This is a genomic window from Microlunatus spumicola, from assembly GCF_039536445.1.
Classification (GTDB): Bacteria; Actinomycetota; Actinomycetes; order Propionibacteriales; family Propionibacteriaceae; genus Microlunatus; species Microlunatus spumicola.
The window spans coordinates 699,957-754,871 of sequence record NZ_BAAAYR010000002.1; the positions used below are offsets into that span (position 1 = coordinate 699,957).

Below are 54,915 nucleotides of genomic sequence, written 5' to 3' on the forward strand. Positions count from 1 at the left end.
CACGATCGGCCTCCGCGTCACCACACTCCCGGCGTGCACGCACGGCAACCGCTACCTCCGGCGCTCCTCCGACTGGCCACGTTCCAGGACGGCGTCGTCTCGACCGCTCAGGCCGAGTCGGCCGGCATGACCCGGCACGTCATCGCCCGCTGTCTCGGTGACGGGCAGCTCAGCACCGTCGTGCGGGGCATCTACGGCATCGGCACGGCCGCCCCGACGTTCGACGGGCTCGCGTGGGCGGGCTGTCTCGTCGGCGGGGAGGGTTCGCGCGTCGGCGGCCTCGCCGCGGCTCGTCTGCTGGGCCTCGGCGACGAGGTGCCCGAGACCGTGACGGTGCTGCTGCCCGCGGGACGCCGGGCGCGACGGGACGACGGGCGGTGGGAGTTCGTGCGCGAGCGCCCCGGCGTGCGGTCCGGACCTGGCCGAGGATCTCCCCCGAGGTCGAGCGTGGAGGACACGGTGCTCGACCTGTGCGACCGGTCGGACCGGGAGGACGTCGTGGGCTGGGTCGCCGCCGCCGTGCAGCGGAGGCTCACGACGCCCGTGCGGCTCCGGCGTCGCCTGGACGCCCGGGACCGGGTGCGGCACCGTCGCCTCATCGCCAGCCTGGTCGAGGACGTCGCCGTCGGCGCCGAGTCGCCGATCGAGATCGCCTACCTCAACGACGTCGAACGCGCCCACGGGCTCCCGTCCGGCGAGCGGAACCGACGGCCCGTCGGCTCGACCTACCTCACCGACGTGAAGTACGACCCGTACGCGCTCCTCGTCGAGCTGGACGGGAAGCTCGGTCACCAGGGCAAGGGGCGGTTCCGGGACATGCGGCGCGACAACACGCATGTCCTGCTCGGCCGGATGACACTCCGTTACGGTCACGCGGACGTGCTCGCGCACCCCTGTGCGATGGCGAGCGAGGTCGCGGACCTGCTGATCCGGTGCGGCTGGAGCGGGTTCCCGAGTCGCTGCCGACGCTGCGCTCGCTCGGCCGGATAACGAGTCGACTTGTGCACCGAACTCGGTGCACAAGGTGCCACGTTGCAGGGTCAGCCGTGCAGGAGGCGCCAGAGGCGGTCGCGGGACATGGGGAGCTCGTGCGGGCGGACGCCGATGGCGTCGGTGACGGCGTTCGCGAGGGCGGGGGCGACGGGGTTGTACGGCGACTCGCTCATCGACTTCGCGCCGTGGGGGCCGAGCGCGTCCGCGGTGTCGGCGAAGAGGACCTCGGTGTCGGGGACGTCGGCCATCTGGGGGACGTGGTAGTTCCGCAGGACCGAGGTGGTGACCAGGCCGTCCTCGAGGACCAGCTCCTCGAACAGGGCGGTCCCGAGCGCTTGCACGACCCCGCCCTCGACCTGGCCGCGGCACTGCTGGGGGTTCATGACGAAGCCGGCGTCGGCGGCCTGCACCGACTGCAGGATCTCGACCGCACCCGTCGCGGTGTCGACGGCGACCCGGAACCCCTGGACGTTGAAGGCGAGCGAGCGGACCGCGCCGTCGCACCGGCCCTCGGCGGACAGCTCCCCGTCCGGGCCGACCAGCTCCGCGAACCGCAGCAGCGTGCGCCCGCGACGCAGGCCCGACGACTCGGGAAGCCAGTCCTCCGCGCGCCCGCCGCCACGCGTCACCGCGGCCCGGCGCAGCAGCCCGAGCAGCGCGGTCGCCGCCTCGTGCACCGCACGCCCCGCGACCACGGTCCCCGTCGAGCCGAACGCGCCGGTGTCGTGCTCGGTCACGTCCGTGTCGCTCTGCCGCACCGTGACCTGCCCCGCGGACGTCCCGAGCGCGCTGGCGACGAGCTGGGTGTGCACCGTCGTGGTCCCGTTGCCGAACTCCGCCGTCCCGACCCGCAGCGTGTACGCCCCGTCGCCGTCGACAGCCAGGTGCGCCACCGCCTCGTGCCCGCGCGGCGGGATGGTCGCGATCATGGCCATGCCGACGCCCTGGCCGACCTTCCAGGTGGGTCCGGCGGGCGGCTCGACGCCGTTCCCCCGGGCCAGCGCCGCCTCGACGAGGTCGAGGCACTGGTCGAGCCCGTACGACCCGAACCGCAGGTCGTCGCCCTCCACGTGCGTGACGACGAGGGGTTCGTCCGGGGAGATCATGTTCAGCCGCCGGAAGGTGAACGGGTCGATCCCGAGCTCGCCGGCCAGCTCGTCCATCGCGGACTCGAGCGCGAAGATCACCTGCCCGAGCCCGTAGCCCCGGAACGCGCCCGACGGCAGGTTGTTGGTGTAGACGGCCGCGGCGTCGACGCGCTTGTTCGGGACCGAGTAGACGGCGACGGACTCCGAGCACCCGTGGAACATGACCCCGCCCGCGTGGTTCCCGTACGCGCCCGTGTCGGACAGGACGTCGATCGCGAGCGCGGTGAGCCGGCCCTCACGGGTGGCGCCGAGCGTCACGTCGACGCGGAACGGGTGCCGGCAGGGCACGACCGTGAGCTCGTCGGTCCGCGTCATCTCGTACGCGACGGGCCGCCCGGTGGCCAGCACGGCCAGGGCCACGAGGTCCTCGGTGAGGATCTCCTGCTTGCCGCCGAAGCCGCCGCCGACCCGGGCGGTGAAGACCCGCACCCGGTCGCGCTCGAGGGAGAAGAGCCGCGCGATCTCGTCACGGACGAGGAACGGCACCTGCGTGCTCGTCCGCAGCACCAGCCGGGCGTCGGCGTCGAGCCAACCGACGGTCGCGTGCGTCTCGAGGGACACGTGCGCCACGCGCTGGGTCCGCCAGCGTCCGCGGACGACCGCGTCGGCCTCGCGGAGCCCGGCCTCGACGTCACCGTGCTCGCCGTGCAGCTCGGCGGCGACGTTCCGCGCCGGGTTCGCCACGCGGCTCTCGACCGGGTCGAGGTCGCCGTGCAGCAACGGGGCGCCGGGGTCGCGGGCGTGCTCGGGGTCGTGGTTCGCGGGCAGGGGGGTGTAGGTGACCTCGAGCGCCCGGCAGCCGGCCTCGGCCGCGCCGACGCTCTCGGCCACGACCACCGCCACACGCTGCCCCCGGAACCGCACCACCCGGTCGAGCACCCGGGTGTCGTCCGGGTCGTCCAGCCGGTTCGCGTGCCGCGCGGTGGAGAACGCGACGTCCGGCACGTCGTCGGCGGTCAGCACGGCGACCACGCCCGGGACCGCGCGGGCGGCGGTGGCGTCGACCCGCTCCACGACCGCGTGGGCGTGCGGGCTGCCGAGCACCTTGAGGTGCAGCAGGCCGGGCACCGCGACGTCGAGCGTGTACGGCTCCCGCCCGGTCACGATCCGCCGTCCGGCGGGGGCGGCGACCGGCTGGCCCACGCCGTCGCCGTCGGTCTCACGCGCCAGCGGCCCGGAGGTGATGGCCTCGCGGATCGCGCGGTAGCCGGTGCAGCGGCAGAGGTTGCCCTTCATCAGCCGCGGCAGGTCGTCCTGCTGGACGGCCTCGGCCTCGTCCAGGGCCGACGCCGTGACCACCATCCCGGCGGTGCAGAAGCCGCACTGGAAGGCGGCCCGGTCCACGAACGCCTGCTGCACCGGGCTCAGCCGGTCGCAGGTCCCGAGCCCGGAGACCGTCGTGACGTCGTGCCCGACGGCCCGGACGGCGGGGTAGATGCAGGAGTGCACGGGCGTGCCGTCCACGAGCACGGAGCACGCACCGCAGTCGCCGGAGTCGCAGCCCTTCTTGACCTCGAAGTGCTCCAGGTCGCGCAGGAACGTCCGCAGGCACTGGCCGGGACGGGGCGTCGCGTCGACAGGCCGTCCGTTGACCGAGGTCATGCCAGCTCCTCCAGGATCTCGAGCCCGAGGACGACGGCCATGGCCCGGCGCCAGTCGGCGGCGCCGTGCGCGTCGCTGAACCACGCGTCCACGGCCTCGACGTCCGCCCGCAGCGTCCGTGCCGATGGCGGCTCGGGGTAGCGCAGCTGCACCGGGCGGACCGTCCCGGCCGTGATCGTCAGCACGAACCCGCCCGTCGGCGGCCGGCGACCGACGAGGACGACGCCCGACCGCCCGATGGGAGACAGGGCGATCTTGCGGTACGCGGTCCGGCTCGCCAGCGCCTCGGGGGCGAACTCCACGGACCGCAGCACCTCGCCCGGTCGCAGGGCGTTCGTGGTGTCGCCGGTGACGAAGGACGCGGCGGGCAGCCGGCGGTCCGTGCCGTCCGGCCCCCAGAGCAGCACGTCGGCGTCGAGCCCCGCGGCCAGGCTCGTCATGGGCCCGGCGGGCAGGGCGGTGCAGAGGTTGCCGCCGATGGTCGCCACGTTCCAGACCTTGAAGGACCCGAACAGCGCGGTGCACGTCTGCCGGAACAGCGGCGCCGCGGCCCAGACGTCGGCGTACGCGGCGGAGAGGGCGGCGATCTCGACCATGGGGCAGGTGGCGGCGAGGCCGAGCCCGCCCGCGTCGACGGTCACCGGGGTCCAGCCCAGCGTGGTGAGGTCCAGCAGCGTGGTCAGGTGGCGGTGCTGTTCCGCGAACAGGATCGAACCGCCCGCCAGCACCGCCACGCCCGGCCCGAGCGCGGCCAGGTCGGCGCGCGAGCGGACCGGCACCACGGCGCCCACCGTGTCCTGGTCCATCAGCCCATTAAAGGCGCGCGCCGTTTCGCCCAGGTAAAGAACGCTCCGTGGCGACGACGGGCTCCGGCGCGCCCAGCGACGTGACGGGCGCGGTCGGCGGCCTCGGGCGACCGGTCCGCGACCCGTAGAGCACCCCGCCGACCACGAGCACGCCCGCGACGAGCTCCACCAGGTCGGGGACCTCGTCGAAGAACAGCCAGGCGCTCAGCACGCCGGCGACGGGCACGAGCATGGCGAACGGGGCGACGACGCTCGACGGGTTGCGGGCGAGCAGCGTGTTCCACAGGCCGTAGCCGAGCAGGCTCGCGACCAGGACGACGTAGAGCAGCCCGAGGACGGCGGGCAGGGCCTCCAGGGTGAAGGCCGTGCGCAGCGAGTCCCAGTCCCGGCGCGGCCCCTCGAGCAGCAGGGACAGCGCCAGCAGGGGGAGCGGCGGGACGACCGACATCCACAGGGTCAGGTGCAGCGGCTTCGGCGCGCGGGCCTGCCGGCTGCAGATGTTGCCGACGGCCCACCCGAAGCCGGCGGCGACGCAGAGGAGGACGGGGACCAGGGCGGCGGCCGACCCCTCCGCCGCCCGGTGCACGGCGATCACGGACAGCCCGGCCACGGCGACGAGGACGCCGACGACCTGACGGCCGTTCAGCCGCTCGCGGAGGAAGACCGCGCCGAGGACCACGGTGAAGGGGACGCAGGCCTGCAGCACCAGCGACGCGAGGCCGCTCGGGAGCCCCGCCGCCATCGCGACGTAGAGCAGCGCGAACTGGACGGTGCCCGTCCCGATGCCCAGCCCCAGGAACCAGCGCAGCGCGACCTTCGGCCGCGGCACGAAGAGGATCGTCGGGATCGCCAGCAGCGTGAAGCGGACGGCCACCATGAACAGCGGCGGGAAGTGCTGCAGCCCGAGGGCCGTCGCCGGGAAGTTCACGCCCCAGCAGACGGCCACGAGCAGCGCGAGCAGACGATCCCGGAGCGGCACCCCACCATCGTCGCGGCCAGGGTGCAGGGCGCGGGCGGATTACCGGCCGGCGGACGAGGACCACGCGCGGAGCACCCATGATGGCTCCGTGATGCTCCACCTGCGCCTCGTCGTGCCGGCGCCGAAGGCGGACGCGGTGGTGAGCACGCTCCTGGACGACGCCCGCGTGACCGACGTCGTCCGGCTGCCTGGCGCGGCGCTGCGCCCGGCCGGGGACCTCGTCACCTGCGACGTGACCCGGGAAGCCGCGTCGGACCTCCTCGGCTGGCTCCGGCGGGAGGGGCTGTTCGAGGACGGTTCGGTGACGGTCAGCGACATCTCGGCGTCCCCGTCGGTGAACGCCCGCGAGGTCGAGCGGGCCGCCCCGGGCGCGCCCGACGACGCGATCGTGTGGGACGCGGTCGTCGACAACGCGTACGGCGAGGTGCGCGGGTCCTGGTCCTTCTACGCGTTCCTCACCCTCGCCGTCACGATCGCGGCGGTGGCGGTCGTCACCGACTCCTCGATCCTCGTGGTCGGCGCCATGGTGGTCGGCCCCGAGTTCGCCGCGGTGGCCGCGCTCGCGGTCGGGCTCGTCGCCCTCCGGCGGCGCCTGGTCGTCGCGTCGGCCCGGCTGCTGGTCCAGGGCTTCGTCGTGGCGATCGCCCTCACCCTGGTGCTGGCGCTGCTCGCCCGGGCCGCCGGCTGGGTCGAGCTGGGGGACGTGACGGGCCCGCGGCCCCTGACCGGCTTCATCTGGCGCCCGGACCTCTGGTCGGCGGTCGTCGCCGTCCTCGCCGGGTGCGCCGGCGTGCTCTCGCAGACGGGCGGGCGGACGAACGCGCTCGTCGGCGTCTTCATCTCCGTCACCACGGTGCCGGCCGCGGGCGACTTCGCCCTCTCCCTCGCCCTCGGCGCGACCGACCAGCTGTCGGGCTCGGCCGCCCAGCTCGGCATCAACCTGGCCGGGATGGTCCTGGCCGGCGTCGCGACCCTCGTCGTGCAGCGTCTGGCCTGGCACCTGGTGGTCCGGCGGCGCCGGGCTCTGTCGTCTGGGGGGTCGACCCCCCACACCCCCCGGTGACCTTCTCTCGCTGGCGCTCGCGGAGGTCGGGCTGTGCCGTCTGGGGGGACGACCCCCCAAGCCCCCCGGTGACCTTCTCTCGCTGGCGCTCGCGAAGCTCGCGTGGGGGAACGACCCCCCACGCGACCTGAACAGCTAGAGCGAGGTGATCTTGCCCGGGTTGAGGCGGTGGCTCGGGTCGACGGTGTCGATGACGCCCTGCACCATCGCCACGCCTGGCACGGAGATGTCGTCGCCCAGCCAGCGGCTGTGCTCGGTCCCGACGGCGTGGTGGTGCGACAGCGTCCCGCCGGCCTCGATGAACGTCCCCTGCAGCGCCTCCTTGACCCGGTCGTACTGCGCGATCGGGTCGACGCCGTCGTGGGCGAAGGCGAACGTGAAGTACAGGCAGGCGCCCGAGTGCTCGGAGTGCGAGAGGTGGCACATGATCCAGCCGGTCACGCCGAGGTCGGCGTAGACCTTGCGGACGTTCTCCACCACGGCGTTGTAGAGCGGGAACAGCTGCGACCACGGCGCGGCCGTCTCGGACACGTCGGCCGCGCCGCCCCGGTCAAGCAGGAAGTCGCGGATGTACGGGGTGTCGAACTTCTTCTGGTCGTAGAGCACGGCCGGGCCCTTGCCCAGCCCGACGCCGCCGTGCGCCTTGATGATGGCGTTGACGATGCCCTTCTCGTGCGCCACGTGGGCGCGCCCGCCCTCGAAGCCGATGAAGCTCAGGCAGGACTGGTCGAGGTCCCAGCCGCGGCGCTCCAGGTGCTTGAACAGCTGGGTGCCGACCGTCGAGGAGACGGAGAAGCCCTTGGACGCCTTGCGGGTCGCGAGCGACATCTGGGTCTCGAACTGGTCGCTGACGCGGGTGACCGACGGGTGTGCGTCGCTCGTCGAGATCTCCTGCATGGCCGCCAGGCCCGCCTCGAAGCTCGGGAAGAGGTAGGCGAGCATCAGCCGGTTCTCGGGGATGCGGTGCACCTGGACGGTGACCTCGGTGATCACGCCGAGGCGCCCCTCGGAGCCGAGGACCATCTCGCGGGTGCTCGGCCCGGTCGAGGTGCTGGGCACCGCGCGGACGACGAGCGTGCCCTCGGGCTGCACCACGCGCATGCCGCGGGCGATCCGGGCGATGTCGCCGTACTTGTCGGACTGCATGCCCGAGGAGCGGGTCGCGACCCAGCCGCCGAGGGTGCTGTGGGTGAAGCTGTCGGGGAAGTGGCCCATCGTCCAGCCGCGCCGGCCGAGCTGCTCCTCGAGGTCCGGACCGAGCACGCCGGCCTGGACGCGGGCGAGGCCCGAGTCCTCGTCGACGTCGAGCACCTGGTCCATGCGGCCCAGGTCGACGGACAGGACGGTGCGCTGCTCCTCGGCGAGCGGGTGCAGGCTGCCGGAGATGTTGCTGCCGCCGCCGAAGGGGATCAGCACCAGGTCGGCCTCGCCGGACAGGTCGACCAGGGCGCGGACGTCGGCCTCGCTGCCGGGGTAGACGACGGCGTCGGGGACGCGGGGGAGGTCGGCGGCGCGCAGCCGGAGGAGGTCGCGCAGGCTCTTGCCGTAGGTGTGGACGACCCGGTCGAGGTCGTCGTAGGTGACGTTCGCGGCGCCCACCGCGTCGGTCAGGCGGCCGCGCACGTCGTCGCCGATCCGGGGAGCGGGGACGTGCAGCTCCTCGATGGACATCGGGGCGACCGGAGGCTGGGTGATGTCGATCCCGACGGCCCGGCTGACGAAGGCCGGGAAGGCGGGCTTGTCCTCCCAGTGGAAGGAGACGCCCTCGACGCCCCAGCCCCACCACTTCATGTGCTTGACCGCCGGCATGCCGCCTGCCTCCTCGTTCACCATCGACCCGGGAAAGGGTCCCGGTCGAGAGTAACGGCTCGTGCCGACAGGTCCGGCCTCCGCGGGACGGTCGTCAGTCGCGGGGGAGGCGGCGCGGCTCGACGCCGATGCGCGCGGCGTGGTCCTGCGCCTCGTCGTAGAGCCCGCGGACCTCCTTGGCGATCCGCTCCGAGAACCCCGCGACGGACTCGCCGTCGTCGGGACGCATCGGCTCGCCGAAGTTCACGTAGATCGGCGGTTTGCCCTTGCCCGGCCACGTCTTCCCGTACGGCATCGCCTCGTTCGCGCCGTAGAGCGCGATCGGCAGGCACGGGACGTCGCGGCTGATGCAGAGCGCGGCGGCGCCGGGCTTGAAGTTGGCCATCTCGCCGGTCCGCGAGCGGGTGCCCTCGGGGAACAGCAGCAGGGGGACGCCGTCGTCGAGCAGGCTGGTCGCCAGGCCGCGCCGGCCCCGCAGGCCCGAGCGGTCGACGGGGAAGGCGTTGAAGAACAGCGCCGTGAGGCCCTTGCGCCACCAGACGTCGAAGAAGTAGTCGGCGGCCGCACCCGCGGCGACGTAGCGCCCGAGCTTGCCCGGCAGCGCCCCGATGATGAGCGGCGCGTCGAGATGGCTCGAGTGGTTGGACACGGCCACGTACGGCCCGTGCATGTCGTCGAGGCGGTCGGCGTTGAGCACGGTCACGTCGGCCTTGTGCCAGATGAAGGGCTTCAGGACCCCACGCTGGGCTACGAACCTGGCCCCGGCCATGACCGGCGAGGTGTAGCGGCTGCGGCTGGACACGTCGATCACCCTATCGGACTCGTGCGTTCACACCCCGTTCACGACGGGGCGACACGGAGGGTTCGTCACCACGACCCGCCCGGTTGCCGCCCGGGCGTGTGATCTGCGCCGTCAGTGCCGGCTGGAGGAGAGCTTGCGGGAGGCGGCCCGGACGGCGGAGCGCGGCGCCAGGCGGACGGCGGCCATCAGCACGCGGTAGCGCTTAGACGGGATCGAGACGACCTTGCCGCGCGCGACGTCGGCCAGGCACTCCGCCACCAGCCGGTCGGCGTCGAGCCACAGGGCCGACGGGATCGACGAGGTCCGGATCGCGGCCCGCTCGTGGAACTCGGTGCGCACCCAGCCGGGGGCGAGCGCGGTGACGGTCACGCCGGTGCCCGTCAGCTCGTTGGCCAGGGACTCGGAGTAGGTCATCGCCCACGCCTTGATCGCCGAGTAGGAGCCCATGGCCATGTAGCCGGCGGTCGACGCGACGTTCACGATCGCGCCGTGGCCCCGCTCGCGCATCGCGCGGCCGGCCGCGCCGCCCAGGATCAGCACGGCCACGACCATCACGTCGACGGCGTGCTCGTGGGGCGTCGTGTCGGGGTCGGTGAGGCGGTGGTGGACGCCGAAGCCCGCGTTGTTCACGAGCAGGTCCACCGGGCGGGAGGCGTCGGTCAGGCGGGCGGCGACGGCGAGCACCTGGTCGCGGTCACCCAGGTCGGCCGGCAGGACCTCGACCCGGACGCCGTACGTCTCGCGGAGCTCGGCCGCCGACTGCTCGAGCCGGGCCACGTCACGGGCGACGAGCACGAGGTCGTCGCCCCGGGCGGCGAGCTGGCGGGCGAAGGCGGCGCCGATCCCGGACGTCCCGCCGGTCACGAGGGCCGTAGGCATCCCGCGATCCTACGGAGCCCGGTCGCGTGGACCGGGCAGCGGGTTCAGTCGACGTCGCCCGCGCGCGTGCCGTGCGCGAACGTGATGACGAGCAGCACCAGGGTGCCCATCATGGCCACGGCCCCGTAGCTGACGAACGCGTACGGGTAGGGCGTGAGGTGGTCGTACGGGGTCATCACGAGCCCGACGATGCCGACGCCGAGCGCGATGATGCCGACCACCAGGCCGAGGGTCAAGATCACCTTGCGCACGAAACGTCTCCTAGCTGTCGGTCGGGCTGCTGCTCACGCTAGCCGATGCGGCGACGGAGCCGGAGCGCGTCAGTCGTGCCGGGTGTCGAGCAGGGTCGCCGTCTGGCGGGCGATCTCGAGCTCCTCGTTGGTCGGCACGACCAGGACGGTGACCGGCGAGCCGTCCGGCGAGACCACGCGGGCCTCGTGGGACGGGGCCTCGTTGCGCTCCGGGTCGACGGACAGCCCCAGCCGGCCGAGCGTCTCGACGACGGCCGCCCGGAGCCGCGGCGCGTTCTCGCCCACCCCGGCCGTGAACACCAGGACGTCGAGGCCGCCGAGGACCGCCGTGTAGGCGCCGACGTAGTGGCGCAGCCGGTGCACGTAGACGTCGAAGGCGAGCCGGGCGTCCCCGTCGCCGGCGTCGGCGCGCGCCAGCACCTCGCGGAAGTCGTTCACGCCGGCCAGGCCCTTGAGCCCGGACCGCTTGTTCAGCATGGTGTCGATCTCGGCGACGGACATCCCGACCTGCTCGTGCAGGAAGGTGAAGACCGCGGGGTCCACGTCGCCGGAGCGGGTGCCCATGACCAGGCCCTCCAGCGGCGTGAGGCCCATCGAGGTGTCCGCGGCGACCCCGCCGGCGATCGCCGAGGCCGAGCAGCCGTTGCCGAGGTGCAGCACGACCTGCTGGAACGACTCCAGCGGCCGGCCGAGGAGGTCGGCGGCGGCCCGGGAGACGTAGCGGTGCGAGGTGCCGTGGAAGCCGTAGCGGCGCACCCGGTGCTGCGTCCGAATGTCCTCCGGGAGCGCGTACGTCGACGCGGCCGGCGGCAGCGAGGTGAAGAAGGCGGTGTCGAAGACCGCGACCTGGGGGATGTCGAACGCGGCCCGCGCCGCCTCGATGCCGGCCAGCGCGCCCGGGTTGTGCAGGGGCGCGAGCGGCACGAGGTCGCGGATGTCGGCCACCACCGCGTCGTCGACCAGCACCGGGTCGGAGAAGTCCGGACCCCCGTGGACGACCCGGTGCCCGACCGCCCGCAGGCCCGTGCGCCCGAGGTCGAGCCCGGCGTCGGCGAGCTGGTCGGTGACCACGCTCATCGCGGCGCCGTGGTCGGGGACCCCGGCCCCGTCCGGGCCGCCGTCCTCGCCGATCCGCTCGACGAGGCCCTTGGCGAGCACCTCGGCCGTCCCGGGCACCACCACCTGGTACTTGAGCGAGGAGGACCCGGCGTTCAGCACGAGCACGGCGTCGCGCGCGTCGGTCATCAGCTGTCCTGCGCCTGAACGGCGGTGATCGCCACGGTGTTCACGATGTCCTCCACGAGCGCTCCGCGCGACAGGTCGTTGACGGGTCGGTTCAGGCCCTGCAGGACGGGGCCGATGGCGACCGCGTGCGCGCTGCGCTGCACCGCCTTGTACGTGTTGTTGCCCGTGTTGAGGTCGGGGAACACGAAGACGGTGGCGTGGCCGGCGACGGCGGAACCGGGCAGCTTGGTCCGTGCGACGTCCGGGTCGATCGCGGCGTCGTACTGGATCGGTCCCTCGAGCGCCAGGTCCGGGTCGCGCTCGGCGACCAGCGCGGTGGCCGCCCGCACCTTCTCGACGTCGGCGCCGGAGCCCGAGCTGCCGGTGGAGTAGGAGAGCATCGCCACCCGCGGGTCGATGCCGAACTGCCGCGCGGTCGCGGCCGAGGAGATGGCGATGTCGGCCAGCTGCTCGGTGGTCGGCTCCGGGATGACGGCGCAGTCGCCGTAGACGAGGACGCGGTCGGCCAGGCACATGAGGAACACGCTCGAGACGGTGCTGACGCCCGGCTTCGTCTTCACGAACTCGAGGGCCGGGCGGATCGTGTGGGCGGTCGTGTGGACCGCGCCGGAGACCATCCCGTCGGCGAGGCCGAGGTGCACCATCATCGTGCCGAAGTAGGAGACGTCGGTGACCACCTCACGGGCCCGCTCGAGCGTCACGCCCTTGTGGGCCCGGGCCTCCGCGTACGCGGCGGCGAACCGTTCGACGAGCTCCGGGTCGGTGGGGGACAGGACCTTCGCGGCGTCCAGGTCGAGGCCGAGCGCGGAGGCGCGGACGCGGACGCTGTTCTCGTCGCCGAGCAGGGTCAGGTCGGCGACGCCCCGGCGCAGCAGGACGTCGGCGGCGGTGAGGATCCGGTCGTCGTCGGCCTCGGGCAGCACGATGTGCTTGCGGTCGGTCCGGGCCCGCTCCATCAGCTGGTGCTCGAACATCAGCGGGGTCCGCACCTCGGAGGCCGAGACGTCTATCGCCGCCAGCAGCGCCGCCTGGTCGACCTGCTCCGAGAACAGCCGCCGCGCGGTCTCGATCTTGTTCGGCGAGTCCTTGCTCATCGGCCCGCGCACCTTGAGCAGGCGCTCCGCGGTGGTGAACGTGCCCAGGTCGGTGAGCGCGATGGGCAGGTCGGACCGGACACCGTCGGTGAGCCGTCGGATCGTCTCCGGGAGCTCGTAGCCGCCGGTCAGGAGGATCCCGGCCAGGGTCGGGAACGTGCCCGACTGGTGGGCGAGCATGAGGCCCGGGATGAGGTCCGTCCGGTCGCTCGGGGCGATGACGGCGACGTCGGGGCGGAGCCGGTCGAGCACGTTGGGCAGGCTCATGGCGGCGACGATGATGCCGAGCGCGTCCCGCCCGGTCCACGCCTCGCTGCCGAGGACCAGGTGCCCGTCGGCGGCCTCGACCAGCGCGCCGAAGGTCGGGGCGGACAGCAGGGCGCTCTCGGGGATCGCGGCGCAGAGCACGTCGGCCGTGCGGGAGAGGGCGTCGCGCACGGCGTCGAGGTCGTCCGGCTCGACCCGGTTGGCGACGATCGCGACGGTGGCCGCGTGGTTGGCCCGGAGCTCGGTGAGCGCGCTCTCGGCGGCCGCCTGCACCTGCGCCGGCGTCCGGTCGCGGCCGTGGACGACGAGCACGACAGGTGAGCCGAGGTTGGCGGCGACCTTCGCGTTGAAGGAGAGCTCGGTGCCGGTCGACACGTCGGTGTAGTCCGAGCCGAGGACGAGGACGACCTCGAAGCGGTCCGCCACCTGCCCGAAGCGCTCGACGATCTCGTGGAGGGCCTCGTCGGGGTTCTCGCGGGCGAGGTCGTACGTGACCCCGATGGCCTCGTCGTAGGTCTGCCCGACCCCGGGCTGGGAGACGAGCAGCTCCACGATGAGGTCGCGCTCGCCCGCCTCCGGGTGGGCGCCGACCGTCGTGAGGGGCCGGAACACCCCCACCGAGCCGACCTCGCGGACGAGGGCGTCCAGCAGGCCGAGCGCCACGGCCGACTTGCCCGTCAGCCCTTCGGACGACGCGACGTAGACGCTGCGGCTCACACCGGGAGGCTACGGGGCCCGCCCCGCCGGGGCGAGAACGGATATCCAGCCTCAGTTTCCGCTGCGTTTGTCCCCTGGCCACAGACGGTGACGGGTGTGCGCCCCTAACCTGTCCGGGTGGTGAACACACCGCGCCTCGAGGGACTCACGGACTGGCGCCCGCTGGCCCGCGGGGGCTTCGCCGTGGTCTGGGAGGCCCGGCAGGAGTCGCTGAACCGCCTCGTCGCGGTCAAGATCATCACCCGCAAGCTCGACAACCCCGAGGAGCGCGACCGCTTCCTGCGGGAGTCCGGCGCCGCCGGCCGGATGTCCAGCCACCCCGGGATCGTGACCGTCCACTACGCGGGCCTGCTCGACGACGACCGGCCCTACCTCGTGATGGAGCTGTGCACCGGGGGTTCGTTGACGCGGCGCCTCGAGGCGGGCAACCGCCCCAGCCAGGAGTGGGTCCGCGACCTCGGCGTGCGGATCGCCGACGCCCTCGACGCGGCGCACGCCCAGGGGGTGCTGCACCGTGACGTCAAGCCGGCGAACGTGCTGATCGACGCCTACGGGCACGCCGGCCTGGCCGACTTCGGGCTCGCCGTGATGACCGACGGCATGGACCTCGAGGAGCGGCTCGAGGCGCTGACCCCCGCGTACGCGCCCCCGGAGGCCTTCGCGCCGCACACGCCGACCGCCAGCGGCGACGTCTACTCGCTCGCCGCCACGCTCTACGCCCTGCTCTGCGGCCACGCCCCGCGGGCCGTGGACCCGGGCGAGGCCGACCCCGACATGACCGCCGCGCAGGTCGTCATGGCGCACCTCGACGACCCGGTCGAGCGGCTGCCCGACGTCGACCCGGGCCTGATGGACGTCCTGATCGAGGCGCTCGACGACGACCCCGCGCAGCGCCCCTCGGCCGCCGCGTTCCGTGACGCGCTGCAGGCGCTCCCGCTCGGGGCACCCGTCGCCGCGCTCCTGCCGCAGCTGGACGAGCCGCTGGCGTCCGCGACCACCGCGCCGCCGGAGCCCGTTCCGACCGCCGCGTCCACGGGGTCGTCGGCGCCCCGCCGCTGGTGGCCGCTGCTCGCCGCCGCCGTGGCCCTGCTCGCGCTCGTGGCGGTGGTCGTGGTCGCCGTCGGCGGCCGTGACCGCGGCGTCGCCGCGCCGGCCCCGGAGCCGTCCGCCGTGGCCACGAGCGCCACCCCGAGCCCGACGCCCACCCTGCTGACCGGGTTCACGGACTGCAGCGCCACCGTCGGGCAGCCGGCGCAGTGCGGCCCGAGCACGCCGCAGTGCTGGGGCGGCGTCCCGTCGGCCTTCGACGGGCTGATCGTGGCGACACCCGCCAGGTGCGACGAGACGCACGTCTACCAGACCTTCGCGGCCGGCCCGCTGACCGCGCCGGTGATCCGGCAGTCGCAGCTCGACGCCGACCCGGCCGCCAAGGCCATCTGCACCCGCCGCCTCGTCAACGCGATGCTGCCCGCCGACGAGCGGCGCGGCGACTGGGAGATCTTCACCATCCCGGCGCAGAGCGCGGAGGAGGACGAGGCCTACTTCCGCTGCGTCTTCGGCCGCGGGGAGCGCGACGCGCCCCTGACGCTCCGCTCGCCCGGCTGACCCGCGAGGGGCTGCCGACTCAGACGGCCAGGCGCTCCCGGAGCCAGGCGATGTCGGCGCTCTGGCCGTCCTCGCCGCCGGGCGTCTCCACGACCACGGGTGCGCCGGCCTCGCGGACGACGCCCACGAGCGCGTCCGGGTCGACCTGCCCCTCGCCCAGGTTGGTGTGCCGGTCGGCACCGGAGCCCGCGGCGTCGCGCGAGTCGTTCGCGTGCACCAGGTCGATGCGGCCCGTGATCGCCCGGACGCGGTCGACCAGGCCGTCGAGGTCCTCTCCGGCGGCGTGGGCGTGGCAGGTGTCGAGGCAGAAGCCGACGCCCGCCCCGCCGCCGTCGCCGACGGCGTCCCAGAGCTGACCGAGCCGGTCGAGGTGGCGGGCCATGGCGTTGTCGCCGCCGGCGGTGTTCTCGATGAGCAGCGGCACGGCGAGGTCCAGCCGCTCGACGCACTTGCGCCAGTTGTCGAACCCCTGCGCGGGGTCGTCGGCCTTGAGCACGTGGCCGCCGTGCACGACGAGCCCCGCGGCGCCGATCTCGGCCGCGGCGTCGAGGTGCTGCTGGAGGAACTTGCGGCTCGGGATCCGGATCCGGTTGTTCGTGGTCGCCACGTTGAGCACGTACGGCGCGTGGACGTAGAGGGCCACGCCCGCCTCGGACGCCGCGGCCTTGAGCGCCGCGGCCCCGCCCTCGTACGCGACCTGCGGCCCCTTCCACCCCTGCGGGTCGCCGAGGAAGAACTGGGCCAGGCCCGCGTCGCGCGCCCGGGCCTCCGCGACCGGGTCGACCTGGTCGCCGTGCCCTCCTGCCAGCAGGTCCGTCATGCCGCGAAGGCTAGCGCCGCCCGCTGACGGTCTGCTGCGTTCAGTCGCGCCCGGGCTCGCCCGGCGGCGGCCCGTACGGCTGCGGCGGGTAGGGCTGCTGCTGGGGGTAGGGCTGCTGCTGGGCGTACGGCTGCTGGCCGTAGGCCTGCGGCGGGTAGGGCTGCTGCCCGTAGCCCTGGGGTGCGTACGGCAGGCCGTAGGGACCGGGCGGCACGTCCTGGCCGGGCGGGCCGTAGCGGACGGCGCCCGGGGAGGTGGGCAGCATGCACATGATCAGCGGGATGAGCCCGGTGACCAGGCCGAGCAGGAGGAAGAGGCCGCTGAAGCCGGCGTCGTGCAGCCGGCGGCAGGCCACGGCGAGGGTCGGGAGGAGCACGGCCAGGTAGAAGAGGCCCGCGAGCGAGAGGCCGACGGCGAAGAGCGGGCCGGGGCCTCCGTCGGGCGTGGCGGTGGCCGCGGCGATCGCGCTGGTCGGCAGGACCAGGACCAGGAGCACTCCGACGACGAACAGGTACCAGTACCAGAACTCGGCCCGGCCGGCCCGGCCGTCGAAGGCGACGTACTCACGGAAGCCGCGACGGACGGCGTCGGCGAAGGTGATGTCGTAGACGGGCCGGCCCAGCGGCGGGCGGCCGGCGTCGGTGGTGCTCACGTGCGGGCCTCTCGGAGGTGCGTGGCCGGGGGCGGGGCCGCGGAGCTGCTGCTCCGGGCGGGCCCCGCCACCGGCCGGTCGGTCAGCGGCCGTACATCCCGTTGAACGCGCCGGTGGCGTTCAGGACGAAGCTCAGCACCATCAGCACCGCGGCGATGATGATCCCGGCCAGCGCCAGGTTGTTCTTGTAGCCGACGGCCTTCGACTTGTTGTAGGCGATGATGCTGATGATCAACCCGGCCAGGCTGCACAGGAACGCGAGCACGAACCCGACGATCGTCAGGGTGCGGTTCGGGTCGGCAGCGGCGGGCGGCGGGGCGGCCTGGTAGTAGGCCATGGTGGTGCTCCTGGTCTGTGGGAGGTCGACTGAGGGCAGCGAGCGTAACGGCTGCGGGGGTCGCCGCAGCCGTTATCAACAGGGCCGATGCATCGTGATGCAATCTTGATCTGCGTCCGGGAACTCGCTCCCGGGCCGCCTGAGGAGGTCACGGATGATCACGGCCCGGCCCCTCGCCGAGGACGACCTGCCCGCCGTCGTGGAGCTCCTCCACGCGTACGACCGGCGGTGGTTCTCGGAGCCGACGCTGGGTGCGGCGGACGTGCGGGCCGAGTGGTCCGCGCCCGCCTTCGACCTCGCCACGGACAGCGAGGGCTGGGAGGAGGACGGGGAGCTCGTCGCCTTCGGGACCCTGGGCACGCGCGGCGGGATCGAGGTGGCGGTGCGCGACGACTGGGCCGGGGCCGGCCTGGAGGACGCGCTCCTCGGACGCTGGGAGACGGCGGCCCGCGACCGCGGCCTCGACACCGTCCACCGGGACCTCCCCGCGGCCGACGAGGAGGGACGCGCCCGCCTGGAGGCGCGGGGCTGGGTGGTCCGGCGCACCGGCTGGCTGCTGCGGCTCCCGACCGGGGCTCCGGTCGAGGCCCGCGAGACGCCCGGCTACGTCGTGCGGCCGATGCGGGCGGACGACGTGCCCGCCGTGCACGGCGTGGTCGACGACGCCTTCTCGGTCTACGGGCACCGGCGCTCGTACGAGGACTGGCGCGCGGGGACCGTCGACCGGCCGGACGTCACGCCGGAGCACTGCCACGTGGCGACCCGGGACGACGTCGTCGTGGGTGCCTGCCTCGTCGTCGACCCGCCCCCGGACGCGGGGCCGGAGGCGGAGGCGTGGGTGCCCCAGCTCGCGGTGGCCGACGACCACCGCCGCCACGGCCTGGCCCGGGAGCTGCTGGCCCGCACGACCCTCGCCGCCCGGGGGCGCGGGGTCCCCGGGCTCGCCCTCTACACCAACGAGGACACGGGTGCGCTGGGCCTCTACGAGCGCTTCGGCATGCTCGTGCGCCACACCCTCGTCGAGTGCAGCCTGACCCTCTGAGCCCGACCGGCGCGGCCGTCCCCGCGCGATTAGCCGCGGACCGGGCGCGGCGGGTATCTTGGTCGGCTGGTGCCGCGTCCTGCGCGGTGCCGCGGCCCGACCCCTCGATGGGGCCCGGGCCAAGCAATCGCCCTCCTGCCACGGGGACGTCCCGTGGCCGCAGAGACCAGAGGAGGTGGAGTTCGCGATGCGCCCTTACGAGGTCATGGTCATCTTCGACCCCGACACCGACGAGCGTCAGGTCCAGCCGACGCTCGAGCAGCACCTGACCGTCATCACCAAGGCCAACGGCACGGTGAACAGCCTGGAGGTCTGGGGTCGTCGCCGTCTGGCGTACGAGATCCGGAAGAAGACCGAAGGCATCTACGTCGTGCTGACGCTGTCCGCCCAGCCGGACGACGTCAAGGAGCTGGACCGTCAGTTCACGCTCAACGAGTCGATCATGCGCACGAAGGTCATCCGCACCGACGCGCACTGATCGTCGGTCCACAGGCCGTCCTCGCGCGAGTGGGTTGTCCACAGATCCACCGCGCGACCGGGACGGCTGTCAGCCTCGGCTGGCACTGTGACCTGAGCAGACCCGCAGACGACGGTCCACGAGACACACGGAGCACCCATGGCAGGCGAAACACCCATCACGCTCATCGGCAACCTGACGGCCGACCCCGAGCTGCGCTTCACCCCCTCGGGGGCAGCGGTCGCGAACTTCACCGTCGCGTCCACCCCGCGCACGTTCGACCGGCAGACCAACGAGTGGCGTGACGGCGACGCCATGTTCCTGAGCTGCGCCGTGTGGCGCCAGGCCGCGGAGAACGTGGCCGAGTCCCTGCAGAAGGGGATGCGCGTCATCGTCTCCGGTCGCCTGAAGTCCCGCAGCTACGAGACCCGCGAGGGCGAGAAGCGCACGGTCTTCGAGGTCGACGTCGACGAGATCGGCCCGGCGCTGCGCTACGCGACCGCCAAGGTCACCCGCACCTCCAGCGGAGGCGGCGGGGGCAACGGCGGCGGCGGTGGCGGCGGCGGTCGTCCCTCCGGCGGCGGCGGTGGCGGCAACCAGGGTGGCGGCTCGTTCGGCGGCGACCCGTGGGCCACCGGTGGTGGCTCGGGCGGCGGCGGCGGCTCGCGCGGCGGGCAGTCGTCCGGCGGCCAGTCCGGCGGCGGCGACGACCCGTGGGCGACGCCGCAGAACGACGAGCCCCCGTTCTGACGGGTCCTGCCCGGACGGACCGCTGCTCAGGCGGACCACGACGCCTTCGACCGGTGCACGACGACCGGTCGACAGGCATGAACCAGCAACACACGGACCATTCCGGCTCGCGGGGAGAACCGCAGCCGGGCTCGGAAGGAGAGCACCACAATGGCCAATGACCGGGATCGCTCCAGCAAGCGCGAGAAGCCGATCAAGAAGAAGTCGAACCCGCTCCGCAAGGGGCAGGTCATCGACTACAAGGACACCGCGACCCTGCGGAAGTTCATCTCCGAGCGTGGAAAGATCCGCGCCCGCCGCGTGACCGGGCTGTCCGTCCAGGACCAGCGCAAGGTCGCCATCGCCATCAAGAACGCCCGCGAGGTCGCGCTGCTGCCGTACGCCTCGACGGCTCGCTGAGAAGGAGGGCAACGCAGATGAAGCTCATCCTGACTGCCGCCGTGGACAACCTCGGCCTGGCCGGCGACGTCGTCGAGGTCAAGGACGGCTACGGCCGCAACTACCTCGTCCCGCGCGGCTTCGCCATCCGGTGGACCCGTGGCGGCGAGAAGCAGATCGACGGCATCAAGCGCAGCCGTGACGCCCGCGAGATCCGTGGTCTCGACCACGCCAACGAGGTGCGCGGCCAGATCGAGGGCCTCGAGGTCTCGCTGACCGAGCGGGCCGGTGAGAACGGCCAGCTCTTCGGCTCCGTCACCGCGGCCGAGGTCGCCGCGGCGATCAAGAAGTCCGGGGGACCGTCCGTCGACCGTCGCTCGGTGCGGATCGAGAAGCCGATCAAGGCCGTCGGCACCCACACCGTGGGTGTCAAGCTGCACGACGCGGTCACCGCGCACGTCAAGCTCACGGTGAACGCGGCCTGACCTGACGCCGACGGCCATGAGGAAGCCAGCGTGATCACGCCCTCCGCCCAGGAGGTCGAGGCACGTCGTCGGGGGACCACCCGGCGCGTGCCGTGGGTCGTCCTGCTGGTTCTCCTCATGGCCGCAAGCGTCTTCACCCCGCACATCGGGGTGGCGGTCGCGACGGAGTTCGGGCGCTCGCTGTTCCCGGCGAGCGCCTTCTTCCTCGCGGCCCAGGCGGGCGGTCCGGCCTTCGGGCAGGTGACCGACGTCGACTCCCTGGCCGCCGGACTCAACCTGGCCTACTTCGGCCTCTCCTTCCAGCACGTCGGCCTGCTCTTCGGCGTGGCCTTCTGCTGGGTGCTCGCGGTCCCCGACGTGGGCCGCTGGGTGAGGCGTCTCGCCCTCCTCGGCGGGTGGTGCCTGAGCATCAGCGCACCGGTCGTGATCATCGCCTACCAGCTCATCGTCGGCGGAGGCGTCGCGGCCCACCTGGGCATCGCCTGGGTCTTCTCCCTGCTCGCCGGCCTGATCCTCATCGTGGGCGCCCGCCTGGCCAAGAGCCGGCTGGACAGCACCTGGTACTGGAGCAAGCCCGACTGGAACGGCTGAGCCGTGACCCGTCCGCCGCTCGCCGAACAGCTCGACCTGCAGCCGCACCCCGAGGGCGGCTGGTTCCGCCGGACGTGGACCAGCGACGTGCCGGTGGTGCCGCCCGGTGCCGATCCTGACGTCGTCCGCCCCACCGCGACCGCGATCCTCTACCTGCTCTGCGCCGACGAACGGTCCCGCTGGCACCAAGTGCGTTCCGCCGAGCTGTGGCTGCACCACCGGGGCGCGCCCCTCGAGCTCCGGCTCGGCGGCTCCGGGCCGGCTCCCGGCCAGGAGACCGTCGTCGTCCTGGGCACCGACGTCGAGGCCGGTCAGCAGCCGCAGGTGCTCGTCCCCGCCGGCACCTGGCAGGCGGCCGGTGCGGCGACGGACGACGTGCTCGTGAGCTGCGTCGTCTCGCCCGGCTTCGACTTCGCCGACTGGACCCTCGCCGACTGAACCCTCCCGCTCAGCTCTCCAGCGCGTGCGCGAGCAGGTCCTCCAGCCGCAGCCGGACGCCCTCCGCGTCGAGGTCGGGCCGCTGGCGCGTGAGCGCCACCACCACCGGGCCGGGGTCGGGCAGGAAGCCGAGGACGTCCAGGCACGTCCACCAGCGCCGGGCCGCCGGGTCCGGGTCGAGCCGGCCGCCGCGACGCTCGTACGCGGCGGCGAAGGCGAGCGCGTCGTCGACGGAGTGCAGCATCGCGAAGTTCGAGCAGGCGTGGGCCACGTCGAGGTCGGAGGGACCCCACGACGTCTCGGCCCAGTCGATCAGCCCGGTGACGACGTCGCCCTGCCACAGCGTGTTCCCGGGGTGGAAGTCCCGGTGGACCAGGTGGAGCGGCGTCGCGGGCCGGGGCCCGAGGCAGCGACGGATCGCCTCCGCCCAGAGCGCGGGGCGGCGCGTCCAGGTCGGCACTTCGAGGACTGCCGGCGTCCAGGGGGAGAAGAGCGGGGGCCGGTCGTCCGCGGCGACCTCGACCGCGTGCACGGCGACCGCCACGTCGGCGAGCGCCTCGGTCGCCGCCGGCCCGAGCCGGTCGAGGCGGACCCGGCCCGGCAGCAGCGTGGTCAGGTTGGCCCAGCCGCCCGTGGCCGCCCCGTCCGGGTCCGTGGCCAGCAGGAGCGGGCTGGGGACGTCGGAACCGGCGGTCAGCCGGCAGCCGAGGGCCTCCCGTGCGACCCACTGGCCGGCGTCGGCGGCGTACGGGTGGTCAGGGTCGAGCCAGCGCAGGATCGCCGCACCCGAGGGGACCGTGATCCGCCAGATGGCGTCGGTGATGCCCCCGGAGATCCGGTGCGCACCGACGACCTCCTGGCCGAGCACGTCCGCGCACCAGCGCCGCACCCGTCCGGGCAGCACCTCGCTCGGGGTCACGCCCCGGGTCAGTGCGCGATCGCGCGCCGGCGCAGCAGCTCGGCCTTCGCGTACGCGCCGATCTGCCGCGTGGCCAGGCCGTCGACCACGGCACCGACGCCGCCGCCGAGCAGGGGCACCCGCCGGGTGACGACGAGGGCCAGGTTCTTGCCGCCGATCCGGCTCATCAGGTCGGCGAGCACCGCGTCGGCGACCTGGCGGTCGAGGGCGGCGTCGAAGACGGGCGCGGTCGCGATGGCCATCGGGGAGGTGGGCAGCGAGCCGTCGCGGATCCGCTTGGCGACCTCCTCGTCGCCGAGCAGGCACATGACGAGGGCGGTGCGGACGCGCAGGTCGCCGACGTCGTAGCCGCGCAGGTGCGCGAGCGCGGCGACCATCCGCACCTGGACGACGGCGATCCCGGCCAGGTTCACGGGGATGGCGACCGGGAGGGCGGCGACCCCGCCGATGTTGGTGACGAAGCCCTGGGCCGAGGCGAGCCGGACGTGGTGGGCGACGATCGAGTCGATGGCGTCCTCGACCGAGCCGCCGTGCTTCTGCAGGTGCTTGGCGGCGACGGTCCGGGCGCCGGGCACCCGGGCGTAGCCGTCGATGGCGACCTCGAGGACCCGACGCAGCGCACCGCCCGCGGCCGCCGGGTTCACGCTGCGCGCGACCGGGCCGATACCCCGCGCGATGGCGCGGCCGACGTCTTGTGCACTGGGCATGCGGGACCCGCCTCTCGACGCCGCCCAGCGTACGTGGCGGGCGCCCCGACCGGGCCGGGGTCGGTCCCGGGCCCGACCCTGAGCGTCGCGGGGCCGGCCGAGGGGGAAGACTGGGCGGATGGAGGCCTGCGACCGGGTGGGCGAAGCGTGACCTCGCGCCCGCGCCGCGCCGACGCCGGGCCCTTCGGCAACCCCCGCACCTGGCCCGACGACGACCTCGTCGCGGTCTCGCACGACATCGACGTCGACCTCACGCTGGGCGCGTACGGCAGCGGCGTCTTCCCGATGCCGCTGCAGCCGGGGCTGATGGGCTGGTGGTCCCCGGTCGCCCGCGGGGTCCTGCCGCTGGAGGGGCTGCGGGTCACCCGGTCGCTGCGCAAGATGCTGCCGCGCTACGAGATCCGGGTCGACACCGCCTTCCCGCAGGTGCTGGCCGCGTGCGCCGACCCGCGCCGCCCGCACGGCTGGATCGACGGCGACATCGGCCGGGTCTACCTCGAGCTGCACGCCCGCGGGGTCGTGCACTCGGTGGAGGCGTGGTCGGGCGAGGACCTCGTGGGCGGGCTCTACGGGGTGAGCCTGGGCGGCCTGTTCGCCGGGGAGTCGATGTTCCACGACCCGGTCCGCGGACGCGACGCGTCCAAGGCCGCGCTGGTCGCGCTCGTCGGCTTCCTCCGCGGCTCCGGCATCTCCGGGGAGGAGGCCGAGGGCGAGGGCTCCGGCGACGGGTCGGACCGCCTGCTCGACGTGCAGTGGCGGACCGAGCACCTCGGCAGCCTGGGCGTGGTCGAGGTCGACCGGCGCGACTACCTCGGGCGGCTGCGGTCGGCGCTGACGCTGCCCCCGCCGGACTGGTCCTCCTGGCGCTAGCGCCACAGCTGGCGGGGGGCTGGACGGCGCAGAGATAATGGGCGCGTGCCGGAGATGCCCGAGGTCGAGTCGCTCGCGCGGTTCCTGCGCGAGCGCTGCGTCGGGCACACCATCGCCGACGTCGAGCTCGCCGCCTTCAGCGCCCTGAAGACGTACGACCCGCCGCTCTCGGCCCTGCAGGGCCTCGAGATCGACGACGTGACGCGGCACGGCAAGTTCATCGACATCTCCGCGCAGGGTCTGCACCTCGTCTTCCACCTCGCCCGCGCGGGCTGGTTGCGCTGGAGCGACGAGCTGCCGACCGCGCCGGCCCGGCCCGGCAAGGGCCCCCTCGCCCTGCGGCTCCGGCTCGACGACGGGTCGGGCTTCAACCTCACCGAGGCGGGCACGCAGCGCAAGCTCGCCGTGCACGTCGTCGCCGACCCGCGGTCGATCGCCATGGTCGCGACGCTGGGTCCCGAGCCCCTCGACCACGCCTTCGACCGGGCCGCGCTCGACGCGCTCCTCGCGCACGCGGGCCGCGCCCAGCTGAAGGGGGTGCTCAAGGACCAGCGCGTGATCGCCGGGATCGGCAACGCGTACTCCGACGAGATCCTGCACGCGGCGCGGATGAGCCCCTTCAAGCCGGCGAGCTCGCTCACCGACGAGGAGCGCGACACGCTGCTGGCGGCGATCAAGGGCGAGCTGACCGGCGCGGTGACCCGCGCGGAGGGGCTGGCGGCCAAGGACCTCAAGGGCGAGAAGAAGTCCGGCATGCGCGTGCACGGCAAGACCGGGGAGGCGTGCCCGGTGTGCGGGGACACGGTCGCGGAGGTCTCCTTCGCCGACTCCTCGCTGCAGTACTGCCCGACCTGCCAGACGGGCGGCAAGAAGCTGGCCGACCGGCGGATGTCGAAGCTCCTGCGCTGAGCACGGCCTAGGCTTGCCCGATGGCTAGTCACGAGGTGCAGGACGTCGACCCGAACCAGGCGCGGCAGCTGATCGACGCCGGGTGGCGCGTCATCGACGTGCGGACCGACGCGGAGTGGGCCGAGGGGCACCTCTCGGGTTCCTACCACGTGCCGATGGACCAGGTCGTGGAGACGATCGGCGGTCACGTCGAGCACCCGCTGCTCGTCGTCTGCGCCTCGGGCGGGCGCTCGATGCGCGTGGCCCAGTACCTCGCGGCGCAGGGCGTCGAGACGGCCAACCTCGACGGTGGCCTGCACGCGTGGGAAGCGGCGGGCCTGCCGGTCGAGCGCTGAGCCCCGGCTGGGCCGATGTGGCCCAGCAGACCCCTAGGGGTGCGTCCGGCACCCGCCTCCGGGCCTAATAACAGACATGATCACCTACGAGATCGTGGAAGTGGAGCCCCAGCGGGCGAAGGAGCTCATCGACGCCGGCTGGTTCGTGCTGGACGCCCGGACGGACGCCCAGTGGGCCGAGGGCAGGATCGCCGGCTCGACGCACATGACCATGAGCGAGCTCGTGTCGGGCCTCGGCAGCCGTGTCCCGGAACCGACGCTGGTCGTGACCGCGGACGGCACCAAGGGCTGGCGCGTGGCGGAGTACCTCAAGAACCAGGGCATCGAGGTCGCCAACCTCGTCGGCGGTCTTTTCGCCTGGGAGCTGGCCGGCCTGCCCGTCGAGCGCTAGCGGCACCGCCGGCGGTCACCCCCGCCGCCGGCCGTTCCGGGAGTGCTACGTTCATCGCTCAAACCTTCGGGAGCTCGCGCCAGACGGCGGGCTGAGAGGGCGGAGTGCACGCGACGTACGTCGTCGCGGCGGGTCCGCCGACCGACGAACCTGACCGGGTAATGCCGGCGTAGGGAGTGTGTGCCCATGAGCATCGACGTGCGTCCCGACCAGGCCGGACCGTCGTCCGGCGCCGCCGACCGGGCGTCCCGGGAGGCGCCCCTGACGCTGACGACCGATCCGCCCCGCACCCTGGGGTTCCTCGACCAGCTGGCGATGTGGGGCAACCTCGGCATCAGCCTGTTCGGCCCGATCACCGGCGCGCTCGTCGCCACGACCACGGGCAGCGTCGGGCTGGCCCTGCTGGCCATCGTGGTCGGCTGTGGGATCGGGGCGCTGCTGCTCGGCGCGTCCGCGATGTTCGGTGCGACCACCGGCGCCCCGGCCATGGTCGCGATGCGCGGCCTCCTCGGCCGTCGCGGCTCGGTGGCCCCCACCCTGCTGAACATCGGTCAGAACGTCGGCTGGGCCACGATGGAGATCATCGTCATCTCGACCGCCGCCGTCGCGGTCGTGGGGGAGGCCTGGCGGTGGCCGTTCGTGATCGGCGCCGGCGCGGTCGCCACGGTGATGGCGGTCCGTCCGCTCGGCAGCGTCCGGCTGCTCCGCAAGGTCATGGTCTGGCTGGTGCTCGCCGCCTCGGTGTTCCTCTTCGTCGAGGTGCTGGCCCGGCCGCGGGTCGGCATCCCGACCGACGCGGTGCTCGGCTTCTGGCCGGCCGTGGACCTGGCCGTCGCGGGCGTCGTCTCCTTCGCGCCGCTGGCCGCCGACTACAGCCGGCACTCCCGGACCCGCGGCGCCGCCTTCACCAGCGCCTCGTTGGGCTACGGGCTCGCCGCCGTCGCCTACTACGCGCTTGGCGTCTTCGCCGTGGCCAACCTGGGGGCGACCGACGTCATCACCGCGCTCGTCACCCTGCCGGCCGGCGCGATCGCGCTCGCGATCCTGCTCGTGGACGAGGTCGACGAGGCCTTCGCCAACGTCTACTCGACGACGATGAGCGTCCAGAACCTCTTCCCGCACCTCGACCGCCGCATCGTCGCCGTGGTCATCGGCGTCGCCGCGACCCTGCTCGCCGGCTTCTTCGACATGTCGCAGTACCAGTCGTTCCTGTACCTGATCGGCTCGGTGTTCGTCCCGCTGTTCGCCGTCGCTGCGGCCGACTTCTTCTTCGTCAGCGGTCAGCGCTGGGACGTCTCCGCGACCTCCCGGCTGCGGGTCGTCCCGGTGGTCGCGTGGGCCTGCGGCTTCGTGGCCTACCAGCTCGTCTACCCCGGGACCGTGCCCGGCTGGGCCGACCTGTGGACCGGGGTCGACCGGGCGATCGGCTTCGTGCCGCCGACCTGGCTCGGGTCCTCGGTGGCGGCAATCGCCGTCGGCGTGGTCGTCATGGTCGTGCTCGGCCGCCTCACCCGGAGCGGTGCGCGGCCGAAGGCCTAGAGCGCGTCCCGGCTGATCGGGCAGGACATGCACCGGGGCCCGCCCCGGCCGGACCCGAGCTCGGAGCCGGCGATGCGGATGACCTCGATGCCGGCGGCCTCCAGCCGGGAGTTGGTCTCGACGTTCCGCTCGTACGCGACCGCGAGCTTGGGGCCGATCGCCAGGGTGTTGTTGCCGTCGTCCCACTGCTCGCGCTCGGCGGTGATGGGGTCCAGCCCGGTGTCGATGACCCGGAGCTCGTCGATCCCCATGGCCTCGGCGGCGGCCACGACGAACGGCGCCGTCTCGGAGATCAGCAGCTCGCCGTCGGCGCCCGGACGGACGGCCACGGCGGCGAGGCGGTGCGCGACGTTCGGGTACATGACGACCGCGTCGACGTCGACCATCGTGCAGATGGTGTCGAGGTGCATGGTGGCGCGGTCCTGGTCGATCGGCACGGCCAGCACCGTCCGGGCCAGCCCGCGCTCGAAGACCGACCGCGCGAGGCGCTCGACGCCGGCCGGCCGCGTGCGCTCGCCCACCCCGACGGCCAGCACGCCGTCCGCGAGCGCGAGGACGTCGCCGCCCTCGAGGAACTCCCGGTCGGGACCGTGCAGCCGCTCGGTCCCGCCGAAGCGCGGGTGGAAGCCGTAGACGAGGTCGGTCAGCTGCGTCTCGCGCCGGCGGGCCGGCATGGCCAGCGAGGTGACGACCGGCCGGTCCTGGACCCACACGCTCGAGTCCCGGGTGAAGAGCAGGTTGGGCAACGGCTCGATGACGAAGTCCTCGGGCCCGCTCAGGGCCGTGACGAGGCTCTTGGTCCGGCCGATCTCGGCCACCGCGAGCCCGGCGGTCAGCACCTCGGCGAGCTGGGCGGGGTCGTGGTCGGCGAGGAACCCCTCGAGGTAGGCCCGCAGGCTGTCGCCGAGCCGGATGCCCGTCAGCGTGCGGTCCATCGCCTCGGCCCGCGCGGCCGGGTCCGCCAGCGTCTCGGCCAGCAGCTCGGTGAGGTAGAGCACCTCGACGCCGTGGGTGCGCAGCGCCGCGGCGAACGCGTCGTGCTCGTCCTGCGCCCGGTCCACCCACGGCAGGCCGTCGAAGAGCAGCACGTCGTTGTTGCGCGGCGTCAGCCGGCGGAGCTCGTTGCCGGGCCGGTGCAGCATGACGGTCCGCAACCGGCCGACCTCGCTCGCGACCCCCGGTGCGGCTGGCGTGGTGTCCTCGGGCATGCCGAGACCCTACTGAGCGGCGCCCCGTCAGGCGAGGTCCGGGCGGGCGAACCCCTCGTACGCCGCCAGCACGTCGCCCAGGTAGCGGGTCACGACGTCGCGGTCGTGCGCGTCGAGCCCGGCGGCGACGGCGTCGAGCGCGGCGAGCAGCGGGCCCAGCGCCCCGCTCACCTCGGCGAGCGTCGCGGTGCTCGCGTGCAGCTGGACCCGGCGGCGGTCGACGGTGTCGCGGCGGCGCTCGAGGTGGCCGGCCCGCTCGAGCCGGTCGACCAGCTCGGTCGTCGCGCCCGGGGTGATCCCGAGGCGCCCGCTGAGCTCGCGGGGACCGATCGGCGTGGGGGCGAAGGTCAGATGGGTCATCGCCGCCAGGTCGGTCGGGCCGATGCCCAGCCGCCGGGCGAGCGCGGTCTCGGCGTCGCCCATCGCGGTCTGCAGCTGCCGCAGCAGCCACGTCGGCCCCGCCCGCCGGGACCCGCCGGCCTGCTCCTCGTCACCCACGGCGCCAGTCTACCTACGCTTCGGCCACCAGATCGTATGGTTACCTCACTATCTCTGGTAGGCTCCACCCATGAGCACAGCAACCGCGCAGGGCAGCACCACCGCACGTCGCACCCCCACCGCCAGCCACGCGCTGGTCGCGCTCGCGGTCGCCCAGGTCGTCAGCGGCGGGCTGGTGAGCGTCTTCGCCGACAGCCCGATCATGCAGGCCGACCGCCCCGGCGAGCCCGCGATCACGCCCTCGGGCTACGCGTTCGCCATCTGGGGCCTGATCGAGGTCGTCAGCCTCGGCCTGGCGCTCTGGCTGGTCTGGTCCCGCCGCCGCGCGAGCGACGAGGGCGCGCGGGTGGTCGACGCGCTGACCCGTGCCCTGCTCGTCGTGTTCGCCGGGTTCAACGTCTGGCTGGTCGCCTCCGTGGTCGAGCCCGTGTGGGCGACGCTCGCCGTGTTCCTCGTGATGGGCGTGGCCCTCGTCGCCGGCCTGCGCGTGGCGGTCGCCGCCCGGGAGGAGATCGCGACGTGGTCCACCCTCGGCCGGTTCCTCGTCTGGTCGACCCTCGGCCTGTACGCCGGCTGGAGCACCGTGGCCATCTGGCTGAACCTCACCACCGCGCTCGCCTTCAGCGGTGCCCCCGTCTCCGGCACGGCCGGGGTCGTCGGGCAGCTCGCGGTGCTCGCCGGCGCGACGGCCACCGCGGTCCTCGTGCTGCGGCGCACCGCCGGCCTGCTCCCGTACGCCGCCGCCGTGGTCTGGGCGCTCGTCGGCGCGGTGCTCGGGGCGTCCGGCGCGGGGCAGCCGGTCCTGGCCGTCGCCGCCGGCCTCGGCCTGCTCGTCGTCGTCGCGACGACCGCCGTGCTCCGGCTGCGCCGCCCGCGCGTCGCCGCTGTCCGCTGACCGGCGGTGCCGCGTCCCCCGTGCACGCGACGGGCGGGCACGACACCCCGGGCCGCTCCACCGCAATCGCGCCGGGCGCAGGACAATAGGCGGGCCATGGACAACGCCGCCGGGTCGCTGCGCAGCGACGAGACACCCTGCCTGCTCTTCCCCGAGCTGTTCGCCCGCGGGGGCGGGCTGCAGCGGTCGGTGCAGGAGCGCGCCAGCCTCTACGCCCGGGACTGGGAGCGCGTGGTGCTCCTCACCACCGGCTTCACGCCCCAGTGGCACCGCGTCCCCGCCGAGCTGAAGGAGCGGGGGAGCCTCCACCCGCGGGTGCAGATCCGTAACTTCTTCGCGCACAGCGCCTGGAGGGAGCAGCTCGGCGTCCCGCCGCTCGACGCGTACGCGGTCGCCGGCGAGCCCGACGTCGTGACGAAGCCGCAGCAGCTGCGCGGGAAGGAGCCCTTCCGGCTCGCCGACTTCCAGCCCGGCGAACGCTTCCCCTTCCGCTACCGGTACTTCGACACCGACGGCCGGCCCTTCCTCACCACGTTCACGGGGCCCCGCAGCAAGCACGAGCAGCGCGGCGTGGACGCCCAGGGTGCCGAGGTCGACTGGCACGCGGTCGTCGCCGCCTGGGTGGACGAGGAGCTCGCGGACCTGCGTACGCCCGTCCTCTTCTCCCTGCAGCGGGGGTTCAACGACCCGGTCCTGCTGGCCTCGAAGAAGGCCGCGCGCAAGATCGCGTCGCTGCACAACTGCCACTACAACGACCCCGACGACCGCAAGAGCGGCATCCGTCCGAGCTTCCGGCCCCTCTTCGCCCAGGCCGACAAGGTCGACCGGATCGTGTGCCAGACCCAGCAGCAGCTCGACGAGCTCCGCGAGGACGTCCCGTGGGCGCCGCTGCACAGCATCCGCTACCCCGGCCGCGACCCGCACCAGGAGCCGGTCGAGAAGGACACCTCGCTGGTGGTCCTGGTCTCCCAGCTCATCGACCGCAAGCGGGTCGACCACGCGATCCGCGCCTTCGTGACGGTCCTCGAGGCCGTCCCGCACGCGCGCCTGGAGATCTACGGCGAGGGCCCGCGGCTCGAGAAGCTGCAGGCCCTGGTCGACGAGCTCGGCCTCGGCGGTTCCGTGACGCTGATGGGCTACTCGCTGGCCGTCGGCGAGGCCCAGGCGCGGGCGGCCTGCGTGCTCCTCACCTCGACCTTCGAGGGCTCCCCGCGCGTCATCACCGAGAGCATGAGCCGCGGGACCCCGGCCGTCTCCTACACGATCCGTTACGGGCCGCGCGACCTCATCCGCGACGGGGTCGACGGGGTGCTGGTCGACCGGCAGGAGCCGGCGGCCCTGGCCGACGCGATCGTCGCGCTCCTCTCCGACCCCGAGCGGGTCCGCGCGATGGGTCGCGAGGCGGGGCGGATCGTCGAGCGGCACCCGGTCAGCGCGTTCGAGAAGGCCTGGGGCGAGGTCCTCATGGCGCCTGCCCGACGGCGGACCGTGGCCACCCGCGCCCGCGACCTGGGCCGCCGGGTCAAGGGCTCCCGCACGGTCCGTCGCCTGCGACGGTTCTCCCGTGCGCTCCCGCACGGCGGTGCGCGCGGCACCGTCACGCGGCAGCGGACCTCCACCCGCGGCTGACCACTACCCTGGGCGCCGTGGATCCTGGCCTGCTGACGCGCGTCGCGTGCATCGTCCCGGCCAAGGACGAGCAGGACCGTGTCGCGGCGACGGTGACGGCGGCCCGGGCGCTGCCCGGGGTCGAGCTGGTCATCGTCTGCGACGACGGCAGCTCCGACGCCACGGCCCAGCACGCGGCGGCGGCGGGGGCGATCGTGGTCTCGCACGAGCGCAACCGCGGCAAGGCGGCGGCGGTCGAGTCCGCGGTCAACGGTCTGGGCGTCATCGAGCAGCGCGACCGGCGGCCCGAGATCGGCACGCTCCTGCTGCTCGACGCTGACCTCGGTGCGTCGGCCGCCCGCTGCGCCCCCCTCGTCGACGCCGTGGTCACGGGTCGCGCGGCCCTCGCCATCGCCGTCCTCCCCCCGCAGCAGACCGCCGACGGCCAGCAGGCCGGCGGCATGGGCCTGGTCATGGGTACCGCCCGCCGTGGCATCGCCGAGCTCACCGGCTGGACGCCGCAGGCGCCGCTGTCGGGCCAGCGCTGCCTGACCCGGCGCGCGTTCGAGCTGGCGAGCCCGTTGGCCGCCGGTTGGGGTATGGAGGTGGGCATGACGGTGGACGTGCTGCGGGCCGGGCTGACGGTCGAGGAGATCGACGTCGACCTGAGCCACCGCGCCACGGGCACCGACCTGGCCGGGCAGCTGCACCGCGCCAGCCAGCTCAAGGACGTCACCCGCGCCCTGGCCGCCCGCGGCCTGGTGCGCAGGCTGCGCGACCGGAACGCCCCCGACGGCGTCCCCGGGCTGCTCAGGCGCCTCGGGCGCGGCCCCCGATGAGCGCGACCCCGGCCGTCCGCCGCCGCGGCACCCCCTCGCACCCCACCGCCCGGACCGGCGCCCACCGCGGCACCGGCAGCCGCGGCAACCCCGCCAAGCAGCGCCGCCAGGTCTACGCCCCCGCGGTCTGGCACCGCGACCACCGCTGGGCGATGGTCGGCATCGTCGGCGCGACGCTCGTGACGATCGTCGTCGGCTTCCTCGGCCCGTCGGCCGTCGCGCTGACGCTCGGCCCGCGGCGCGACCTCCTGCCGCCCTGGTACCTGCCCGCCGACGCGATCTCGACCCCGAACGAGTGGCTCGTGTCGGCGCTGATCTGGTTCGCGATCGTCATCGGGGCGATCGGGCTCTTCGTCGCGCTCCGGGCGCTCGCCGACGGCTGGCGGCCGCGGCCCAAGCGGCTGTTCCTGCTGGGCAGCGGCCTGAGCCTCGCCACCATCGCGGTGCCGCCGCTGACGTCGGCCGACGTGCTCATGTACGCGGCGTACGGACGCCTGCAGGCCATCGGGCGCGACCCGTACGAGATCACGCCGGCCGAGGTGTTCCGGGGGCAGTTCGACCCGGTGCTGCGCTGGACCGAGCGGCCGTGGCAGGACACCCCGAGCGTCTACGGGCCGATCGCCTCGTGGCTGCAGCTGCTCGCCAACAAGCTCGGCGGCGAGAACATGCACGACATCGTCTTCTGGCTGCAGGTGTTCGCGGTCGTCCCGTTCGTGGTCGCGGGCGGGCTGATCATCCTGATGGCGCACGGCGACCGGCAGCGTCAGGCGCGGGCCGCGCTGCTCGGCATCTGCAACCCGCTGCTCATCTGGGCCGTCGTGGCCGGCGCGCACAACGAGGCGATCTCGGTCATGTTCGCGGTCGCCGGGCTGCTGTTCATGCGGCGCAACGCCTTCGTCGCGGGGCTGGGGATCGGTCTCGCGGGGTGCAGCAAGGTGAGCATCGGGATCTGGGGCCTCGCCATGCTCTGGGCCTACCGGCGAGAACCCAAGAAGGCGCTGCTGCTCTGCCTGGGCACGGCCATCCCGATGGGGTGGGCGTACGTCTACTGGCAGCCCACGGCGTTCTTCCAGGCGCTCCGCAACGGCGGCTACGTCTCGGTCGGGTCGTGGGCCGCGCCGTTCTACACGCTCTTCGCGCAGTTCATGACGAGCACGCACGCCAAGGTCGTCGTGGGCGTCATCTCCTACCTCGCGCTCTTCGTCATCGGCTGGATGCTCTCCCGGGTCGTCCCCTGGATCGCGGCACCCGGCCTGCCGAAGGGGGCCGACGTCCGGCGCGACCCCCTGACGATCGCCCTGCGCACGTCGCTGGTGATCTCGGTGGCCTGGCTGGTCACCTCGATGTACACGCTGTCCTGGTACGACCTCATCGCCTGGATGCCGCTCGCGGTGATGGGCCCGAGCAAGCTCGACCGGCTGATGACGGTCCGCGGGGCCGCGCTGTCGCTCGCCTACGTCCCCGGGCGGGCGATCGACGTCGGGCCCTCGCTCGACGTCGTCGCGCACCGGATCCGCGACACGCTCTCGCCCGCCGTGCAGATCCTGGTGCTGGTCGCCCTCGTGCTGTGGTGGAAGAAGCCCCGGCGTCCCGAGCTGTTCCCGCTGCGGGCGGTCAAGGGCCCCGGCCGGTCAGACCGACCAGAGGGCGAGGGCCAGCACGACGGCCGTGCCGGCGAGGGACGGGACCAGGCTCCGGCGCGAGGTCGTCCGAGGGCCGCCGCGGCGGAGTGACGCCGCCACCCCGAGGACGACCACGGCGAGCGTGAGGCCGAGCCAGAGGGCCGTCGGCATGACCATCCACGGCCCGTGCACGAGCAGGACCAGCAGGCCCGTGGCGCCCGCCAGGGTGCCGTCTACCAGCGGCCAGCCCCGGCCCGAGCGCCAGCGCAGGACCGCCGTGCCGAGCATGAGCAGCCCGAGCACGTTCCAGCCGAGCAGGCCGGCCAGCCCGACGTCCCGGCCCGCGAACGCAGCCGGCGCCGCTCCCGGCGCCGCCGCCGCGAGGCGCAGCCCCACGGCGTCGACGTCGCGGGTGCTGTCGGTCAGCAGCAGCACGGCCTGACGACGCTCGCGGTCGAGCGCGAGGATCGTCCGGCTGCCGCCGGTGGCGCCGTTGTGCCAGATGATGGTCCGGCCGTCGACCTCGCTGACGTGCCAGGCCAGGCCCACCCGGCCCCCCGGAAAGTCGACGAGCGGGTCGAGGGCCGCGGCGCCCGGGGCGGAGCGGTCGAGCAGCGCCGCGACCCACACGCTCAGGTCGTGGGCGGTGGTCACCGTCGACGAGCCCGCGGGCGCGAAGGCCGGACCCGACCACACCGGGGCCGGCCAGCCGTTGTCGTGGCGCGGGCGGGCCGTGCCCGGCGGCACCTGCTGGGATCCTCGACGATGCGGGTGCTCCGCATGCCGAGCGGGTCCAGGATCCGCTCCCGCAGCAGGTCCGGCCACGACGGGACCCCCGCGGCGCGGGCCAGCGCGTGGCCCAGCAGCGCCATGCCGAGGTTGGAGTAGCGGTAGGTGCCCGGGGCCTCGACCTCCGTGCCCCGGGTGGCCTCGAGGAGGGCGGCGACCGTGCCGGCGTACGGGTTCTCGTTGCCGACCACCCGGACGGCGACGGCCGGGGCCGAGCTCGTGGGGAACGGGGGCAGGCCGGCCGTGTGCGTGGCGAGCATCCGGAGCGCGCTGGCGCCGGCCGGTGTGCCGGAGAGCTCGGGCAGGAAGCGGGCGACGGGGTCCTCGAGTCGCACCTCCCCGCGCGTGACGGCGTCGGCCAGCAGGGCGGCGGTGAAGGTCTTGGTGATCGAGCCCAGCTCGTACGGGGTGCCGGGCGTCGGGGGGACGCCGTCGACCTCGCCCAGCCCGGCGAAGGCGAGCCGGCCGTCCTGGACGCGGGCGGCGGAGATCGAGGTGAGGCCGCGGTCGGTCGTCAGCGACGCCCGGACGTCCCGCGCGAGCGCCGGGTCCCCGTCCGTCGCCGACCCGAGTGCCGGGCCGCGGAGTCCGGCCAGCAGGCCGACCGCCGTCCCGAGGACGAGCGCGGCCATCGTCACGGCCACCAGCCGGACGCGGCCGCTCACCGGGCGAGCCCGGCGGAGACGACGACGAGGAGCGGGACGACGCGCGGGGCGGGGATGGCCCAGGTGCCGCGGCCGACCGACTGGAGCCAGCCGGCGGCGACGAGCGCGCGCAGGTGGTGGTGCAGCTGGCCGGTGGTGCCGAGCGCGTCGTCGAGGGCGAGGTCCGCGGTGCTGACGGTGCCGTTCAGGACCCGCTGCAGCAGCCGCAGCCGCACCGGGTGGGCGAGCGCGTCGAGCACCCCGGCGGCGCTGCTCCAGTCCGCCTCGCGGAGCGACTCGGCGTCGGACGTCCACTGCCACGAGGCCTCGCCCTTGCCCACCCCCACGGAACCACCGAACGCGACCGCGCCGCCCGGGTGCCGCTCGCGCAGCGCGTCGACCAGCCAGAGGTCGAGGCCCTCGCCGCCGGCGGCCGGGCGGTCCGGCGGGGCGAGGCGGGCCAGGGCCGCTTCGAGCGCGGAGACGCGGCGTTCGAGATCGTCCATGGCTCGATGGTACGTACTTACGTAGTAGCGTTCCACTCCGCCACGTAGGCGTCGATCTCCCCGCGCAGCTCGGTCTTGTAGACGTCGTCGACGAAGGCGCCGTCGACCGCGGCGCGCGCGAGGCGGGCGACGCCGGCCTGGTCCAGCCCGAGCAGGTCCGCGGCGACGGCGTACTCGCGGTTGAGGTCGGTGCCGAACATCGGCGGGTCGTCGGTGTTGATGCTGACGGGCACGCCGGCGGCCACGAGCGTCGGCAGCGGGTGGTGCTCGAGGTCGGGCACCACCTTGAGCGCGACGTTCGACGTCGGGCAGACGTCGAGGGTGATGTCGTTCTCGGCCAGGTAGCGCATCAGGTCGGGGTCCTGCGCGGCCGCGATGCCGTGCTCGATGCGTTCCGCGCCCAGGTTCTCGATGGCGTCCCAGATGGTCGCCGGCCCGGTGGTCTCGCCGGCGTGCGGGACGGAGTGCAGGCCGTAGGCCCGTGCGCGGTCGAACTGCTCGACGAACATCGAGCGCGGGAAACCGTCCTCGGAACCCCCGATGCCCAGGCCGACGAGGCCGGGGACGTGGTGGTCGAGCGCGATCGACGCGGTCATCTCCGCGGCCGGCACCCCGAAGTCGGCCGGGATGTCGAAGATCCACCGCAGCTTGACGCCGAGGTCGCGCTCCGCGCCCGTGCGGGCGTCCTCGATGGCCTCCAGGAACGCCTCCGCGGGCAGCTCCGGGGTGACGCTCAGGTAGGGCGTCACCGTCAGCTCGGCGTAGCGGATCTGCTGGGCGGCCATGTCGCGGGCGACCTCGTACGTCAGCAGGCGCACGTCCTCGGCGGTCTCCACGAGCTTGACGACGTCCAGGTAGATCGAGATGAAGTGCGCGAAGTCGTCGAACCGGAAGTAGGCCGCCAGCGCCTCGGGGTCGCTCGGCACGACGCCGGGGTGACGTTCCGCGAGCTGGGCGACGATCCGCGGCGACGCCGAACCGACCTGGTGCACGTGCAGCTCGGCCTTGGGCAGGCCGGCGACGAAGGAGGCGAGGGACGGGTTCACGTCAGGTGCCGGGGAAGTCACCGGCTCAGTCTGACGGTGGGGTCTGACGTTGCGCCGCGGCGGCCTCGGCCAGGCGGCGCATGGCCAGCAGGACGGGTTCCTGCAGGACGACCCCGAGCACGACGTAGCGGACGGCCGCGGCCACGGAGTCGCGGGGGACGTTCGCGAGCTCGACGGCGGCCACCTCGTCCATGGCCCGCGCGTAGGTGTCGAGGACCCCCGCGGGCGGCTCGAACCCGGCGCCGTCGAGCGCGTCGAGCGCGTCGGCGAGGACCTGGTGCTCGGCGCACTCCCGCTCGCGGACCGGCCAGCCCCACCGTTCCATCAGTGCGTGCACCTCCGGGTGCGGGCGGACCTCGGTCGGGCGGCGCACGGCGGTCGCGGCCACGCCGAGGAGGTCGACGCTGTCGGGCGGGGGTTCGTCGATCGCCGTCAGCACGTCGCGCGCGACGGCGATGCTCAGCCCGCCGGGCCCCACCAGCGACCGGACCAGACGCAGGCGCGCGACGTGGCTCTCGTCGTAGCGGGCCTGGGTCGCCGACGTCAGCTCGCCCTCGTGCAGCAGGCCCTCGCGCAGGTAGTACTTCACGGTCGCGACCGGGACGCCGGCCTCCCGGGCGAGGTCCGAGATCCGCACCCGCGTCCTCCTTCGTCGCTCGTCCGACCCTGCCTCTTGACATTGGACACTAGCAGTTCCCAATAATGGGAACCAGCACTCTCCAACTCTGAGGAGGCGGCCATGGCCGCGATCAACCCGGGACGCATGACCCACGCGCACGACGGCTCGCTGGTCGTCTTCCACATCGGCATGCGGGTGAACCGGCCGTGGCGGCCGGACCTGTGGATGCCCGTGTTCGCCGCGATGCCCCGGATGCTGGCCGAGCTGACGGCCGACCCGGACTCCGGCCTGCTCGGCCACCACATCGTCCTGGAGCCGCTCAGCCCGTGGATCGTCCAGTGGTGGGAGTCGACCGAGAAGCTCTACGCGTACGCCCGCAACCCCGACGCGGTGCACCGGCCGGCCTGGACCGAGTTCAACGCGCGGGCGCGGAAGGCCCCGGGCGCGGTCGGCATCTGGCACGAGACCTACGTGGTCGAGCGCGCGGAGTCGATGTACGTCGGCGTGCCGCCCACGGGCCTCGGCCGGGCGACCGCCACGGTGCCGGTCGGGCGGAACGCCGACCGCGCCGCCGCCCGGCTCGCCGCCGGGAGCACCACCCGCCCGGCGGCATGACCCTCGCGCGAGCCCTCCGCTCCCTATCCTGAGCCGGTGAGCGCTCCGGTCCAGCCCGCCGCCGGGCCCGCGGTCCGGCTCCCGGTCGCGGTGCTGGCCGTCCTGGCGACCGTGGTCGTGGCGCTGCTCGCGGTCGGGCTCGTCGTCCGGCTCGACGCCGACCGGCTGCCCTCGGGACCGCCCCGCGACCCGCCGCCCGCGCCGGCCGAGGCGACGGAGTTCTCCGTCGACAGCGCCCGCACGGCGCGGCTCCAGGAGTTCTCGGTGACGCTGCCCGGGGCGCCGTTCGGGTGCGGCGACGCGTCGACCCCACCGACCGGGTTCACCGCGTACGTCGGGTGCAGCTCCGTGGTGCACGCGAACTACAACGCGGCGGGCAACGACTGGAGCGCGCTCGGCGGGGTGCTGCTGGTCGGGGACGACCTCGTGACCGCGGGCGACCTGGGCGCCACCACGAAGGCCGTGTTCGACGCCCTCGTGCCGCAGCTCTACTCCGCCGGCGACCGCTACTCGCTGAGCAAGGTCTCCGACGGCGACGTGCAGCTGCCGGTGCCCGCCGACCGCCTGAGCAGCCGGCTGGCGAACGTCGACGTGCGCAAGAAGGGGCTCGCTACCCCGTACGACCGCCTCGTCGTGGTCGTCGTCCGGCTCGAGAGCGGTCGCCACGTCGCGTTCTTCTCCGACTTCCCGCACGACGGCAGCAAGGCGGCGCTGAACGCCGTCACCACCTCGCTGAACACGATCTCCCTGCGGGGCTGACGCCAACTAGGGTGACCGGATGCCCGGGGGAGAAGCGACCGCGTACGGCTACTTCGGCCCCGTCGGCACCTTCACCCACCAGGCGCTGCTGACTCTGGACCCGCCCGCCCCCGCCGACCCCGTCCCGTACGCCACCGTCGGCCAGGCGCTGCAGGCCGTCCGCGACGGCGAGGTCGCCGCGGCGCTGGTGCCCATCGAGAACTCGGTCGAGGGCGGGGTGACCGCCACGCTCGACAACCTCGCGTACGGCGACCCGCTCGTGATCACGGGCGAGGTGCTGCTGCCGGTGCAGTTCGGGCTGTACGCGCGGCCGGGCACGTCGCTCGCCGACGTTCGGCTGGTGACGACGCACCCGCACGCGGAGGCCCAGTGCCGCCGCTGGCTCGCGGACCACCTGCCCGAGGCCGAGGTCGTCGTCGGCGGCTCGACCGCGGCGGCGGCGGCGGAGGTCGCGCACGAGGGTTCGCGGTTCGACGCGGCGATCTGCGCCGCGGTGGCCGGCGACCTCTACGGCCTGGAGGCGCTCGCCTCCGGCATCGCCGACAACCCGGACGCCGTCACCCGCTTCGTGCTCGTGAGCCGGCCCGTCCCCGTGGGGCAGCCGACGGGGGCCGACAAGACGACGCTCGTGCTCTTCATGCGGGAGAACCACCCCGGCGCGCTGCTCGAGATCCTCGAGCAGTTCGCGAGCCGCGGCGTCGACCTGTGCCGGATCGAGTCTCGCCCGACCCGCCGCACGCTGGGCGACTACTGCTTCTCCATCGACGCCGAGGGCCACGTCGGCGACGCCCGGCTCGCCGAGGCGATGATGGGCCTCTACCGCACCTGCGCCGAGGTCGTCTTCCTCGGCAGCTACCCCCGCGCCGACCACCTCGCCCCCGACGTCCGCCCCGGCACGGCCAACGACGACTACGCCGCCGCCTCCTCCTGGCTGGAACGCCTCAGGGGCTGAGCGGGCCGCGTCCCTCGCGTCCCAGGACTTTCACGTTTACGTGAAAGACCCGTACTGACCACGGCAGATCTGCCGTGCTGAGTACGGGAGTTTCACGTAAACGTGAAAGTCCGACGCCGAGGTCGGACGGGCGCGGGTCAGGCGTACGAGCGAGGGTCAGACGTCGTCGCGCTCGGAGTTCGGGACGTTCTCGCTCGGCGCGAGGCCGGCGATGTCCTCGGAACGACGGTCCTCGTGCTTCGGCTTCTCCTCGCCGCCCTCGTCCAGACGGGTGCTGGGGGTGGCGTCCGGGGTGCCGGGCACGGCGTCCGCTCCGCCGAACGCGGCCTGCGGGTTGTCCAGGCTCGAGCCGGCCTCGGAGGCCTCGCCCGGTGCGCCGTCGGGGGTCGACCCCACGGAACCGCCGGCGGCGGCCGCCGGTGAACCCTTGGCCGGACCCTCGTCGGGCTCGCTGAGGTGCTCGGCGAACTCGCGGACCTTGTCGAAGACACCCATGCCCGTCACGCTACCCGGCGGTCCCCACCGCGCCGTGGGCGTCGCCGGCGGCCCCGACCGCGCGGAGCTGCTCGGAGGTGGCCCGCGGGGTGGCGGCCTCCCGGGGCACGCGGACGACCAGCGCGCCGGGCCGGACCTCGGCGGTCATCGTGCGGCACTCGCCGGCCGTGTCCCCGTCCAGCTGGTACGCGTCGCGCCGGTCCACCGTGATGGTCACCTTGCGGCCCGTGAAGCGGTCGAGCTGAGCGTCCTGGCGCTTGCGCCGCGTCAGCACGCGGGTGACGACGCGGGCCCAGTCGCGGAACGTCACCGGCGACGCGATCAGCACGTCGAGCAGCCCGTCGTCGGGCCGGGCGTCGGGGATGAGCGGCAGGTTGCCCTGCAGGAAGCCGACGTTCCCGACGACGATCACGTGCGCCAGGCGCTCGACGGGTTCGCCGTCGTCGACCTGGACCCGGGTGAGCAGGGCCTTGTGGTTGGCGTGCTGCGCGGCGGAGACGAAGTAGGCGGCCGAGCCGACCGCCTTCTTCAGGTCGGCGTTCGTGCCCTCCATGATCGCCGCGTCGACGCCGATGCCGGCCATCACCGCGAACGTGTGCCGAGTCCGGTGGTCCATCGTGACGCCGACGAGGTCGATGGCCTTGTCCTCGCCGTCGAGGGCGACGTCGAGCGCGAGCGCGGCGTCGAGCGGGATGCCGATGTTCTTGGCCAGCAGGTTGCCGGTGCCGGCCGGGATGAGGCCGAAGGGGATGCCCGTGTCGGCCAGCCCGGAGCAGATCACCCGGACCGTCCCGTCGCCGCCGGCGCCGAGCACGAGGTCCACGCCCTCGGCCACGGCCTGCGCGGTCATCGCGTGCCCGCTGTCCTCCGGCGTGGTCTCCAGGAACAGGGTGCGCTCCCAGCCGCGGACCCTGAGCTCGTACTCGACGTGGCGCCGGAACGTCACCCAGTCGACGACCTTGGAGGGGTTGTAGATGACGGCGGCCCGCCGGGTCACGTGGTCGTCGGGCAGCGGCGCGCGCGCCCGGACCATCTCGGTCACGAAGTCGTGCGGCAGCGGGACGTGCACGCCGGCGAGCAGCAGCGAGACGGTCGCCACCAGCCCGCCGAACAGCACCCCGCCGACGAGGTCGGAGACCCAGTGCGCGCTCAGCACCCAGCGGTCGAGGGCCACGACGGCGACGATGGCGGCCGCCGCGACCTGCCACGCGAACCGCTTCCGTACGGGCTGGCGCGTCACGGCCATCGCTGCACCGGCGGCGATCGTGGCACAGACGATCGCGGTCAGGTGGCCGGACGGGTACGCGTACCCGTGGGCCGTCAGGACCTCCAGGGCCTGCGTCGGCCGGGCCCGCCGGACGACGAGCTTGACCAGGCCGTAGCCGCCCCAGCCGAGCACGATCATCAGCACGAGGGCCAGGCAGAGCTGCCGCAGGCGGCGCTGCCAGGCCCAGACGGCCAGGCCGGCGACGGCGCCGTAGACGAGGCCGGGGTAGGTGAGCAGCGCGAACGCCGCGCTGATCTGCGCGAGCCCCGAGCCGGGCGTCAGGGGCGGGGCGAGCAGCGCCCGGTCCAGCGCCGGGACGGGTGGGAAGCCCAGCACCAGACCCGTCCAGACCACGAACGCCAGCCCCAGCGCGACGGCGACGGAGACCGCCGAGGGCGGGGGAGGGCGACGGACCATGGTGGGTCCAGTATCCCGGCCCGTCCGCCGCTGGCCTGACGTCACGTTCACGAGCGCCGACGAGGGAGTCGGTGTTCATGCCCCTCGACGACGAGGGCTTCGGCCCCTTCGCCCGGGTGCAGGACCGGCTCGGCGTCTCCTGGCGGCTCGCGGGCCCGTTCGCCTGAGCGCCCGGCCTCCCGCGCCGTCTCGATAGGCTGAGCGCGTGATCGACGTCCAGGTGCTGCGCACCGACCCTGACCGCGTCCGCGCCTCCCAGGCCGCACGCGGGGAGTCGGTCGAGCTCGTCGACCAGCTGCTCGCCGCCGACGAGGCCCGCCGCGGGGCGATCTCCCGCTTCGAGCAGCTGCGGGCCGAGCAGAAGGACCTCGGCCGGCAGATCCCGAAGGCGTCGGGCGACGAGCGGGCCGCGCTGATGGCGCGGACCAAGGACCTCGCCGACCTGGTCAAGAAGGCCAGCGCCATGGCCGACGAGCTGGGCACCGCCTTCTCCCGCCTGCTCGAGCAGGTCGGCAACCTGGTCGCCGACGGCGTGCCCGAGGGCGGCGAGGACGACTACGTCGTGCTCGAGACCCACGGCGAGCCGCGCGACTTCGCCGCCGAGGGGTTCGAGCCGAAGGACCACCTCGAGCTCGGGCAGATCCTCGGGGCGATCGACGTCGAGCGCGGCGCCAAGGTGTCCGGCTCGCGCTTCTACTTCCTCACCGGCCAGGGCGCCGAGCTGGAGCTCGCGCTGCTGAACCTGGCCATGAGCACCGCGCTGCGCAACGGCTTCACCGCGATGATCCCGCCGGCGCTGGTCAAGCCGTCGGCGATGGCCGGGACCGGCTTCCTCGGCCAGGCGGCGCAGGACGTCTACCACCTGGAGGAGGACGACCTCTACCTCGTGGGTACCGCCGAGGTGCCGCTGGCGGCGTACCACTCCGACGAGGTGCTGGACGCGGCCTCGCTGCCGCTGCGCTACGCCGGCTACAGCCCGAGCTACCGCCGCGAGGCGGGCTCGTACGGCAAGGACACCCGCGGGATCTTCCGCGTGCACTGGTTCGACAAGGTCGAGATGTTCGTCTACTGCGCCCCCGAGGACGCGGCCGAGGAGCACCAGCGGCTGCTGGCCTGGGAGAAGGAGTTCATCGACGCGCTCGAGATCCCCTACCAGGTGCTCGAGCTGGCCGGCGGCGACCTCGGCCTGAGCGCCGCCCGCAAGTACGACTGCTACGGCTGGCTGCCCACCCAGACCCGCTACCGCGAGATCACGTCGACGTCGAACTGCACCGAGTTCCAGGCCCGCCGGCTGAACATCCGCTCGCGCTCCGAGCGCGGCACGAGCCCGGTCGCCACGCTCAACGGCACGCTGTGCGCGATGACGCGGACGATCATCATGATCCTGGAGAACCACCAGCAGGCCGACGGCTCCGTACGCCTGCCCGCCGCCCTGCGTCCGTTCCTCGGGGGGCGCGAGGCCCTCGTGCCCGTGCCGAAGCGCTGACGGCAGCGTGACCTCCCCCTTCCCGCCCGGGGTCCGGGCCGGCTGGCGACCCCGGATGGTCGCGCTCGACGTCGACGGGACCGTGGTCGACCGCGACGGCGTCCTGGGCCGGCCGATGGCCGACGCGCTCGCCCGGGTCGTGGCGGCCGGCGTCCCCGTGGTGCTCGCGACGGGCCGCGCCTGGCACAGCACCCGTGACCTCGTCGAGCTGCTCGGGCTGCCGAAGGGCCCGACGGTCTGCTCGAACGGCGCCGTCATCGTGTCCTACCCGCCGCAGGAGATCGTCCAGGCCGTGACGTTCGACCCGCGCGAGGTGATCGAGCGGGTCGAGTCGTTCGCGCCGGGCACCCTCATCGCGGTCGAGGAGATCGGGGTCGGGTTCCGGCTGAACGACCACTTCCCCGAGGGCGACCTCACCGGCGAGCTGGTCGTGCAGAGCGCCGAGGAGCTGGGCGCCCTGCCGGTGACCCGCGTGATCCTGCGCGACCCGCGCCGGTCGGTGGAGGAGTTCATCACCCTGGCGCAGCACCTGGGGCTGCAGGGCGTGACCTACTTCGTGGGCTGGAGCGCCTGGCTCGACATCGCCCCCGAGGGCGTGAACAAGGCCACGGCCCTCGCGCAGGTCGCCGCCGGCCTCGGGATCGCGGCCGAGGACGTGCTGGCCGCCGGGGACGGGCGCAACGACATCGAGATGCTGCGGTGGGCCGGGCGTGGGGTCGCCCTGCCCGAGGCCCCGCCCGAGGTGCAGGCCGCCGCGGACGCGGTCAGCCCGCCGTTCGCCGAGGGCGGTCTCGTCCCCGAGCTGCTGCACTGGTTCGGCTGAGGCCCCCGCGCCCGTCGCCGGCTAGCGGTAGTGGTGCCGCCGGCCCATGTTGGACAGGATCAGCAGCCAGACCACGGGGCCGATCAGGACCGGCACGTGCAGGATCACCGACGCGACGGCCGCCAGCAGGAGCAGCGGCAGCAGCGCCATGAGGGCGGTCGGCAGGACCGCCGGCGTCTGGGGCCGGGTACGCCGCACGACCACGGTGCGGGGGCGTTCGGGCAGGTCGCGGAAGAGCGCCTCGAGGTCGCGGTCGAAGCGGGCACCCATCGCCTGCTCGGTCCGCTCGTCGAGCTCCTCGCGCGTCAGCCGTCCCGCGGCGAAGTGGTCCCCGAGCTTGTCCAGGGCCTCGTCACGTTCGGCGTCCCCGATGCGCACGGGCTGCGTGGGCGGCTGGAGGGGCGGCTGGGCGTTGTAGGCCCACATCCCCTGTGCCCAGGGTGGGATACGGCCGGGAAGCTGATCAGTCATCGGTGCCCTTCGTGGCGTCCTCGCTCCCCTTCGACGGTAGCGCGGCGTCCGCCCGGAACGAGTGTCCGCGTACCGGCTCACAGCCCCTCCACAGCGGGAGGCTCAGGCGGCGCACCGGGCGGCCGCGCCGTCGACGACCGCGCTCGTCACCTGCAGCACCTGGGCCGGCAGGGGACGCGTGACCGGACGCGCCTCGACCGGGGCCTGACGGGAGCGTCGCAGGTGCCGCTTCACCGTGGAGAGCGAGCAGGCGAGGCGCTGGGCGAGCTGCTCCAGGGTCTCTTCCGGGTGGGCCCGGCGCAGCCGCAGCACCTCTTCGTGGTCGACCTGGCGGGCGCCGACGACCCCGGCCAGGGTGTCGAGGTCCTCGGCCTCGACGACGACGCCGAGCCGGCGCCGGATGTCGGTGCGCTGCCGGGCCGTGGTGCCGCCGGCGATCCCCGCCACGTCGTGGCGGACCACGGCGTCGTAGAGGCAGGCGGTCCGCAGCGGGCACCCTCCGCAGGTCGCCCGCGCGCGGGCCAGCAGCCGCGTCTGGCGCTCACGGTCCGCGCTGGTCAGGCCCCCGCGGGGCGGGTCCTCGACCAGCGGGTCCTGGAAGACCTCCGGGGACGAGGCGCAGGCGGGACCGCGGCGGGTGGTGCGGGAGGAGGAGGCGGACGTACGGGTGAGGATCGACGTGGGCATGAGCACGCTCCGGGAGGTCGTCGTGGACGGCTTGCCCGGATGGGACGCAGCCCACCGCCTCCCGGTTCCCTACAGGTACATCCCCCCGGAACCACCCGGCTGCGGTCCGGCCGGCGGCTGCGGTGCGGCGCCGGGCGGGAGCGCGCGACGCATCTGCTCGAGCTGGGCGCGGGCGGCCATCTGCTGGGCGAAGAGCGCGGTCTGGATGCCGTGGAACAGGCCCTCGAGCCAGCCGACGAGCTGGGCCTGGGCGATCCGGAGCTCGGCGTCGCTGGGGGTGGTGTCGGCGGAGAAGGGCAGCGAGAGCCGCTCGAGCTCGCTGACGAGGTCGGGGGAGAGGCCCTGCTTGAGCTCGCCGATCGAGGTCGTGTAGATCGCGCCCATCCGCTGGCGGCTCGCCTCGTCCAGCGGCGCCGACTTCACCTCGTCCAGGAGCTGGCGGATCATCGTCGCGATCCGCATGACCTTGGCCGGCTCGGACACCTGGTCGGTGACCGAGGAGGCGGTGACGGGCTGGGCGTCCTCCGACGGCTGCGCGGGCGGGCCCTCGACGGCCATCGCCTGCGGCGTGACCACGTAGACCCGGCCGTCCTCGGTCGCCCCGGCGACGCCCCCGGGCTGGCCCTGCTGCTCCTCGTTCGTCTCGCTCGACATGCGTCCGACCCTACGCAGCCGCGCTGACGGTCCCCGGCGCGCGGCGCGCGTCAGAAGTCGAGCGGCTCCCGCCGCAGGCCGGCGCCGACCAGCTGGCCCAGCACCGGCCGGGTGAGGTGGGTCGGCAGGGCGAGGACGCGCTGCAGGACCGGCGCGGAGGGCAGGACCCCGAGCACGGCGGGCCGGGAGATCGCGGCGTGCGCGACCCGCTGCAGCTGCTGCATCGCCCGGGCCGGCAGCGCGCGCCGCCGCTGCACCCCGGCCAGGGTCCGTTCGCCGACCCGGGCCGGACCACCCGCGTGGACGACCGCGCGCGCCGTCGCCACCGCGTCCTGGATGGCGTACGTGATCCCCACGCCGAACGCGGGGGACATGGGGTGCGCGGCGTCGCCGATCAGCAGCAGGCCGGGGACGTGCCAGCGCGGGGCGTGCGCGATCTGCACGTCCAGCAGCGAGACGTCGTCGAAGTCCTCGAGGCTGCCGACGGTCGGGGCCAGGAAGGGGATCGACGCCACGACCCGCTCCCGGAACCGTGCGATCCCGGCGGCGCGCACCGCGTCGAACGTCCCCTTGCCGATCAGCAGGGCGGTCTGGAAGTAGCCCTCGCGGGGGATCGCGATCGCCACGTCGCGCCGCCCCACGTGGACGATCGAGTCCGCGGGGTCGCTCTCCTGCCGGTCCAGCCGGAACCACAGCACGTCGATCGGCACCCCGGTCTGCACGAGGTGCAGCCCGGCCTCCTGCCGCACCCGGCTGTGCCGCCCGTCGGCCCCGACCACCAGGTCGGCCGGGACCTCGCTGCGCCCGTCGGGGCCGTCGGCGACGACCCCGGTGACCCGGTCGCCGTCGCGCAGCAGCCCGGTCACGGCCGTGCCGAGACGCAGCTCGAAGGTCGGGTACGCCCGCCCGGCCTCGGCCAGGACGTTCAGCAGGTCCCACTGCGGCATGAACCACAGCTCCCGCGACCGCCCGACCCGGGAGAAGTCGACCGAGCCGTAGCGGGCGCCGTTCAGGACCGCGTCGAGCGTCGACACCCGGCTGTGGGGGAGCGTGGCCAGCCGCTCGCCGAGGCCGAGGTCGTGGAGCAGGTCCAGCGTCGAGGGGTGGATGGTGTCGCCGCGGAAGTCGCGCAGGAAGTCGTCGTGGGACTCCAGCACCGTCACGCGCACGCCGGCGCGAGCCAGCAGCAGGCCCAGCACCATCCCGGCCGGCCCGCCGCCGGCCACGCACACCGATCCGGGGAGGCGTCCGCCGCGGGCGAGGTCGTCGATCACGGGGAACCCTTCGGACAGGATGGTCCGTGTGGACTCGACCCTGGGCGGACGTACGGCGCTGGTGACCGGAGGCGGGCGCGGGCTCGGCCTCGCGATGGCGGAGGCGGTGGCCCGGGCCGGTGCGCGGGTGGCGCTGCTGGACGTGCGCGACGAGGTGCACGCCGCCGCCGAGCAGCTGGCCGCGCGGACCGGCACCGAGGTCGTCGGGGTCACCGCCGACGTGACCGACGAGGCGTCGGTCGAGGCCGCGCTGGCGCAGGTCGAGGAGAGCCTCGGGGTCGTCGACGCCCTCGTGCACGCGGCGGGCGTCGCCGACACGACGAGCGCGCTGGAGATCACCCCGGAACGGTTCCGCCGGATCGTCGACATCAACCTGACCGGCACCTTCGTGGTCTGCCGGGCGGTCACCCGTCGGCTCGTCGCGGCCGGGAAGAAGGGCTCGGTCGTGACCATCGCCTCGATGTCGGGCATGCGGGTGAACCGGCCCCAGGACCAGGCCGCGTACAACGCGTCCAAGGCCGGCGCGGCCCAGCTCACCAAGAGCCTGGCCGTGGAGTGGCTGCCGCTCGGCGTCCGGCTGAACTCGATCTCGCCCGGCTACTTCGCCTCGGAGCAGACGTTGGAGGTCCCGCGGGACCGTCCGGAGCAGTTCGCCGAGTGGATGGCGCACACGCCGGCCGGCCGGATGGGCGAGCCGGACGAGCTCGGCCCGCTCGCCGTCTACCTGCTCTCGGACGCGTCGGCGTACGTGGTGGGCCAGTCGATCGTCATCGACGGCGGGTACACCGCGCTCTGAGGCGCTGAGCGTTACCCGTAATCCACTTCGTGGAGGCGGTCACCTTCACTAGCCTGTGACGGTCATGCATGACTTCCCCCCGCTGGTCCACGCCTACAGCGCCGAGCAGGCGGAGGGTCCCCGACCCGGCGAGATCTTCGCCCACCCCGACCTCCGCGGCCCCAAGCGCTTCCTCCTCTGGCTGCTGCGTCAGCAGTGGCAGGTCGTCGGGGTCGCCTGCCTCGTCAGCGTCCTCGAGTGGCTGCCCGGCTCGGTCGGCCCGTACGTCATCGGCCGCGTCATCGACTCCGGCATCCGCGCCGGCGACGTCGGCGTCACCATCCGCCTCCTGCTCGTCCTGCTCGGGCTGGTGCTGCTCGGCGTCGGGGCGGGCGTGCTCTACCACGCGCTGGTCGTGCGCTCCTGGCTGATCGGCATGTACGGCCCGATGAAGCTCGTGACCCGCAAGTCCACCCAGCTCGGCTCCGTGCTCTCCCGGCGCAGCCCCACGGGGGAGGTGCTGAGCGTCTCGGCCTCCGACTCCGACGAGTTCGGCGGGCTGACCCAGATCGTGTCCGAGGCGGTCGGTGCCTTCATCGCGACGCTGGTCATCGCCGGGCTCGTGCTCAGCACGTCGGTCCCGCTCGGGCTGCTCGTGCTCGTCGCGGCCCCCTTGATCGTCGTGCTGGTCGTCCCGCTGTTCCGCCCGCTGCAGCGGCGCGAGGAGGTCGAGCGCAGCCGCAACAGCGAGCTCACCAGCCTCGCCACCGACATCGTCGCGGGGCTGCGGATCCTGCGCGGGATCGGCGGCGAGCGCACCTTCGGCCGCAACTACAGCGCGCAGTCCGACCGCACCCGGCAGGCCGGCGTCGCGGCGGGCGTCTGGCAGGCGGCGGTCGACTCCGCCGGCGTGCTGCTGTCCGGGCTGTTCCTGGTGCTGCTCGTCTGGCTCGGCACCCGCTCGGTGCTGGCCGGCGACCTGAGCGTCGGCGAGCTCGTGAGCTTCGCCGGGTACGCCGTGTTCATGGTCTGGCCGGTCCAGTCCTTCTTCACGCTCGCCCAGAAGTGGATCCGCAGCGTCGTCTCGGCGCGCAAGGCCGTGACCCTGCTGTCGGAGGACCCGCCGTGGGAGGCGGGGGACCCGACGCTCGTCCTGCCCGTCGACGGCGTGCTCGCCGACGCGCGCTCCGGCTTCGTCGCCGAGCCGGGCCGGATGACGGCCGTCGTCTCCGCCGTGCCCGAGGACTCCGCGAACCTCGCGGACCGGCTCGGCCGCTACCTCCCGCCGAGCTCGGGCGCGGTGGGCCTCGACGTGGACGCGTCGCTGCACGGGCGGGCCGCCCGCCGGGCCCGGGCCGCCCAGCGCGAGCGGCGGCAGGAGATCGACCGGCGCGACCAGGCGGAGGCCAACGGACGCCTTGGCGTCACCCTCGGCGGCGTCGACCTCGGCGAGGTGCCGATCGCCGCCGTGCGCGAGCGCGTGCTCGTCAGCGACGCGAGCAGCGCGACGTTCGCGGGGACGCTCCAGACCGTGCTCGACCCGCACGGCCGGCTCACGCGTGAGCAGGCCGAGGCCGCCGTCCGCGCGGCCGTGGCCGAGGACGTCTACGAGACGCTGCCTGGCGGCTGGCAGGGCGTCGTCGAGGAGCGGGGCCGCGGGCTCTCCGGCGGCCAGCGCCAGCGCCTGGTCCTCGCGCGCGCCCTCGCCCTCGACCCCGACGTGCTCGTCCTCGTCGAACCGACCTCCGCCGTCGACGCCCACACCGAGGCCGAGATCGGCGTGCGGCTCCGCCAGGCGCGGGCCGGTCGGACGACCGTCGTGGTCACCGCGTCGCCGCTGCTGCTGCACCAGGCCGACGACGTCGCGCTGCTCGTCGACGGCCGCGTGGTGGAGCGCGGGACGCACGAGGGCCTGCTGCACTCCTCGCCCGCCTACCGCGGCGTGGTCGCCCGCGCGCTCGTCGCCGAGGAGGAGGTGGCGGCCCGATGACCGGCACCGTCGTCCGTCCCCCGCTGACCGGCTCGGCCGAGACCTGGGACGACACCCCCGTGGCCGAGCGCGTCCCCGCGGCGCTCGTGCCGTCGCACGCCGGCCCGCCCTGGCGCCGGATCGCGGAGCTCCGGGGCCGCCACCTGCTGCGCGCCGAGCGCGCCGAGGACTACTACGCGGCGTCGCTCGACCCGGAACGTGCCCTGCCGGTCGCCCAGCGCGGCGTGGTCGGGCGGTTCGCGCTCGACCTGGTCCGCACCCGCCGCCGTACGGTCGTGGCGCTGCTCGTCCTGCACGGGCTCGCGGCGCTCGCGGGCCTCGTCGTCCCACGCTTCGTGGGCCGGCTCGTCGACGACGTGTCGGCGCCGGGAACCACGCTCGCCCAGGTCGATGCGCTCGCGCTCGCCGTCGCGGCCGTGGTGGTCGTGCAGGCGGTGCTGACGTTCCTGGCGCTGCGGACGTCCGTGCGGTTCGGCCAGGACCTGCTCGCCTCGGCGCGCGAGTACGTCGTCGACACCGTCCTCGGGCTGCCGCTCGGGCGGGTGGAGTCGGCCAGCTCGGGCGACCTGGTCACCCGGGTGACGCGGGACGTCTCCACGATGAGCCAGAGCGTCCGCTACGGCCTGCCCGAGGCGGCGGTCGCGCTCGCGGCCACGGTCCTCACCATCGGCGCGATGCTGGTGAACTCGGTCCTGCTGGCGGCCCCGCTGATCCTCAGCGCACCCGTGCTCGTCCTCTCCGTCCGCCGCTACCTGCGCCGGGCGGCACAGGGCTACGTGACCGAGGGCGGCACCTACTCGCTGATCAACACCTCGCTCACCGAGACCGTCGAGGGCGCGCGCACGGTCGAGGCCCTCGGGCTGCAGCACCGCCGCAACGCCGTGAACGACGCGGACGTCGCCGAGTCCTCGCAGGCCGAGCGCTACACGATGACCCTGCGGAACGTCCTCTTCGGCGCCCTCGGGATCGCCTTCGACACCCCGCTCGTGCTCGTCCTCGCGCTCGGGGCGTACGGGGTCGCCCGCGGCTGGGTCACCCTCGGCCAGCTCACCGCGGCCACGCTCTACGTCCAGGCGCTGCGCGAGCCGCTGCAGCGGCTCATCCGCAACCTCGACCAGCTCCAGGTCGGCATCGCCTCGACGGCCCGGCTGCTCGGTGTGGCCGAGGTCCAGCAGGACCGCGAGGCCGGCGACGCGCTGCCCGAGGGCAACCGGCTCGTCGGCGCCGACCTCCGCTTCGCCTACCGGCCCGGCCGCGACGTCCTGCACGGCGTCGACCTCGAGCTGCAGCCGGGCGAGCGGCTCGCGATCGTCGGCCCGAGCGGCTCGGGCAAGTCCACGCTCGGTCGCCTGCTGGCCGGGATCAACGGACCGCGGACGGGTTCGGTGACCGTCGGCGGCGTCGAGCTGCTCGCCCTGCCCCTGCCGGTGCTGCGCACCGAGGTGGCGCTGGTGACGCAGGAGCACCACGTCTTCGCCGGCTCGCTGCGCGACAACGTCGTGCTCGCCCGCGAGGACGCCCCCGACGAGGTCGTCCTGGAGGCGCTGCGGACCGTCGACGCCCTCGACTGGGTGCAGCGGCTGCCGCGCGGGCTCGACACCCGCCTCGGCTCGGGCCAGCTCGAGCCCACGCCCGCCCAGGCGCAGCAGATCGCGCTGGCGCGGCTCGTCGTCGCCGACCCGCACACCCTCGTCTTGGACGAGGCGACGTCGCTGATCGACCCGACCACCGCGCGGCACCTCGAGGGCTCCATGGCCGCGCTGCTGCAGGACCGCAGCGTCGTCGCCATCGCCCACCGCCTGCACACCGCCCACGACGCCGACCGCATCGCCGTGGTCATCGACGGGCGCATCGCCGAGCTCGGCAGCCACGACGAGCTCGTGGCCCGCGACGGCGAGTACGCCCGGCTCTGGCGGGCCTGGACGAGCTGACGGCTACTCCGCCGGGGTCCAGATCCGCATGGCACCTTCGGTGCGGTTGCCCCAGACGTAGTAGGGGACCGCGGTCAGCGTGACCGTCTCGCCGGCGGCGGGTTCCGGGGCGGAGGCGTCGGCGTAGGGCCACCAGCCCTCGGCGGGCCGGGGGCGGACGTGGCCCTGCGCGGCGAGGGTGACGACGTCGGACGGCAGGTCGGCGTCCGTCGGCGCGACCGCGACGGGTCCGGTCACGTCGATGACCACGTCGTCGAGGCGGTGCCCGGCGTTGTCGACGGCCTCGAAGCAGTAGACGACCGGTCCGCGCTCGAGGGCCACGCTGGCGCGGTCGGCGTCGACGCGGCTGTCGGCGCGGGTGAAGCGGGGCTCCAGCGGCAGGTCGAGCACGAGCTCGTCGCCCGGCGCCCAGGCCCGCGTGACCGTCAGCCAGCCCTCGACGGGTTCCGCGGTCACCGCGTCGCCGTTCACGGTCACGGTGGCCGAGGCCGCCCAGTGCGGCACGCGCACGGTGAGGCCCCAGGTGCCGGGGGAGTCCTCGACGCGGACGCGGACGCGGCCGTCCCACGGGTAGTCGGTCTCGACGCTCACGGTCGCCTCGCCGTCGCCGACGGGAGCCGTCCACGAGCCCGCGACGAACTGGTGCACGCGCAGGCCGTCGGCGCCGCCGAGCACGACGTAGTGCTCGAGCGAGGCGAGGGTGCGCATGACGTTCGGCGGGCAGCACGCACACTTGAACCACGGCTTGCGGGCGTAGTCGCGGTCGTTGCCGCCGGCCATGTGGCCCTCGCGGACCTGCAGCGGGTTGGCGTAGATGTAGCGCTGCCCGTCGAGCGACAGCCCGGCGAGGAAGCCGTTGTAGAGGGTCCGCTCGACCAGGTCGGCGTAGCGCGCCTCACCGGTGATCATGAGCATCCGCCAGCTGAACATCACCGAGCCGATCGCCGCGCAGGTCTCGCAGTAGCTGCGCTCGTTGGTCAGCTCGTACGGGTCCCCGAACGCCTCGTCGCTGTGGTGCGTCCCGATGCCGCCGGTGACGTACGTCTTGGTCGCGACCATCTCGTGCCACAGCCGGCCGGCGGCGTCGCGGAGCGTCTCGTCGCCGTCCTCCACGTAGAGGTCGGCGACCCCGGCCAGGAGGTAGACCTGGCGCACCGAGTGCCCCTCGACCGACGTCGCCTCGCGCACGGGGGCGTGGTCCTGGAAGTAGTGGCCGCCGAAGCTGTGGCCGCCGAGCAGGCCGTGCCCGCGCCGGTCGACGAAGAAGCGGGCCGCGTCGAGGTAGGACCGCTCGCCGGTCTCGCGGTAGAGCTCGACCAGGGCCGACTCGACCTCGGGGTGGCCATCGATCCCGTCGACCCGGCCCGGCCCGCTCCCGAAGGAGCGCACGACGAGGTCGGCCACGCGGCGGGCCACGTCGAGGAGCCGGGCGTCCCCGCGGGTGCGGTGCAGCGCGACCGCGGCCTGGATCAGGTGGCCGGCGCAGTAGAGCTCGTGGCCCCACGCCAGCTGGACGAAGCGCTCGCCGGGGAAGTTCACCTGGAACCAGGAGTCGAGGTAGCCGTCCTCGGCCTGCGCGGCCTCGAGCACCTGCGCGGAGGTGGTGAGGAACTCCTCGAGCTGCGCGGTGGCCTGCGCGTCGAGGTCCGGGTCGGCCAGCGTCCAGGCCAGCGCCTCGAGCCACTTGTAGAGGTCGCTGTCGAGGAACGGGAGCGAGCCTACGTACGGCGTGCCCTCGTGCTGCCCGGCCGCGAGCTCGAGGTTGAGGAAGTTGCCGGCCTCGTGCAGGCGGTCCCAGCCGGTGGTGAGGCTGACCTCGCGGTTGACGCGGCGACGCTCGGCCCAGAGGCCGTCGGTGATCCGGCCGCGGGTCGCGGGCACGAGGGCCGTGCGGGAGCGGTCGACGAGGCGGACGGGCCCGCTCTGCTCCTCCGGGGAGGAGCGGGTCTCCGGGGCGGCGAGGGTGGTGGTGTCGGTCATGGCGGTTCCTTGTCGGGGTTCGTGGCGTGGCGGGGAGGTGCGGAGGGGAGGCGTCACTTGAGGGCGCCGTTGAGCATCCCGCTGACGTAGTAGCGCTGGAGCAGCACGTAGATCACGATGCAGGGGATGATCGTCAGGGCCACCCCGGCCTCGAGGGCGCCCCAGTTGACGCTGCCGAAGGTCCCGGACGTCACGAGCGTGAGCGTCACGGGCAGGGTGAACTTGTCCTGGTCGGTCAGCAGGATGAGCGCGGCGAAGAACTCGTTCCAGCTGGCGAAGAAGGTCAGCAACGCGGTCGTGATCACGCCGGGCATGACGATCGGCAGCATGATGTGGCGCAGCGCCTTGAGGATCCCGCAGCCGTCGACCAGCGCCGCCTCCTCCAGCGTGCCGGGCACGGCGGCGAAGGCGTTGCGCATGATGAACAGCCCGAACGGCAGGTTGAACGTCACGTAGACGATCGTCAGACCGACCAGCGAGTTGTTCAGCCCGAGCGTCTTCAGCACCATGAACAGCGGCGTGATGATCGCCTGGAACGGGATCATGAACGTCGCCAGCGCGACGAAGAAGACGACGTTGCTGCCGGGGAAGCGCGCCCGGGCGAGCGCGTACCCGGCGAACGTCGCGACCAGGACCGTCAGCACGGTCGCGGCCAGCGTGACCATGACGCTGTTCAGCAGGTTGCCGAAGACGTTGAGGCCCTGGACGCTCGCCAGGTGGGTGAAGTTCTCCAGCGTCGGGGCGTGCGGGAAGGCGGTCGGCGGGATCCGGCCCTGCTCCTGCGCACCCTTGAGCGCCATCGAGAGCATCACGTAGAGCGGGTAGAGGAAGAGCACCGCGAGGCTCAGGCAGACCACCCACCACGCGGCGGCGGGCATCGAGTGCCGGACCTCGCCCAGCCAGCCGCGGCCCGGCCTGCGCCCGTCCGCCGGTGCCGGGTGCGCGTCGTCCGAGGTGTCGGGCAGGACGGGTGCCGTACGGGTGTCAGCCATGGTCGGTGTTCCTCAGCAGCAGCATCTGCACGGCGCTCACGACCGCCAGCACGACCATCAGGAAGACGGAGAGCGCTGCGCCGTAGCCGAGCTTGAACGAGATGAACGAGGTGCGGTAGATCGCGTAGACGGCCGTGATCGTGGAGTTCGCGGGACCGCCGTTCGTCATGATGAAGAACTGGTCGAAGGCCAG

57 protein-coding genes (1 of these 57 cut by a window edge) are annotated in these 54,915 nt (G+C 73.9%); 27 read left to right on the forward strand and 30 right to left on the reverse strand.

Features of this window, described 5'->3' with window-relative positions:
- The first annotated feature begins 33 nt into the window (after window positions 1-33).
- A complete protein-coding gene (locus ABD665_RS12205) occupies window positions 34-990 on the forward strand; it encodes a type IV toxin-antitoxin system AbiEi family antitoxin domain-containing protein (protein ID WP_204910417.1) in 957 nt (318 codons plus the stop codon).
- Between the two features lie 50 nt (window positions 991-1,040).
- On the opposite strand, the gene ABD665_RS12210 is transcribed toward ABD665_RS12205, so the two are convergent.
- Genes ABD665_RS12210 through ABD665_RS12220 form a run of 3 tightly spaced genes read right to left on the reverse strand, consistent with a single transcriptional unit; the run spans window position 1,041 to window position 5,528 of the window.
- Window positions 1,041-3,743, reverse strand: coding sequence for a molybdopterin cofactor-binding domain-containing protein (locus tag ABD665_RS12210; RefSeq protein ID WP_204910416.1), 2,703 nt, complete (start codon window positions 3,741-3,743; stop codon window positions 1,041-1,043).
- Window positions 3,740-4,549, reverse strand: coding sequence for an FAD binding domain-containing protein (locus ABD665_RS12215; RefSeq protein WP_204910415.1), 810 nt, complete (start codon window positions 4,547-4,549; stop codon window positions 3,740-3,742). Before ABD665_RS12215 ends, ABD665_RS12210 begins: the two co-directional genes overlap by 4 nt.
- Window positions 4,550-4,556: 7 nt before the next feature.
- Entirely contained in the window at window positions 4,557-5,528 is a 972-nt protein-coding gene (locus ABD665_RS12220; protein ID WP_204910414.1) for an EamA family transporter, read from the reverse strand.
- 91 nt (window positions 5,529-5,619) lie between these two features.
- Between ABD665_RS12220 and ABD665_RS12225 the strand changes: the two genes are divergently transcribed.
- Complete coding sequence (locus ABD665_RS12225; RefSeq protein WP_204913687.1) at window positions 5,620-6,591, forward strand: DUF389 domain-containing protein; 972 nt, start codon at window positions 5,620-5,622, stop codon at window positions 6,589-6,591.
- 135 nt (window positions 6,592-6,726) lie between these two features.
- Here ABD665_RS12225 and ABD665_RS12230 read toward each other — a convergent pair whose 3' ends face one another.
- From ABD665_RS12230 to pta, 6 genes are all read right to left on the reverse strand, one after another.
- Entirely contained in the window at window positions 6,727-8,400 is a 1,674-nt protein-coding gene (locus ABD665_RS12230; RefSeq protein WP_204910413.1) for an FAD-linked oxidase C-terminal domain-containing protein, read from the reverse strand.
- Window positions 8,401-8,494: 94 nt separating this feature from the next.
- Window positions 8,495-9,202: a 1-acyl-sn-glycerol-3-phosphate acyltransferase gene (locus ABD665_RS12235; RefSeq protein ID WP_204910412.1), complete on the reverse strand. Its 708-nt coding sequence runs from the start codon at window positions 9,200-9,202 to the stop codon at window positions 8,495-8,497.
- 111 nt (window positions 9,203-9,313) lie between these two features.
- Entirely contained in the window at window positions 9,314-10,081 is a 768-nt protein-coding gene (locus tag ABD665_RS12240) for an SDR family NAD(P)-dependent oxidoreductase (protein ID WP_204910411.1), read from the reverse strand.
- A 44-nt stretch (window positions 10,082-10,125) separates the two neighbouring features.
- Entirely contained in the window at window positions 10,126-10,332 is a 207-nt protein-coding gene (locus ABD665_RS12245) for a hypothetical protein (protein ID WP_204910410.1), read from the reverse strand.
- Window positions 10,333-10,401: 69 nt separating this feature from the next.
- Window positions 10,402-11,577: an acetate/propionate family kinase gene (locus ABD665_RS12250; protein ID WP_204910409.1), complete on the reverse strand. Its 1,176-nt coding sequence runs from the start codon at window positions 11,575-11,577 to the stop codon at window positions 10,402-10,404.
- Window positions 11,577-13,655, reverse strand: a complete 2,079-nt coding sequence (gene pta, locus ABD665_RS12255) for a phosphate acetyltransferase (RefSeq protein WP_204910408.1) — start codon at window positions 13,653-13,655, stop codon at window positions 11,577-11,579. The genes ABD665_RS12250 and pta overlap by 1 nt, the downstream gene beginning before the upstream one ends.
- 117 nt (window positions 13,656-13,772) lie before the next feature.
- On the opposite strand from pta, the gene ABD665_RS12260 reads away from it, so the two are divergent.
- A complete protein-coding gene (locus ABD665_RS12260) occupies window positions 13,773-15,260 on the forward strand; it encodes a protein kinase domain-containing protein (RefSeq protein WP_204910407.1) in 1,488 nt (495 codons plus the stop codon).
- A 19-nt stretch (window positions 15,261-15,279) separates the two neighbouring features.
- On the opposite strand, the gene ABD665_RS12265 is transcribed toward ABD665_RS12260, so the two are convergent.
- The 3 genes from ABD665_RS12265 to ABD665_RS12275 all read right to left on the reverse strand — a co-directional run bounded on the left by ABD665_RS12265 (window position 15,280) and on the right by ABD665_RS12275 (window position 17,069).
- Window positions 15,280-16,080 carry a deoxyribonuclease IV gene (locus ABD665_RS12265; protein ID WP_204910406.1) on the reverse strand — a complete coding sequence of 267 codons (801 nt, stop codon included), beginning with the start codon at window positions 16,078-16,080 and terminating at the stop codon, window positions 15,280-15,282.
- A gap of 40 nt (window positions 16,081-16,120) precedes the next feature.
- Complete coding sequence (locus tag ABD665_RS12270; RefSeq protein WP_204910405.1) at window positions 16,121-16,732, reverse strand: DUF805 domain-containing protein; 612 nt, start codon at window positions 16,730-16,732, stop codon at window positions 16,121-16,123.
- Window positions 16,733-16,814: 82 nt separating this feature from the next.
- The gene (locus ABD665_RS12275) at window positions 16,815-17,069 is read right to left on the reverse strand and encodes a hypothetical protein (RefSeq protein WP_204910404.1); all 255 of its coding nucleotides are present in this window, start codon (window positions 17,067-17,069) and stop codon (window positions 16,815-16,817) included.
- A gap of 154 nt (window positions 17,070-17,223) precedes the next feature.
- Here ABD665_RS12275 and ABD665_RS12280 point away from each other — a divergent pair, with 154 nt between their 5' ends.
- The 7 genes from ABD665_RS12280 (at window position 17,224) to ABD665_RS12310 (ending at window position 21,210) form a co-directional block, all read left to right on the forward strand.
- Window positions 17,224-18,111: a GNAT family N-acetyltransferase gene (locus ABD665_RS12280; protein WP_204910403.1), complete on the forward strand. Its 888-nt coding sequence runs from the start codon at window positions 17,224-17,226 to the stop codon at window positions 18,109-18,111.
- A 187-nt stretch (window positions 18,112-18,298) separates the two neighbouring features.
- A complete protein-coding gene (rpsF, locus tag ABD665_RS12285) occupies window positions 18,299-18,589 on the forward strand; it encodes a 30S ribosomal protein S6 (protein WP_204910402.1) in 291 nt (96 codons plus the stop codon).
- 138 nt (window positions 18,590-18,727) lie between these two features.
- Window positions 18,728-19,318, forward strand: coding sequence for a single-stranded DNA-binding protein (locus ABD665_RS12290; protein ID WP_204910401.1), 591 nt, complete (start codon window positions 18,728-18,730; stop codon window positions 19,316-19,318).
- Window positions 19,319-19,468: 150 nt separating this feature from the next.
- Window positions 19,469-19,717, forward strand: coding sequence for a 30S ribosomal protein S18 (gene rpsR, locus ABD665_RS12295; RefSeq protein WP_204910400.1), 249 nt, complete (start codon window positions 19,469-19,471; stop codon window positions 19,715-19,717).
- A 17-nt stretch (window positions 19,718-19,734) separates the two neighbouring features.
- Window positions 19,735-20,181 carry a 50S ribosomal protein L9 gene (gene rplI, locus ABD665_RS12300; protein WP_204910399.1) on the forward strand — a complete coding sequence of 149 codons (447 nt, stop codon included), beginning with the start codon at window positions 19,735-19,737 and terminating at the stop codon, window positions 20,179-20,181.
- A gap of 30 nt (window positions 20,182-20,211) precedes the next feature.
- The gene (locus ABD665_RS12305) at window positions 20,212-20,772 is read left to right on the forward strand and encodes a hypothetical protein (RefSeq protein ID WP_204910398.1); all 561 of its coding nucleotides are present in this window, start codon (window positions 20,212-20,214) and stop codon (window positions 20,770-20,772) included.
- Window positions 20,773-20,775: 3 nt separating this feature from the next.
- Window positions 20,776-21,210, forward strand: coding sequence for a cupin domain-containing protein (locus tag ABD665_RS12310; RefSeq protein ID WP_204910397.1), 435 nt, complete (start codon window positions 20,776-20,778; stop codon window positions 21,208-21,210).
- A 10-nt stretch (window positions 21,211-21,220) separates the two neighbouring features.
- Here the strand turns inward: ABD665_RS12310 and ABD665_RS12315 are convergent, their stop codons facing one another.
- Both ABD665_RS12315 and ABD665_RS12320 read right to left on the reverse strand, forming a co-directional pair.
- The gene (locus tag ABD665_RS12315; protein ID WP_204910396.1) at window positions 21,221-22,129 is read right to left on the reverse strand and encodes a phosphotransferase; all 909 of its coding nucleotides are present in this window, start codon (window positions 22,127-22,129) and stop codon (window positions 21,221-21,223) included.
- Between the two features lie 8 nt (window positions 22,130-22,137).
- On the reverse strand, window positions 22,138-22,836 hold the full coding sequence (locus ABD665_RS12320; RefSeq protein ID WP_204910395.1) for an EcsC family protein: 699 nt from the start codon (window positions 22,834-22,836) through the stop codon (window positions 22,138-22,140).
- Between the two features lie 147 nt (window positions 22,837-22,983).
- Here ABD665_RS12320 and aat point away from each other — a divergent pair, with 147 nt between their 5' ends.
- The 5 genes from aat to ABD665_RS12345 all read left to right on the forward strand — a co-directional run bounded on the left by aat (window position 22,984) and on the right by ABD665_RS12345 (window position 26,880).
- Complete coding sequence (aat, locus tag ABD665_RS12325; RefSeq protein ID WP_204910394.1) at window positions 22,984-23,706, forward strand: leucyl/phenylalanyl-tRNA--protein transferase; 723 nt, start codon at window positions 22,984-22,986, stop codon at window positions 23,704-23,706.
- 45 nt (window positions 23,707-23,751) lie between these two features.
- Window positions 23,752-24,615 (forward strand): DNA-formamidopyrimidine glycosylase family protein, encoded by an 864-nt coding sequence (locus ABD665_RS12330; RefSeq protein ID WP_204910393.1) that lies wholly within the window; start codon window positions 23,752-23,754, stop codon window positions 24,613-24,615.
- Window positions 24,616-24,635: 20 nt separating this feature from the next.
- Complete coding sequence (locus ABD665_RS12335; protein WP_204910392.1) at window positions 24,636-24,950, forward strand: rhodanese-like domain-containing protein; 315 nt, start codon at window positions 24,636-24,638, stop codon at window positions 24,948-24,950.
- Between the two features lie 76 nt (window positions 24,951-25,026).
- Window positions 25,027-25,341 (forward strand): rhodanese-like domain-containing protein, encoded by a 315-nt coding sequence (locus ABD665_RS12340; protein WP_204910391.1) that lies wholly within the window; start codon window positions 25,027-25,029, stop codon window positions 25,339-25,341.
- Window positions 25,342-25,527: 186 nt separating this feature from the next.
- Entirely contained in the window at window positions 25,528-26,880 is a 1,353-nt protein-coding gene (locus tag ABD665_RS12345; RefSeq protein ID WP_204910390.1) for a cytosine permease, read from the forward strand.
- Here ABD665_RS12345 and ABD665_RS12350 read toward each other — a convergent pair.
- Together ABD665_RS12350 and ABD665_RS12355 are read right to left on the reverse strand one after the other, a co-directional pair.
- Window positions 26,877-28,088 (reverse strand): arginine deiminase, encoded by a 1,212-nt coding sequence (locus tag ABD665_RS12350; RefSeq protein ID WP_204910389.1) that lies wholly within the window; start codon window positions 28,086-28,088, stop codon window positions 26,877-26,879. The two genes, ABD665_RS12345 and ABD665_RS12350, sit on opposite strands and share 4 nt — an antisense overlap.
- Before the next feature lie 27 nt (window positions 28,089-28,115).
- Window positions 28,116-28,586, reverse strand: coding sequence for a MarR family transcriptional regulator (locus ABD665_RS12355; RefSeq protein ID WP_204910388.1), 471 nt, complete (start codon window positions 28,584-28,586; stop codon window positions 28,116-28,118).
- Between the two features lie 70 nt (window positions 28,587-28,656).
- Here ABD665_RS12355 and ABD665_RS12360 point away from each other — a divergent pair, with 70 nt between their 5' ends.
- The 4 genes from ABD665_RS12360 (at window position 28,657) to mptB (ending at window position 33,661) form a co-directional block, all read left to right on the forward strand.
- Window positions 28,657-29,481 (forward strand): tryptophan-rich sensory protein, encoded by an 825-nt coding sequence (locus tag ABD665_RS12360; RefSeq protein WP_204910387.1) that lies wholly within the window; start codon window positions 28,657-28,659, stop codon window positions 29,479-29,481.
- Between the two features lie 96 nt (window positions 29,482-29,577).
- Entirely contained in the window at window positions 29,578-31,110 is a 1,533-nt protein-coding gene (locus tag ABD665_RS12365) for a glycosyltransferase (RefSeq protein ID WP_204910386.1), read from the forward strand.
- Between the two features lie 17 nt (window positions 31,111-31,127).
- Window positions 31,128-31,928, forward strand: coding sequence for a glycosyltransferase (locus ABD665_RS12370; protein WP_344742405.1), 801 nt, complete (start codon window positions 31,128-31,130; stop codon window positions 31,926-31,928).
- On the forward strand, window positions 31,925-33,661 hold the full coding sequence (gene mptB / locus ABD665_RS12375) for a polyprenol phosphomannose-dependent alpha 1,6 mannosyltransferase MptB (protein WP_204910385.1): 1,737 nt from the start codon (window positions 31,925-31,927) through the stop codon (window positions 33,659-33,661). Before ABD665_RS12370 ends, mptB begins: the two co-directional genes overlap by 4 nt.
- Here mptB and ABD665_RS12380 read toward each other — a convergent pair.
- Genes ABD665_RS12380 through ABD665_RS12400 form a run of 5 tightly spaced genes read right to left on the reverse strand, consistent with a single transcriptional unit; the run spans window position 33,560 to window position 37,172 of the window.
- Window positions 33,560-34,204, reverse strand: coding sequence for a hypothetical protein (locus ABD665_RS12380; protein WP_204910384.1), 645 nt, complete (start codon window positions 34,202-34,204; stop codon window positions 33,560-33,562). The two genes, mptB and ABD665_RS12380, sit on opposite strands and share 102 nt — an antisense overlap.
- Window positions 34,201-35,004, reverse strand: coding sequence for a serine hydrolase (locus ABD665_RS12385; RefSeq protein WP_204910383.1), 804 nt, complete (start codon window positions 35,002-35,004; stop codon window positions 34,201-34,203). Before ABD665_RS12385 ends, ABD665_RS12380 begins: the two co-directional genes overlap by 4 nt.
- A complete protein-coding gene (locus ABD665_RS12390; protein ID WP_204910382.1) occupies window positions 35,001-35,489 on the reverse strand; it encodes a winged helix-turn-helix domain-containing protein in 489 nt (162 codons plus the stop codon). The genes ABD665_RS12385 and ABD665_RS12390 overlap by 4 nt, the downstream gene beginning before the upstream one ends.
- A 17-nt stretch (window positions 35,490-35,506) precedes the next feature.
- Entirely contained in the window at window positions 35,507-36,556 is a 1,050-nt protein-coding gene (locus tag ABD665_RS12395; RefSeq protein WP_344742406.1) for an adenosine deaminase, read from the reverse strand.
- Window positions 36,557-36,560: 4 nt separating this feature from the next.
- Window positions 36,561-37,172, reverse strand: coding sequence for a MerR family transcriptional regulator (locus tag ABD665_RS12400; protein WP_204910381.1), 612 nt, complete (start codon window positions 37,170-37,172; stop codon window positions 36,561-36,563).
- A 102-nt stretch (window positions 37,173-37,274) separates the two neighbouring features.
- On the opposite strand from ABD665_RS12400, the gene ABD665_RS12405 reads away from it, so the two are divergent.
- The 3 genes from ABD665_RS12405 to pheA are packed head-to-tail and all read left to right on the forward strand — an operon-like array spanning window position 37,275 to window position 39,480.
- On the forward strand, window positions 37,275-37,769 hold the full coding sequence (locus ABD665_RS12405) for a monooxygenase family protein (protein WP_204910380.1): 495 nt from the start codon (window positions 37,275-37,277) through the stop codon (window positions 37,767-37,769).
- A 36-nt stretch (window positions 37,770-37,805) separates the two neighbouring features.
- Window positions 37,806-38,528 carry a hypothetical protein gene (locus tag ABD665_RS12410; RefSeq protein WP_204910379.1) on the forward strand — a complete coding sequence of 241 codons (723 nt, stop codon included), beginning with the start codon at window positions 37,806-37,808 and terminating at the stop codon, window positions 38,526-38,528.
- A 19-nt stretch (window positions 38,529-38,547) separates the two neighbouring features.
- A complete protein-coding gene (pheA, locus tag ABD665_RS12415) occupies window positions 38,548-39,480 on the forward strand; it encodes a prephenate dehydratase (RefSeq protein ID WP_204910378.1) in 933 nt (310 codons plus the stop codon).
- Window positions 39,481-39,636: 156 nt separating this feature from the next.
- On the opposite strand, the gene ABD665_RS12420 is transcribed toward pheA, so the two are convergent.
- Both ABD665_RS12420 and ABD665_RS12425 read right to left on the reverse strand, forming a co-directional pair.
- On the reverse strand, window positions 39,637-39,975 hold the full coding sequence (locus tag ABD665_RS12420; protein ID WP_204910377.1) for a hypothetical protein: 339 nt from the start codon (window positions 39,973-39,975) through the stop codon (window positions 39,637-39,639).
- A 10-nt stretch (window positions 39,976-39,985) separates the two neighbouring features.
- Window positions 39,986-41,659 carry a diacylglycerol kinase family protein gene (locus tag ABD665_RS12425; protein WP_204910376.1) on the reverse strand — a complete coding sequence of 558 codons (1,674 nt, stop codon included), beginning with the start codon at window positions 41,657-41,659 and terminating at the stop codon, window positions 39,986-39,988.
- A 205-nt stretch (window positions 41,660-41,864) separates the two neighbouring features.
- Here ABD665_RS12425 and serS point away from each other — a divergent pair, with 205 nt between their 5' ends.
- Together serS and ABD665_RS12435 are read left to right on the forward strand one after the other, a co-directional pair.
- Window positions 41,865-43,145 (forward strand): serine--tRNA ligase, encoded by a 1,281-nt coding sequence (gene serS / locus ABD665_RS12430; protein ID WP_204910375.1) that lies wholly within the window; start codon window positions 41,865-41,867, stop codon window positions 43,143-43,145.
- 55 nt (window positions 43,146-43,200) lie between these two features.
- The gene (locus ABD665_RS12435; RefSeq protein ID WP_204913684.1) at window positions 43,201-43,968 is read left to right on the forward strand and encodes an HAD-IIB family hydrolase; all 768 of its coding nucleotides are present in this window, start codon (window positions 43,201-43,203) and stop codon (window positions 43,966-43,968) included.
- Window positions 43,969-43,989: 21 nt separating this feature from the next.
- Here ABD665_RS12435 and ABD665_RS12440 read toward each other — a convergent pair whose 3' ends face one another.
- The 4 genes from ABD665_RS12440 to ABD665_RS12455 form a co-directional block, all read right to left on the reverse strand.
- Window positions 43,990-44,394 (reverse strand): DUF1707 domain-containing protein, encoded by a 405-nt coding sequence (locus tag ABD665_RS12440; RefSeq protein WP_204910374.1) that lies wholly within the window; start codon window positions 44,392-44,394, stop codon window positions 43,990-43,992.
- A 147-nt stretch (window positions 44,395-44,541) separates the two neighbouring features.
- On the reverse strand, window positions 44,542-45,126 hold the full coding sequence (locus ABD665_RS12445) for a WhiB family transcriptional regulator (RefSeq protein WP_204910373.1): 585 nt from the start codon (window positions 45,124-45,126) through the stop codon (window positions 44,542-44,544).
- A gap of 69 nt (window positions 45,127-45,195) precedes the next feature.
- Window positions 45,196-45,780 (reverse strand): proteasome activator, encoded by a 585-nt coding sequence (locus ABD665_RS12450; protein WP_204910372.1) that lies wholly within the window; start codon window positions 45,778-45,780, stop codon window positions 45,196-45,198.
- Window positions 45,781-45,830: 50 nt separating this feature from the next.
- Window positions 45,831-47,054, reverse strand: coding sequence for an FAD-dependent monooxygenase (locus ABD665_RS12455; RefSeq protein WP_204910371.1), 1,224 nt, complete (start codon window positions 47,052-47,054; stop codon window positions 45,831-45,833).
- 28 nt (window positions 47,055-47,082) lie between these two features.
- Between ABD665_RS12455 and ABD665_RS12460 the strand changes: the two genes are divergently transcribed.
- The 3 genes from ABD665_RS12460 (at window position 47,083) to ABD665_RS12470 (ending at window position 51,750) form a co-directional block, all read left to right on the forward strand.
- Window positions 47,083-47,850: an SDR family oxidoreductase gene (locus tag ABD665_RS12460; protein ID WP_204910370.1), complete on the forward strand. Its 768-nt coding sequence runs from the start codon at window positions 47,083-47,085 to the stop codon at window positions 47,848-47,850.
- Between the two features lie 64 nt (window positions 47,851-47,914).
- Window positions 47,915-49,819, forward strand: coding sequence for an ABC transporter transmembrane domain-containing protein (locus tag ABD665_RS12465; protein ID WP_204910369.1), 1,905 nt, complete (start codon window positions 47,915-47,917; stop codon window positions 49,817-49,819).
- Window positions 49,816-51,750: an ABC transporter transmembrane domain-containing protein gene (locus ABD665_RS12470; protein WP_204910368.1), complete on the forward strand. Its 1,935-nt coding sequence runs from the start codon at window positions 49,816-49,818 to the stop codon at window positions 51,748-51,750. The genes ABD665_RS12465 and ABD665_RS12470 overlap by 4 nt, the downstream gene beginning before the upstream one ends.
- Window positions 51,751-51,753: 3 nt before the next feature.
- Here the strand turns inward: ABD665_RS12470 and ABD665_RS12475 are convergent, their stop codons facing one another.
- The 3 genes in view from ABD665_RS12475 to ABD665_RS12485 are tightly spaced (at most 53 nt apart) and all read right to left on the reverse strand, a layout consistent with a single transcriptional unit that may run on beyond the window.
- Complete coding sequence (locus tag ABD665_RS12475; RefSeq protein ID WP_204910367.1) at window positions 51,754-53,730, reverse strand: beta-L-arabinofuranosidase domain-containing protein; 1,977 nt, start codon at window positions 53,728-53,730, stop codon at window positions 51,754-51,756.
- Between the two features lie 53 nt (window positions 53,731-53,783).
- Window positions 53,784-54,722 carry an ABC transporter permease subunit gene (locus ABD665_RS12480; protein ID WP_204910366.1) on the reverse strand — a complete coding sequence of 313 codons (939 nt, stop codon included), beginning with the start codon at window positions 54,720-54,722 and terminating at the stop codon, window positions 53,784-53,786.
- Window positions 54,715-54,915 carry the 3' end of an ABC transporter permease subunit gene (locus ABD665_RS12485; RefSeq protein WP_204910365.1) on the reverse strand. The gene runs 762 nt beyond the window's last position, so 201 of the gene's 963 nt are visible here — the last part of the coding sequence; its start codon lies off the right edge, out of view; its stop codon occupies window positions 54,715-54,717. Before ABD665_RS12485 ends, ABD665_RS12480 begins: the two co-directional genes overlap by 8 nt.

What these genes read in the sequence shown, in the direction of transcription:
- ABD665_RS12210 (WP_204910416.1), bottom strand. Translation starts at nt 3,743, where the DNA reads ATGACCTCGGTCAACGGACGGCCTGTCGACGCGACGCCCCGTCCCGGC.
- ABD665_RS12215 (WP_204910415.1), bottom strand. Translation starts at nt 4,549, where the DNA reads ATGGACCAGGACACGGTGGGCGCCGTGGTGCCGGTCCGCTCGCGCGCC.
- ABD665_RS12225 (WP_204913687.1), top strand. Translation starts at nt 5,620, where the DNA reads ATGCTCCACCTGCGCCTCGTCGTGCCGGCGCCGAAGGCGGACGCGGTG.
- ABD665_RS12230 (WP_204910413.1), bottom strand. Translation starts at nt 8,400, where the DNA reads ATGCCGGCGGTCAAGCACATGAAGTGGTGGGGCTGGGGCGTCGAGGGC.
- ABD665_RS12240 (WP_204910411.1), bottom strand. Translation starts at nt 10,081, where the DNA reads ATGCCTACGGCCCTCGTGACCGGCGGGACGTCCGGGATCGGCGCCGCC.
- ABD665_RS12250 (WP_204910409.1), bottom strand. Translation starts at nt 11,577, where the DNA reads ATGACCGACGCGCGCGACGCCGTGCTCGTGCTGAACGCCGGGTCCTCC.
- ABD665_RS12265 (WP_204910406.1), bottom strand. Translation starts at nt 16,080, where the DNA reads ATGACGGACCTGCTGGCAGGAGGGCACGGCGACCAGGTCGACCCGGTC.
- ABD665_RS12275 (WP_204910404.1), bottom strand. Translation starts at nt 17,069, where the DNA reads ATGGCCTACTACCAGGCCGCCCCGCCGCCCGCCGCTGCCGACCCGAAC.
- ABD665_RS12280 (WP_204910403.1), top strand. Translation starts at nt 17,224, where the DNA reads ATGATCACGGCCCGGCCCCTCGCCGAGGACGACCTGCCCGCCGTCGTG.
- rpsF (WP_204910402.1), top strand. Translation starts at nt 18,299, where the DNA reads ATGCGCCCTTACGAGGTCATGGTCATCTTCGACCCCGACACCGACGAG.
- ABD665_RS12290 (WP_204910401.1), top strand. Translation starts at nt 18,728, where the DNA reads ATGGCAGGCGAAACACCCATCACGCTCATCGGCAACCTGACGGCCGAC.
- rpsR (WP_204910400.1), top strand. Translation starts at nt 19,469, where the DNA reads ATGGCCAATGACCGGGATCGCTCCAGCAAGCGCGAGAAGCCGATCAAG.
- rplI (WP_204910399.1), top strand. Translation starts at nt 19,735, where the DNA reads ATGAAGCTCATCCTGACTGCCGCCGTGGACAACCTCGGCCTGGCCGGC.
- ABD665_RS12320 (WP_204910395.1), bottom strand. Translation starts at nt 22,836, where the DNA reads ATGCCCAGTGCACAAGACGTCGGCCGCGCCATCGCGCGGGGTATCGGC.
- ABD665_RS12335 (WP_204910392.1), top strand. Translation starts at nt 24,636, where the DNA reads ATGGCTAGTCACGAGGTGCAGGACGTCGACCCGAACCAGGCGCGGCAG.
- ABD665_RS12340 (WP_204910391.1), top strand. Translation starts at nt 25,027, where the DNA reads ATGATCACCTACGAGATCGTGGAAGTGGAGCCCCAGCGGGCGAAGGAG.
- ABD665_RS12345 (WP_204910390.1), top strand. Translation starts at nt 25,528, where the DNA reads ATGAGCATCGACGTGCGTCCCGACCAGGCCGGACCGTCGTCCGGCGCC.
- ABD665_RS12350 (WP_204910389.1), bottom strand. Translation starts at nt 28,088, where the DNA reads ATGCCCGAGGACACCACGCCAGCCGCACCGGGGGTCGCGAGCGAGGTC.
- ABD665_RS12360 (WP_204910387.1), top strand. Translation starts at nt 28,657, where the DNA reads ATGAGCACAGCAACCGCGCAGGGCAGCACCACCGCACGTCGCACCCCC.
- ABD665_RS12365 (WP_204910386.1), top strand. Translation starts at nt 29,578, where the DNA reads ATGGACAACGCCGCCGGGTCGCTGCGCAGCGACGAGACACCCTGCCTG.
- mptB (WP_204910385.1), top strand. Translation starts at nt 31,925, where the DNA reads ATGAGCGCGACCCCGGCCGTCCGCCGCCGCGGCACCCCCTCGCACCCC.
- ABD665_RS12390 (WP_204910382.1), bottom strand. Translation starts at nt 35,489, where the DNA reads ATGGACGATCTCGAACGCCGCGTCTCCGCGCTCGAAGCGGCCCTGGCC.
- ABD665_RS12405 (WP_204910380.1), top strand. Translation starts at nt 37,275, where the DNA reads ATGGCCGCGATCAACCCGGGACGCATGACCCACGCGCACGACGGCTCG.
- pheA (WP_204910378.1), top strand. Translation starts at nt 38,548, where the DNA reads ATGCCCGGGGGAGAAGCGACCGCGTACGGCTACTTCGGCCCCGTCGGC.
- ABD665_RS12420 (WP_204910377.1), bottom strand. Translation starts at nt 39,975, where the DNA reads ATGGGTGTCTTCGACAAGGTCCGCGAGTTCGCCGAGCACCTCAGCGAG.
- ABD665_RS12425 (WP_204910376.1), bottom strand. Translation starts at nt 41,659, where the DNA reads ATGGTCCGTCGCCCTCCCCCGCCCTCGGCGGTCTCCGTCGCCGTCGCG.
- ABD665_RS12435 (WP_204913684.1), top strand. Translation starts at nt 43,201, where the DNA reads ATGGTCGCGCTCGACGTCGACGGGACCGTGGTCGACCGCGACGGCGTC.
- ABD665_RS12440 (WP_204910374.1), bottom strand. Translation starts at nt 44,394, where the DNA reads ATGTGGGCCTACAACGCCCAGCCGCCCCTCCAGCCGCCCACGCAGCCC.
- ABD665_RS12445 (WP_204910373.1), bottom strand. Translation starts at nt 45,126, where the DNA reads ATGCCCACGTCGATCCTCACCCGTACGTCCGCCTCCTCCTCCCGCACC.
- ABD665_RS12450 (WP_204910372.1), bottom strand. Translation starts at nt 45,780, where the DNA reads ATGTCGAGCGAGACGAACGAGGAGCAGCAGGGCCAGCCCGGGGGCGTC.
- ABD665_RS12465 (WP_204910369.1), top strand. Translation starts at nt 47,915, where the DNA reads ATGCATGACTTCCCCCCGCTGGTCCACGCCTACAGCGCCGAGCAGGCG.
- ABD665_RS12470 (WP_204910368.1), top strand. Translation starts at nt 49,816, where the DNA reads ATGACCGGCACCGTCGTCCGTCCCCCGCTGACCGGCTCGGCCGAGACC.
- ABD665_RS12475 (WP_204910367.1), bottom strand. Translation starts at nt 53,730, where the DNA reads ATGACCGACACCACCACCCTCGCCGCCCCGGAGACCCGCTCCTCCCCG.
- ABD665_RS12480 (WP_204910366.1), bottom strand. Translation starts at nt 54,722, where the DNA reads ATGGCTGACACCCGTACGGCACCCGTCCTGCCCGACACCTCGGACGAC.